Here is a 57,671-nt window from a genome sequence, read left to right on the forward strand (position 1 = left end):
TTTCATTAAAGAATGAAATCCACGAGCTGCAGCAGCAGATCAGGAATATCGAATTAGATGCAGAAATTACAGCCCACCAGTCCGGCTCAATGAAAGGATCATCGGAAGATCGCTTATTGCTTCGGGAGATTCTTGACCTACATAAGCGCGGGTATTCCTTTGAGAGCATTGCCTTAAAAAAACAGCTTACACCTAATGAGGTGGAACGGATGCTTTTACCTTATTTATCGAAAAGAGCTGAAAGGAGCATGGTTGTACAATGACACCTAATTCCTTGCGCAGTTTTGCAGCAGGCCTTTTAGCGGCTGCCATTTTGACTGGCGGTGCCTACTTTTTTGGTCCTTCTGAAGCAAAAAGTACAGAGAAACCGGAGGATAAAACAGAAAAAGCGGCTAAACAGAAAATGCTAACTGACAAAGAAATGATCGATCTGCTGTCTTCTAAAGGCTATGTGATAAATACAGAAGATGAGTGGAGCAAGCAGCTGGCTGCAGCTGCAAAAACCAATGAAAAAAAGGAAGAAAAAACGGAAGAGAAATCAAATAAGGAAACCGGCGAGAAGGTTGTCTATCGTACCATCTTGACAGTCTCGATGGGAATGACAAGCATCGATGTAGGAAATGCCTTAGAGCGTGCCAACATTATCGAAAGCGGAGTCCAGTTTTACAAAGATGTTGAAAAACGCGGCTTGGCGAACGAACTGCGGCCTGGAACATTTGAAGTGGAAAGCGGAATGACAACAGACGAAATCATTTCGGTTATTTTTAAGTAGTTTTATTAGGAAAAGCTCCTTTTATGCAATAAAAGGAGCTTTTTTCTATGGTTTAATCCTGAAAGATGAACGAAAGCCATTTATGTGTGCATAGCCCCGATTTATATGCGGATAAAAAATTTTATGTGTGAATAGACCCGATTTATGTGCGGATAAAAAATTTTATGTGCGGATAGACCAGATTTATGTGCGGATAAAAATCTGACGACTCCTTCACAATTTAAAATTTTTATCTTATGGTTCTGCTTAAGCCTGCCTACTCCTCCAAAAATCCGCGAATCACTTCAACAAGCTCAGCCGGCGCTTCATACATGCTCATATGCCCTGCACCTTTAATGGTCACCTGCTTGATGTTCGGCCCCACGACCGTAAAAGACTTCTCCGGCGGGACGATCTGGTCTTTTTCACCAGCGACAATTAATACCGGAAGCTTCGTATTTTTTAGAACGTGATTTCGGTCCGGCCTCTGTTTCATCGCTTTTAAAGCGGCCTTTGCACCTTCCGGATTAGTGCCATAACCAATCTCTTTTGCCTGTTGAAGTTCTTCGGGCTGCTTTTCTCCTGGCGCAAAAAGATTGGGAACAAGTCCATCAACAAAGGCTTTAATTCCTTCTGAATCGATTTTCCCAGCTGCCACTTCCCTGCCCTTCTTCCCTTCTTCAGAATCCGGGTTGGCTGTTGAATGGACGAGTAAGAACTGTTTCAGCTTGTCCTCATAAGCTTCAGCCAAAGCAAGTGTTACATAGCCCCCCAGCGAGTGGCCAATGAGAGACACTTTTTCCAATCCCAGCTCCAAAACAGCACTTTGAATCATTTCTGCCATCGCTTCAACTGAAACATATCCCTTAGGGAGACCAGAACCTCCGTGTCCGGGAAGGTCGACCGCAATTACTCGGTATTTCTCTGCCAGTCCAGGAACCACCTTCTGCCAATAATCCTTGCTTCCGCAGAATCCGTGAATCAAAACAATTGGTTCTCCCTGGCCTTCATCGTAGTAAGATATTGCTGTTCCATTAACTTCTACACGTTTAGCATCCATTCAAAACACCCACCTTATTTTGCTAGTACATCCTGGTATTCACTTTTTCGATCAAATACAGCTTTCGCGTATGAGCAAACCGGAACAATCTTATAGCCCTTATCGCGCGCCTCCTGTACAACGCTTTCTACTAGCTTTCCTGCAATTCCCTGACCCCGCAGCGAATCACTCACATACGTATGGTCAATCGTTACCTGAGACTCACCGCTGGGTACAAAAGTAATTTCAGCTGCCATATTCCCTTCTTCATCATTTACAAAAAAGCGGTTCTCTTCTTTTTGAATTTCTGCACTCATTTAATTTTCCTCCTTAATGGGTATCCGAAGCTCAACTGCTAATTCTAATATGTCCTTATGCCTGTATATTAACATATTAATTGGAAAATTTATCTTCCTGCATTATTGTGTTACTTTAAAAATTTCCCTCTTTTCTGACGCCCCTAAACATGGTCGCTCAAATTTTCTTTTCCCCTATACTTTTATCAGAATATTCATTATAATAGTTCGAATAGCGTAATATTTTCGTTTCCCTTTTGGGCTCTATTTCTACATAGCGGGGTGAAAAAAATGTTTCCTGTAAAAATAAATAAACATACAGTTTTAATACTGGGCATCATATTTGTTGCTTTTAACCTAAGACCTGGCATAACTGCTGTTGGCCCGCTGATTAGTTCAATCAGGGATGATATTGGAATCTCAAACGGACTCGCTGGCCTGCTCACGACCCTTCCTTTGCTGGCTTTTGCCCTTCTTTCTCCTTTTGCGCCAAAAATTGCCCAAAGGTTTGGCAATGAAATGAGCATTCTGGGCGGACTCGTTGTACTGGGGACGGGAATACTCATCCGCTCTGCCATCTCTTTATTTGTAGGTACGGCTTTAATCGGTATGGGGATCGCGATATGCAATGTCCTTCTCCCTGGAATAGTAAAGGAACGTTTTGGAAAAGTGGGTTTACTGACAGGCGTTTACACATTTTCGATGGGACTGTGGGCAGGCCTTGCCCCTGGACTAAGTGTGCCTCTAGCAGAAAAATGGCAGATCGGCTGGTCCTGGTCACTGGGTGTTTGGATTATCTTGGTGGTAATAGCAGTTCTTATCTGGATTCCACAGCTTAAACCAATAAAAGAGAACACCCCCAAGCAAAGGGTTGCCTCATCCAATTCTTCACTCTGGCAGTCCGGAATCGCCTGGCAGGTCACCCTTTTTATGGGCCTGCAATCACTAGTTTATTTCTCGTTTATCACTTGGCTGCCGGAGATTCTTACTGATCGGGGATTTAATATCACAACAGCAGGCTGGATGGTCACACTGCTGCAATTTTCAGGTCTGCCTGCCAATTTTATTATCCCTGTTCTCGCAGACCGGCTTCCAAACCAAAAAGCGATAGCTGTTGGAATTGGGGCCTTTTGTACTGCTGGTATAACAGGACTTCTACTAAATATGAATTCCTTTGTAATCATAGTGAGTATTATACTAATCGGCATTGCTTTAGGTGCGGCCATCAGCCATTCATTAACATTGATCGGTTTGCGTGCGGCCAATGCTAAGCAGGCTGCCGACTTATCAGGCATGGCTCAATCGGTAGGTTATTTGCTTGCTGCCCTTGGCCCGTTTTTGATCGGTAATATATACGATTTCTTTCATAATTGGACACTTCCATTAATCCTGCTAATATTGGTTACAATTGTTTTCACATTGGCCGGAGTCGGTGCAGGGAGAAATCGATATGTACTGGAAACATCTTTTATAGGTAGAAAGAAATCCCCTTCTACGATTATATAGAGGGGATTTTTCCTTCTTCCTAAATCTTTACAGCCTTTATGGAGTCCTTCATTGTGCTATGGTAATGAATGCTATTACTTTTCAAATGCACATTCTGCACCTGCTTCTAATAAAATTTCCTCTATTTCTTTAAATCCTTTTCTTCTAGCAAGCTCAATCGGAGTCACTCCATATTGATCTGCCAGTTCAGTATCGGCACCGTTTTCAAGCAATAGTTTAATAATGGCCTGCTGCCTTGGGCCGCCATTATTCAATACGATGGCTTCAATCAGGGGTGTCCAGCCGCAATAATTTGTATGATTTACGTTAATATCCGTTGAGGTTAAAAGCTCCCTGACCACCTCGATATGCCCCCTTTCACTTGCCGGAGTAATTCCCACACCGCCAAATCGGGTTACAAGATTTAAATCAGCGCCTGCATTAATCATTAATCTTACTAGCTTTAAATCTCCATAAATGCAGCCATATAAAAATGGATTTAAACAAGTTTGGTCTTGCCGATTAATATCTGCACCTGCATCGGCTAGATACTTTACGACATCATAATGTTTATTCATTGCAGCCAGCAATATGGCAGTCCGCTTCTTTTTATCCTGCAAGTTAATATCTGTGCCCAGCTCAAGGAATTTTTTCAAACTCTCTAGATCGCCTGTTCTCGCTGCATCAAAAAATATTTTGTATTCATTCGTCTTAATCATAATAGAGCCTCCCGAATTTAAAAGTTTGTAACCATTCAGTTCTTTAAGTTATTAAAATAGGAAGCCCAACTTTCGGACTTCCACATCACTCTATGATAACTGGCCTGAAACTATCTTTCCTTTAAAGATTACCGCTTCTCGCTTAGGCGTTCTTGCTACTGCTTCGGCAGAACAGGAAGCAGCAACAAGAACTAAATTTGCATCATCTCCCTCAAACGGCCACGCTACCTCTCCATCCTTGTTTAATGGAACAGGACCCCCAGTAGCCCATTTTAAAGATTGTGCTAAGGAAAGTTCATCGCTCTTACGGTAAAGTTCGCCATATCGCGTTACTTTTTCTAATAGATCTCCATTCCCGAAAGGACCCCAGGAATCATAAAAACCATCGCATCCCAGATAAACATTTACTCCTTTTCTGTCCAAAAGTTCGATTGGGGGAAGAGATTTTGTTATCGGAATGGTGGACATAATCGACATTCCAAGCTCACTCAATTTATCTGCAATTTCTTCTGCCTGCGGGACAGGAATTTCACCCAAACTAAACGCATGGCTCACAGCAGCCCGATTGTGCCACCCGGCATCTTCAACCATCTCAGCAAATTTATCAACCGTATAATAACCTACATGGCCTCCGTCATGTAAATGGATGTCTATATCTGCATTAAATTCTGTACTAAGATTCATTATTTCATAGAGAGATTTTTCTATGTTGCGGTCAATTCCTGCAGGATCAAGACCACCAACAATGTTAGCTCCAGATCTCATCGCTTCTTTCATAAGCGGAATCACATTTTCTCTTAATAAACCGTGCTGCGGAAATGCAACAATTTCATATGTCAATTTATCAGAATAGTCCTCTAAGGCAGCTTTCACACCTTCCAGGTTTTTCAATCCTATATAAGGATCAATATTTACATGGGTACGAATATGAGTTGAACCCTTTGAAAGGAGAAGCTCGATCATTTTACTTGCCCGCTGTTTGGCTGTAGGGGCTAATTCCTCAAGTTCCATTGCTTCATATTGTAATCGTTCTTCTAAATTTCTGACCGTCCTGCAAGCCTTCCAATCAAGAGATAGATAGGTTTTATCAAGATGATTATGCATCTCCTTAAAAGAAGGCAACGCTAGAAATCCTTTGCAGTCCACTGTTTCTTCATTCTCGGAAATTTCAAAACTGCTGATTTGTTTTTCTGTTATTTTTCCGTCTTCTATTTTCAAATGAAAGAGTTCTGTTTTGGTAGTGTATGACCCCTTATCATCTTGAAGATATCCTGTCTCCAATTTAATATTTGTTAACCAGTACGGAGTGGACATTGTATTTCCCCCTTTGCTCTTTTAAGTTATGCATTTATAGCATCCATTTCTGTTAATTTGCTTTCAACCTTCTTGCCTTTGAAAAATAATGACTCCACATTTGCCCTTCTAGCAATCGCCTCTGCTGAACATGTCGCATCGACTAACATCATCGTTGCATCATCGCCGGCTTTTGGCCAAACTCGTTCCCCATCTTTATCTAATGGAGTAATCCCGCCGGTTGCAAATTTCAAAGCAGATGATAAGGAATATTCATCAATCAGTCGGAATCTTTCTGCAAGAGTTCCAAGCTTCTGGATGGTGTTCCCTGTTCCAAATGGGGACCAGTGATCAGTGATGCTGTCATGCCCTACAGACACTTGAATGCCATACCCATCAAGTGCTAAGACTGGAATAGTTGGGCGATTAATCGGAATAGTGGTAGTCACATCAATCTCATGTTCTTTTAGTAATGCCGCCATTTCAGTAAGCGCTTCTCCATGCAAATCACCTAAAGCAATCCCATGGCTAATCGTCGCCTTTCCTATTAGACCTGCTTCTCTTGTATAATCAGCCATTCTCTCGAATGTAAAAGCTCCCAATGTGTTAGGGTCATGAAGATGGATATCGACTCCTTTATTATGTTCAACCGCAATTTCAAATATTGTATTCAGTGACTTTTCAATGTTCCGGTCTACTGTAGCCGGATCAACACCGCCAACTAAGGTGGCTCCATTTTTCATTGCATCGCGAATTAATTGAACAGAATCACTTCTTAGGAGTCCGTGCTGCGGAAATGCCACGATTTCATATGTAAGAACATCTTCATATTTTTTTAATGCATTTACGGTAGCTTCTAAATTTTTTAGTCCAATTACTGGGTCGACATTACAATGCGTGCGAATATGAGTATGGCCATTTTTCAAATACAGCTCAATCATTTTTTCAGCACGCTCTTGTGCGGTTGGAAGAAGCTTTGGCAAAAGCTCTTTTTCCTCTTCTAATCTGGTGAAAATTCCTTTTGTGATTGGCGTACAGGCTTTCCAAGGACCGCCATAATAAGTTTTATCAATGTGAATGTGCATATCTCTTAATGAAGGAAGTAAAAGCTGCTGCTTGGCATCGAACTGGTTTTCATGGGAACCTGGAGCAGTTTTTGTGATTTCTGTGATTTTTCCACCTTCAATTTTCAAGTGGCAAATTTCTGTCCTGGTACCGGCAATTCGTCCATTTTCGTAAATAAATCCTTTTTCCAGACGAACATTTGTAATCCAATGAGTAGTCATATCAATTCCTCCTAAAGTTGAGAATGAAGGAAAAGTACTTTTTGAACAAAAGTACTTTTCCGGTTTTTCGATGTTAATTTTTCATCACCATCGACCTCTATTTACTCAATTACTGCATCATCAATCATCAGGTAGTTTGCAGCATTTAACCAAAAGCCGCTTACATTTTTACTATGGGCAGCCATATGTTCGTAGTTCCGGATCGGAATATATACGGCATCCTCTAATTCCATTTGCATTACCTGCTCATAAAGCTCCTTACGCTTTGCTTCATCAGTCTCTCTCCGTGCCGCTTCGATCATTTTGTCTACCTCTGGATTACTGTAATAGAAATGGTTTCCTGGAGGTCCTTGTGAAGCAGTGTGGAACAGGTTGTACTGGTTATAGTCCCCATCCCCTGTCGCATTTCCCCATCCTCCAATAAATAGATCATGTTCTGATTTATCAATCGTATCGATATAAGCACCATATTCCATTACTTGAATGTCTACCTCAACGCCTATCCCCTTTAATTGGGATTGAATAACTTCAGCCATATTGATCCGTTCTTTTCTATCGCTGGTGAGTAATTTGAGCTGGAGTCCATCTTCATATCCGGCATCTTTTAACAATTTTTTTGCTTCATTTAAATCATAATCATAAGGCTTTACATTCTCACTGTGGCCAAAAACCTTTGGGCTCATAGCCGCATTTGCAAGTGTACCTACGTTGTTATAAACCCCTTTTATGATCGCTTCCCTCTCAACGGCATGGCTGATTGCTTTACGGACTTTAACATCATCCAGAGGTTTTTTCTTTGTATTAAACCCGATATATTCAACAGCAAGTCCCTCCGCACGGAAAAGTCCCATGGAATCGGATGATTCAATTCGTTCAATTTCCGTAACAGGCACCTGATCGTTAATATGGGCCTCCCCTGTTTCGATCATAGCCAATCGAGTTGCATCTTCTGGGACAACTTTAAACACAACCCGGTCAATTTTTGGCTGTTTCCCCCAATAGTTTTCGTTTTTCTTCAAAGATATTTCCTGGCCGGTCTTCCAGGCTTCAAATACAAATGGTCCTGTACCAACTGGATGTTCAGTCAGCTTTTCAGGGTTTTCAGCTAAAGCTTTTGGGCTAATAATGCTTCCTTCGCTACTTGCCAGAATTGAAAGAAGCGGAGCATAAGGATATTCAAGTAATAATTGTACTGTGTATTCATCAATAATTTTTACTTCATTAATCATCGCGAATTTCTCACGCTGCGGCGATCCTGTGTTTGGATCCAGCAAGCGGTCAAAGGTTGCTTTTACTGCCTCTGAGTTAAACGGAGTCCCATCATGAAATGAAACGCCTTCTTTCAGCTTAAACTCCCAAGTCGTATCATCAATAACATTCCATTCAGTTGCCAGAGAGGGCTGAATGTTCATGTCTTTATCCGGTTCTACTAAAGTTTCATATACTTTTTGATAAATAATATTTGCAGAAGGTATATCTGTAATAAAGTGAGGATCTAATTTTGTTGCGTCAGATAAACGAACAACTGTCAGTGTTCCCCCTTCTTTTTTCCCTTCCGTTCCATTAGCAGCACTCTGTTCTGTATTTGATTGAGTAGAACAAGCTGCAACAAACAGCATCAATAAACATAGGAAAACCATAAGCATTCCATTCTGAAATAGTTTTCTATTTTTCTTCATTCTTTCTCTCCCCTTTTTTGCATTTTCGAAATAATTAAGCGTCAAAAACTATTTTCACCATCCCTCCGTAACTACTTATCTGCATTATAGAAGATGATGAATTTCAATATTTACAGAATATTTACGTGTTTTTTAAAGATTTTGACAACTCTTTTAAAAAATATTTACTTTGCTGGTAATTTTGATAATTTAAATAAAACATCACTCATTTTTATACCAAACTCTTTGAAAGGAGGAAGGGTGATTCACATTTCAGAATTTCAATTCGGAAAAATTTTATAGGGGGGAAATAAGATGACAGTTGAAGTAAAAACCGAACAGCCTAATATTGCTGCAAAGTCTTTCATAAGTAAAAAGGAATCAAGAGTAAAAGATTTTCTATCTATATTAATCCAGAATAAAGCGGCTTTAGTTGGAGCCATAATCATTCTTATCTATATCTTCATGGCAATGTTTGCACCGCTGCTGGCTCCTTATAGTCCATACGAAATTGATTTGGAAAATAAATTGACACCTCCATCCTCGGAGCATTGGATGGGGACAGATGATAAAGGAAGAGATATTTTAAGCAGGATCCTTTATGGTTCAAGGCTGTCCATGGGGGTAGGTTTTGCTGCTGTATTATTCGGTGCATTCTTTGGAATTATTTTTGGGTTAGTAGCCGGCTACTATGGAAAATGGGTTGACACCATTATCATGAGAATGATGGACGTCATGCTTGCATTCCCAGGAATCCTATTAGCACTTGCCATCATCGCTGCTCTTGGTCCTAGCCTTATCAATGTAACAATAGCAGTTGGGGCTTTCTCTGTTCCTTTATTTGCCAGGATTGTTCGAGGATCTACTTTAGAAGTAAAACGCCTTGAGTATATTGATGCTATCCGCTCGCTAGGCGCAAATGATTTGACAATTATCGCCAAACACATTTTTCCAAATATTCTTTCACCCATTATTGTACAGGGAACACTGCGATTAGCTACAGCCATTTTATCAGCCGCTGGATTATCATTCCTTGGCCTGGGTGCCCAGCCACCATCACCAGAGTGGGGAACCATGCTTAGCAGCGGAAGAGATTTCTTATTCTCAGCACCGTATATTGCCTTATTTCCGGGCCTCGCCATTTCCATTCTAGTTCTTGGATTTAATATTTTCGGTGACGGCTTGCGGGATGCATTTGATCCTAGAATGAAAAAATAAAAGAGCCTATGAGGAGGTTATATCTATGCTGATGTTTATATTACGCCGGGTCTTACAAACCATCCCGGTTATTATTGGAGTTACTTTTGTTGTCTTTTTTATCATGCAGCTCGTTCCGGGTGATCCTGCTGTACTGCTTGCAGGTGAAGGTGCTTCGAAAGAAACAATTGAAGCCATCCGTGAACAACTTGGATTAAATCAGCCTCTATATATCCAATACTTTGAGTATTTAACAAATGTTTTTAGAGGGGACTTAGGTGTTTCATTAAAAAATAGCCAGCCCGTCCTTGATGAAATATTGGTGAGATTGCCCATAACGATTGAACTTGCCTTTTTTAGTATCATCATAACAATCGTGCTGGGGATGGCTGCAGGAATCATATCAGCTGTCAAACCTTATTCTTTAACAGATGTCAGCGTTATGCTTGTTGCACTCCTGGGAATTTCACTCCCAAGTTTCTGGTTTGGTCTAATGCTAATGTATTTCTTCTCTGTTAAACTGCAAGTCTTGCCAGTTGCAGGTTGGGATAGCCTTCTGCATGTAATCTTGCCAGCTGTAACCCTTGGAGCTGGCGGAGCCGCAATTGTTGCCAGAATGACAAGGTCAAGCATGCTGGAAGTTATTCGCCAGGATTATATTAGAACAGCGCGTGCAAAAGGTCTTCGTGAACGTATCATTATATATAAACACGCTCTTAGAAATGCACTGATTCCAGTCATTACAGTTGTTGGGCTTCAGTTCGGAGCTCTGCTTGGAGGTACTGTACTGGTTGAATCAATATTTGCCATTAATGGCCTAGGCAGAATGATTGTAGATGCGATTCGAATGCGTGATCTTCCAATGGTCCAGGGCGGTGTTTTGTTTGCCTCACTTATTTTCGTAATCGTAAATTTATTCGTAGATGTATTTTATCGGTTCTTCAATAAACGAATTGAGTTAAATTAAGTTAAGGGTGGGTGACCTGACCGTGAACAAAAAAAATAAGCTTATTCTTGAAGTAAAAGGGTTAAAAACGCATTTCACAACAAAACGCGGAGTAAGCAAAGCCGTTGATGGCATCGATTTTACATTGCATAAAGGTGAGACTTTGGGAATTGTAGGAGAATCGGGATGCGGGAAAAGTATGACCTCCCTTTCCATTCTCCGCCTGATCCCTTCTCCTCCGGGGAAAATTGCTGGTGGATCCGTTTTATTTAAAGGAAAAGATTTAGTTACAATGACAGAGGATGAAATGAGGAAAATTCGAGGAAATGAAATATCGATGATTTTTCAGGAACCTATGACTTCATTAAATCCAGTAATCCCAGTTGGGGAACAAATTGCGGAAGCTTTGAGGCTGCATCAAAAGATGGGAAAAAAAGCCGCCTGGGAAAAGTCAGTTGAAATGCTGAAGCTGGTAGGAATCCCTTCTCCTGAAAAGAGAGCTAAACAAGAACCTTTCCAGTTAAGCGGCGGGATGCGACAGCGAGTAATGATTGCGATGGCCCTTGCCTGCACACCGGAAGTATTAATTGCAGATGAACCAACAACGGCATTGGATGTTACGATTCAAGCGCAAATACTGGAGCTGATTAAAGAGCTGCAGACAAAAATAGGAATGGGCGTAATTATGATTACTCACGATTTGGGTGTAGTTGCAGAAACATGTGATAAGGTAGCCGTTATGTATGCCGGAAATATTGTCGAGCAAGCTTCAACTGAGCAATTATTTGCTAATCCCAAGCACCCTTATACTCAGGGGCTGCTGAACTCATTGCCTAAGATCCATGAAGATCAAGACGAATTAATTACGATTGAGGGCAGTGTCCCAAGCCCATACAATATGCCAGCCGGATGCCGTTTTGCTTCTAGATGCCCATTTCGTGAAGACATATGCATAACACATCAGCCTAACCTTATAAATCAGTCTGATGGGGTTAAAGTGCGGTGCTGGAAATATACAGACGAATGGACAGGCAATAGAGATAAAGAGGGGGTTGTCTAGCATGAAAACGGCAGCAGAAAAAAAGATCATCTTGCAAGTGGACCATTTAAAACAATATTTTCCTGTGAAAAAAGATTCCATCTTCAAGCCAAAAGCATATGTAAAAGCGGTGGACGATATTTCATTTGCGCTATACGAAGGTGAGACATTAAGTATAGTTGGAGAATCAGGCTGCGGCAAATCAACTACAGGACGTGCAATTTTAAGACTTGATGAGCCGACTGATGGAAAAGTTCATTATATGGGGCAAGATATTTTGGGACTAAATAAAAAGGAAATGAGGAAACTTAGAGGAGATTTGCAGGTTATTTTTCAAGATCCTTTTGCTTCTCTTAATCCTCGGCAAACAGTTAAGCAAATTTTAAATGAAGCAATGGCCATCCAGGAAGTAGTTGAAAAGCCAAAACGAAAGGACAGAATGCTGGAATTACTTGGATATGTGGGGCTTTCTGCAGAATCCCTTGATAGATATCCGCATGAGTTTAGCGGTGGACAGCGCCAGCGTATCGGAATTGCCAGGGCGCTGGCGGTTGATCCGAAACTAATTATTTGCGATGAAGCTGTATCCGCCTTGGATGTATCAATCCAAGCACAAATTCTCAATCTCTTGAAGAATTTGCAAAAACAATTTAAACTGACATTTCTTTTTATCTCTCATGATCTGAGTGTGGTCAGGCACATTTCAGACCGGGTAATGGTGATGTATTTAGGAAAAGTGGTTGAAATAGCTGAAAAAAAAGAACTGTTTGATTCTCCACTCCATCCATATACACAGGCCTTGTTATCTTCTATTCCTGTTCCGGATCCAACTTTAAAAAGAGACCGTGTCATTTTAAAAGGAGATGTGCCTTCACCGATAGATCCTCCTGGAGGCTGCCGGTTCCATACACGCTGTCCCTTTGCTGTAGAAAAATGCAAGCAAGAAGAACCATCCTTAAGGGAGCTTGTGAAAAATCATTTTGTAAGCTGTCATATTGCAGAAGATTTGCCAGTTTAAAACAAATACATCTATTTTGCTTAAAATGTTATATTAAAAAAGGGAGATGTTCGCATACATCCCTTTTTTAATACGTAAGGAGAAACTTGTAAGATGCTGCCTATTGAATCCTTCTCCATTTATATTATGTTTTGTGTTCTGGTTCCTTTACTAGGATCCTTTACCTTGCTATTTTTGTTTGTTTTTGAAAAAAGAATTGATTTGCTTGAAAGACAGAAACGTGAAATAGCTTTAGAGAGAGAATTGCAAACAGCTTTATACAATCAATTGAATCAGGAAATACAGCCGCATTTCTTTTTTAATACCTTAAATTCAATATTGGCTTTGGCAAGACTGGATCGCAAAACTGAATTAATTCGCTCCATAGAGACTCTTTCAAAACTTCTAAAATTTAAGTACCGAACAATTAGTAATTTCATCCCAATCGAAGATGAGCTTACTTATGTTAATTATTATCTAGAGATACAAAAAACCAGGTTTAGAGAACGGCTTCACTACGAAATTCAAATGGACAGACATGTAAATAAAGCGATTATTATTCCTTTTTTAATTCAGACTCTTGTCGAGAACGCTTTTAAACATGCTTTTGAAAGACATATTGGTCATGCCTTTTTAAAAATTAATGTTCTAAAAATAGAATCAGCAATACATGTATCTGTGTGGAACAACTCATTTGAAAGCACTGAAACCAGTCACTCGGATGGGGGGCTCGGATTAGAGAATATAAAAAAGAGACTTGAGCTACTGTTTCCGGAAGATGAAACTTCTGTTCAGTTAAGGAACGAAGGGGGCGGAACAGCTGTTTTAGCTATTTTCCCCTTTGTAATTAAGTCAGAAAAACTGGAAGGTGAAAAAGTGCAATGAATATCTTGCTTGTAGACGATGAACCAATTGAACTGGAGCAATTGGAATATCTCATTCAAAAGAAATTTTTAAACTGGAAATTTTTCAAGGCACAAGATGCCTCTCAAGCCCTCCAAATAATTAAGCAGCATGACATCTTTCTCGCTTTCCTTGATATTCAGCTCCCAGGCAAATCCGGTCTTGATTTAGCTATGGAACTTTCCGTTAAGAATGATATCGATATAATTATGGTCACTGCCTATCAAAACTTCAAATATATCCAAACATCACTCAGGCTTGGAGTTATTGATTACATTACAAAGCCTGTCATTGAGGAGGAGTTATTGTCAGTTTTGGCAAGGTATGAACGAATAAGCAGTTACTCGGAGCAAATTGTAAAAGCTTTGCAAATTATACAAAAGGAATATAGCGAGAAACTAACCTTGAATTATTTAGCTTCTAAAATTCATATTAATTCAGCCTATCTGAGCAGAAAGTTCCATGAGGAAGTGGGAATGGGATTTTCCGAGTACCTAAATGAATTTCGATTAAAACAGGCCCAGAAAATGCTGATTGAAAGTCCAGATTTAAGTATTAGCGCCATTTCAGAGAAGTGTGGCTTTAACAGCCAGCATTACTTCAGCCAAATATTCCGGAAAATGACTGGCCAATCACCTAGGGATTACCGTCTGAAGGAGACTTCCCAATGAAAAAAAACGATTTCCAATTTTACATAAGCGGAGCATTCCACATGGGAATCGGGTTTGGAATTGTTAGTCTTTTGTCAAGATGGGTAACTGGGAATACAATTCTCTCCTCGCCAGAAACATTAATCAAGTATGGACTAACCGGAGGAATCGGCTATTCGCTTATGGGCGCGCTTGCGCTAATCTTATTCGGAATTTTAGCAAAAAAGATCCGGGATCGGTTCCATGATCAGCAAACAATAGGTGATGTCTTAAGGGAAAGATTGACTCCAGGCGGTTATTGGTACATGATCTCTATTCTTCTCGTGATTAGTATTCATTCCATATTTGTCCAGGCGATGGGTGCAGGAATCCTTTTGCATATGATTTTTCCATGGCCAGTTTTTTCAGGAATGGCTATATTTTTATTGTTTTGTTTTTTTATTGGCGGAGCAGGAGGTATGCAAAGAATCCATCAGCTTGCAGGAATCAATGTAGTGTTGATATTCAGCGCGGTCATAATTATTCCTGTTTACTTTTATATCCAGGAAGGGGTATATCCTGTTTATGAAGGGATTAAGTTATATCATCCATATATACTTTATGTTAAAAATACAGAAGCTATTTGGTTTATTTTCACTGCCATTTTAATAGGCTTTGGACAAGTTATAGTTGATCGTGCCTCATGGCAAAGAGTCTTTATCATACAAAAAGAAAAACTGCGTATGACCTTTACATTAGCAGGTTTAATATGGGCAACCATTCCGCTTGCATTATCATCTTTAATAATGATTATTATTTTTGGCAGAAGCTATGATTCAATTTATTCTTTATTATTTGAGCTTGTTGGAAAAATAAATTCCACTTTGCTTATTGTCTTATTTATTCTTTTTTGCTTTAGTTCCATTTCATCTGCTATTAGCGCAGAATTGCATGCTACTGTCACATTAATAATTAAAAATATTTTCGATTTACTCCATCCCCTGAGCAATAAAGAAAAGTGGAGATATACTTATATCTTTTCGGGAATCATTTGCTTATTTTTACTTATTATCGTAAGTATATTACCTCCTAACCCTCTTGAATTGTTGTTTTTTTTCGGAAATATCTATGCTTCAATGATTGTGCCAATGCTATATATTATACTAGGCAATAAAACATTGCCTGCCCTCATTCCCTTAGCTTCACTCATTGGGACAGCCGGTGGCTTTGCTGCTTTGCCTATGATGGAAAATCTCATGACCATTTGGATCAGTTTTTTCATATCAAGCTTAATTTGTTTAGTTTATTTCATCTATAATATTTTTAAAATGAAGTTATCGTATAAATTCTCAAAGAGATATTAGCTTGGGAGCGGACTTGCTTTTGTTTAATCTTTTTCTGGATCAATCGCATTTCTGTATTTGAATTAACCTCTCCTTCTCTGCCAGATAGATTTGTATAACATCTGGCAGAGAGGAAAAGTATGTGTCTGTGTGCAATTTGAATTTAATATCTTGTTATATCCATTGGCAAAGAACCAGCAGCAAAGCCGACAAATAAAAACCTTTCTTCGCCAGTATTTCTCATCCCATGAATCTGGTTAGGTTTGGCAAGGATTACCATACCTTTCCCTATTTGGATTTCATTCTCCATGTCCGGGAAGTATGTTCCTGTTCCCTCGATACAAACCCAAATATCGTCTACATTTGAATGGGAATGCAAGTATACTTCCTGTCCTGGTTCTAGACACCAAACAGCACCTACCGTTTTATCCGTTTCATAAAAATAGTTCTTTTGCGGATTATTAGGATCAAATTTTGCTATCTTATCAATTTCAAAAACTCTTTCTTCAATGATCTGCTGAATGTTTGACAATGCCAATTTTTCTCCCCCCTAAAAAATCTTATTTTCATCTTAAATGAAATGGGCAATTATAGCTCCGCATCCCGATTACAATCCTTGGAGTAGACATAGGTTAAATTCTCTCTTCCAACAGCATAGGCTGCCTGGTGTACATAAGGACCCATAAAAATATAATCACCTTTTTTGACTGGAATCCACTTATTATCGAGATTATACATTCCTTCCCCGGAAAGTATATATGCACCGTGCTCTTGAACATGTGTTTCAATAAACGGGTGGCTTGCAGCAGGATCGAAAGATAGGATATGGAAATTCATGTCAAAATCCAAATCAGCTGGCAATAGATCTTTTATGTTTACATTGTGCATATCATCGTAGTTCCTGTATTCAATCCTGTTTGCATGGCCGGATACAACCCATGGCTTTCGCCCTTCAAGTGGGCGGTATTTTTGCTTGTATAAAAAGATCTTAGAGTCCCCATCCTCCATATTTTCCAGATACATCTTTACTCCTGGCGGGCAGTAAAGATATCCGCTTTCCTCCAAGATAAACTCTTGCTCGCCTGCAGCAGCCTTTAATTTTCCCTCTATTATGTAGACAAATGTCTGTATATCTTCTTTGCCGCCAAACCCTTCACTATTTCCGCCCCCTTTTTTCATTGTCACATAGTAGTCGACAAAGCTTGCCCCAAGCTTGGGAGAACCTAAAATAGAAATAATACAATTATGAAATCCAGGAATAACATTGTTCACTAATCCTTCAGGTGCAATTAAGGCGTACTTCCCATGTTCTATTACAGACCTGCTTGATAATAAGTCGTTTGGATAGCCCATTCAAAAACTCCCCTTTTTATCAATATTATTTATAAGCTAGTTCATATAGAGTACCGATCAGTGCTTTAACTCCTTCAGCTAAATCATCCGGCTCGGTATATTCACCCGGGTTATGGCTAATGCCCTTATGGCTTGGAACGAAAAGCATAGCCGTTGGGATGAAAGGTGCAAAAATTTGTGCATCATGGCCGGCACCGCTATGCATTACCTTATAACTCAAGTTTTTTTCCATACAGTGGTTTTCAATAATTTCTACAATTTTAGGATCCATTGGGACTGGATCAGTATCGAGCCATTTTTCAATGGTCGCCTCAACTTCATGCTCTCTTGAAATATTTTTTATTTTTTCAGTAAATGCTTCAGTAAAATGGACAATGGCATGTTTGTCAATATGACGCAAGTCTAAAGTGAAAACGGCTTTTCCCGGTACCACATTCGAAACGTTGGGAGAAATATCAATCCTTCCAACTGTTGCTACCAGCGGTTCACCATACTGCTTTGCCAAGTTGAGCGTTTCATGGATCATATGGCTTGCAGCAAAAGCAGCATCTTTGCGATAATTCATTGGTGTTGTTCCGGCATGGTTCGCTTCACCAGTTACCTCAATCGTAAAACGCCTTTGTCCAACTATACCTTTTACGACACCGACAGATTTATTTTCGTTTTCAAGAACATTTCCCTGTTCAACGTGGACTTCGACGAAGATCTTCAAATCCTGGCGCGGAGCTTTTTTTTCTTCTCTAAAAGCAAATCCTGCTTCACTCATTGCTTTAGCAAATGGAACACCCTTGGAATCTACAAGATTTTCAACATCCTTCTTAATTGCACTTCCCACGATATTCTTCGAACCCCAAAAGCAGTAAGGAAATCTGCTCCCTTCTTCCTCTGCCAAAGAGACAACCTCCAGATTTCGTTTTGGCATTCCATATTGTTCCTTTAAAAAGATTATTGCTAGAATTCCAGCCACAATGCCGTATTGGCCGTCATATAATCCGCCATTTTTCACAGTATCTATATGAGACCCAGTTAAAACCGTCTCACCCTGATTTTGTCCCTTTAATACTCCGCTTAAATTTCCAACTTCATCAAACTGTACCTTTAACCCTTCGGTTTCCATCCAGGATTTCAAAGCTTCCTGAGTATCCGTCCATTGTTTGGAATAAAGAAGACGGGTAATCCCCCCTTCTGGATCCTCCGCAAATGTCCCCAGCCATTCCAGCCTTTTCACAATACGTATTGCCAAATTTTCAATTTCAAGCTTTCCATGGCATTTTATTAAGTCTTCCATACCAAATATCCTCCCTATGTTTATTGTATATGGTATTGGCAGGTTCTAGATCTTGAATTGAATTGGGTCTCTGCTAAACTTCTTAAATAGTTTGCTTGCCTTTCTTCCTGTATAAAATCTATTACTTCTTATCATTTTTAACAAAAAAACCTTAGTAAAAAGCAGTAATAGAGAATTATGCGTTCATAGCTTCCGCTTGACTTTTGCTCCTGATAACTTGGCCAAGAGGTTCTCCGGCAATCCCATGATCCAAATCATATACAACGTTGCCGCGAACAAGGGTTTTGGTTACTCGGCAATCAATCTTTCTTCCAATATAGGGACTCTGCTTATGGCGATAAAATAACCCTTCTTCCTTTACAACATAAGACCGATTGGCATCCACTAAGATAATATCGGCATCCATTGATACAGCTATTTCTCCCTTATTGGGAATGTTAAAACGCTCAGCCGGATTACAGGAAATCATCTTTACAAAAATAGTTATTGGTATATTACGTTTCAAAACCGCTTCATCAAACATTAAATCTACGTTATTTTGACAGCCTGTGATTCCTCCCCACACTTCAAAAAAATTATTTGAAGAACTTTGCTTCATTTCAGGCGGACATGGTGAGTGATCAGACGTTAACATATCAATCTTGCCTTCTATTAACTGCTGCCAAAGTTTTTCTTGTTCTTCTCTGCTGCGAAGCGGAGGTGAACATTTGGCAGCCGGGCCAATTTCTTCGAATTGTGCGGCAGTGATTGTAAAGTAATGGGGACAAGATTCAAGTGACACATCCTGTCCCTCTCTTCGGGCCTTTACAATTTCCTCTACTGCTTCAGCAGTACTGATGTGCACAAAATGGAGCCGGCACCTTGTTTCTTTCCCTAAATAAAGAGCACGTTTTACTGCCTCAACCTCAGTAAAAACAGGCCTGGATAGGACATAATCCGCCGCAGTAATCCTTCCTTGCCCAGCCAATACTTCCCCTAACCGGTCTGTAATAAGGGCATTTTCCGCATGGATTGATAAAATATGCCCCAACTCTGCAATCTTTTTCATCCCTGCATAAAGCGTATAATCATCCACATTCGAAAAATCATTGGGATTATCAGTACCGCAGGTTGACATAAAGCATTTAAATGCTACAACTCCTTCATCAGAGAGCTCTTTTAGTCTTTCAAGATTGCCTGGAACAAGTCCGCCATAAAATGCATAATCAATATAATTCTTCCCTTTTGCTGCTTCGGCCTTTAAATTCAGGGTTTCCCTGTCTATCGTAGCTGGCAGGGCATTTAAAGGCATATCTACATAACATGTGGTCCCGCCAGCTGCCAATGCTTTTGTCCCTGTTATAAAACCTTCCCACTCCGTTCGGCCAGGTTCACAAATATGCACATGAGTATCAATCATTCCAGGCATGACATATTGTTCACTTGCATCTATGATCTGTTCTGCTTCATTGTCAATTGTTTCAGCAATCGCTGCAATTATTCCATTTTTTATTGCGATATCATTTCTTCTTACTTCGTCCCTGAAAACAACTTTGCCACCCTTTATAATCAGATCATATTTCATCGTTTTTCTCCCTTTACTCTTTAATAAAAACGTCTCTGAAATCCTCATACTTAAAAAAAAGAGAGATTCTAGCGGACCTCCCCCAGAGCATTACGAAAAGTCTCTTAATTATTAAATTATACAAAATAATCAAATTATTTTTTCTGAATTTTTTTACCTGTTTTTTAGTTATTTTTACTTCTTGTATCCAACTGGATAGCCTGAGATTTTTGGAGAGTTATTTTCGAATAATACCTACATTACCGTATACTAAATTCCCCCTGTAAAATACCGCGCAGCGTTCTGATCTTCTTGCAATGGCCTCTGCCGAACAGCTTGCATCGAACAGGATCATACTGGCTTCATCTCCTGCTTTGGGCCAGATCTGATTCCCCTCTTTATCCAAGGGTGTTTTACCGCCTGTAATAAACCGCATTGCCTGTGAAAGAGATTTTTCATCAGTCCACCTGTATCGTTCGATTAAGCGGCCAGCTCTTTCCAGAATATCTCCGTTTCCTGTAGGCCACCATGAATCAAAAATATTATCATTCCCAACTGCGACTTCTACTCCGCATTCATTTAACAGATTAACTGGAGGTATCGCTCGGCCTATTGGAAGGCTGGTAACAATCGAAATACCTGCGTCCTTTAATATATCTGCCATTTCATATGCTTCTTCTCTCGAAACATCTCCCAGTCCAAATGCATGGCTGATCGCAACTCTTCCTTCCCAGCCTGCTTCCTTTGTTAAAATGGCCAGACGTTTCATCGTAAAAGTCCCAAGGTGGCCAGGATCATGTAAATGCAAATCAATATCTGCATTTCCCTCAACAGCCAAATCCATTAATTGAACGAGTGAAGCTTCAATATTGTTGTCAACGGTTGCAGGATCTACCGCACCCACAATTCCTGCACCTTCTCTAACGGCTTCTTTAATAAGCTGAGGAGTTCCTGAGCACAGCAAACCATGCTGGGCAAACGCAACAATTTCAGCGCTGGCATAATCTGAAAATTCCTCCAATGTTTGCTGAACCCCTTCTAAATTCTGCAATTTGACCTCAGGGTAAATATCCACATGAGTTCTAACGTGAGTTGATCCAAATGATATTAATTTCTCAAGCAATGCTTTTGACCGCTGTTGGGTGCTTGTTGGTATGGATGCCAATGCACTTTTTTCAATTTCACAGCGTTCGATGACACTTGAAGCAGGACTGCAGGCTTTCCACTTCTCCCCCATGTATGTTTTATCAAGATGGACATGCTTTTCGACAAAGGATGGCAAAAGAAGCAGTCCCCCTGCATCTTTTACTGGTAAGTTACCTGAAAAACACTCCCAGTCTTTAACAACTTTTGCAATGCGGCCGCCCTCTATTAATATTTGAAATAAATCTGTTATAGTACCTATCACTCTATCATTCTCTTTCTTGTAACCACATTCCAGCCGTACATTCTTTATCCAATAATTCCCTTTCATATTCATTCCCCTTTCTTTATTTAAGATCCTGGACAAGATAAAAGGGCATCCAGAATGGATATCCCTCTTATCTTTGACAGCTTATTTAATTGAAATATCATTGATCTCCAAGTAACCAGAAGGACTTATAGAGAAGCCTTTCACTCCTTTTGAAATTGCAGCCATATTCTCAATCACACGGACCGGAATATATACGGACTCTTCCATTTCAATTTCCTGAGCCTTTTCATATAGCTCTAAACGTTTATCCGAATCCTTTTCAGCACGAGCAGCTTCTATTAAGCTATCCACTTCTTTATTACTGTAAAAGAAAGTATTGCCAGCAGCACCGTGAGAACTGCTATGGAAAAGATTATATTGATTGTAATCAGCATCACCCGTTGCATTTCTCCAGCTTAAAATAAACATTTCCGTGTCGCCGCGGTTTGCTTGTTCAACAAATGTGCCATATTCAAACACTTGTATATCCACTTTAATTCCGATTCCTTTTAGCTGTGACTGAAGGACTTCTGCCATATTTATCCATTCCTTCTTGTCCATCGTTTTTAATGTTGTTTCAAACCCATTCGGATAACCTGCTTCAGCCAGCAGTCTTTTTGCTTCATTGAGATTATATTCGTATGCTTTCATACTTTCATGGTATCCGAAAACCTTAGGCCCCAATAGCGAGTTTGATTTGTTTCCGATATTGTTAAATACTCCTTCAATAATGGAATCCATCTCAACTGCATGCCCAACTGCTTTACGAACCCGAGCATCATCAAATGGCGCTTTTTCTACGTTAAAACCAATATACTCTGTACCAAATCCTTCGCTGCGGTATATTTCAGAGTTTCTGGAGCTTTCCACCGTATCCATCATTGTGACAGAAAGTGGTTCAGCTATATGAGCTTCACCTGTTTCAAGCATTGAAATCCTTGTTGTTTCTTCCGGAACTACCTTAAATAAGACCTTATCTAGTTTAGGTTCAGGCCCCCAGTATTTTTCGTTTTTATTAAACACAATTTCTTTGCCCGGGGTCCAGGACTCGAACACAAATGGACCTGTCCCAACTGGCTCCTGAATTATTTTTTTTCCGTATTTTTCAATCGTTTTTGGTGCGATAATTCCGGCTTCATGACTGGCCAAAATGGAAAGTAAAGGAGAAAACGGCTCCGATAATTTAAATTGAACAGTATATTCATCAACTGCCTTTACTTCATCTACCATTTTGAATACAACGGCCCTGGGGGAAGCAACTTCCGGATCTAACAGACGGTCAAATGTAGCTTTCACAGCATCCGCATTAAATGCTGTCCCGTCATGGAATGTTACATCTTTTCTGAGCTTGAATTCCCATGTTGTATCGTCCAGCTGTTTCCACTGTTCTGCCAGCAAAGGTTTTATTTCAGCATTTTTGTCCCGGCCAACAAGCCCCTCATAAATTTTATTATGTGTAACGCTGGCAGCATTGATTGTGGACATGAAATGATGATCTAAATTTTCAGCGTCAGACAAGCGGGCTATAACTAAAGTCCCGCCGCTATCAGACGTTTTACCCTTTGTGTTTTGACTTGAGCTAACGTCCTGTTTTGTTGAGCAGCCTGCAATTAGGATTGCCATCAGAAAAATTAAAACTAACTTCCCAAATCTTCTTTTTGCTTTCATAGACTATACCCCCTTTTTATTAAAACCATAAGGTCTTTATCTAATTATATAAAATATTCAGATTACTTAATTTCCATTATCTTTACTAGTTTTTTAAATATTTCTACTACTTGATTATCCTGAAGAATTTATCCTTTATTGATTGAGTCAACAACTCTAAAAGACGGCGGCAGCAATTCATTCTCAGGAAGCTGCTGGTAATCTCTCTCCATATATCCTTTTCTCATCTTTTCAAAGTATTTTTGACCTTTGCATTTTATTTCATCTAAATTAAGATTAGGTATTTTTCGGTCTTTCATTACTACATTCCCATTTATAATTGATAACTTTACATCTCTTCCGGTTCCACTTGCAATCATCGTTCGTATGGGGTCATCTAAAATTCCCATATGAAATCCGTCTAAATCGATAGCAATGATATCTGCTTTTGCTCCAGGAGCAAGACGACCCAAATCGTCCCTGCCAAGAAATTTCGCCGCGCCCAGTGTAGCCGCCCGGTAAAAATCAGCGTATGCTGAATCCTCAACTTCTTTATCTACTATCCGTGATAGCATGCTCCCTGTTCTAATATTCTGAAACATATCCGGAGGGAAGGTATCTGTTCCCAATGCTAAATTTATTCCAGCCCTTTTATACTTCGCAAAGGATTCCATTGCCTGGCCATGCCTCCCAATAATTAAAGGACAATGAATAACAGTCGTATTTGTTTCCTTCAGCAGCGCCAAATCATCTCCATCACCTGCTAGTGCCTCACTGTATCCGGAAATAAAATGAGCATGCGGAATTCCTGTTTTCGAACCTAAAAACCCAAGATTATACAAATGCCTTATTGGGGTTACGCCATGGTTATTAATGATAGTATGATATTCAAAACTGCCTTGGGCTGCATGCAGTTTGATCGGAACACCCAATTTATCACTATAATGTTTTGTCTGGATTAAACTTTCTTCCGTTTGACATTCAATCCGTTCAGGTGCAAGCATCCCCCTGACCAATCCATTAAAAGAGCCATCAAATTCCTCCACAAATTTTACAGCTCTTTCTAACCCTTTCCTTCCTGCTTCTTCATCCCAATAAATTTTTATATTTCCATCACCCTGTACGACCCTAACCCCCGATTGATAACTTGGCCCCAGATAAATCCGCAGTCCCAAGCTTGCTGCATGGCTGGCTGCCGAGGCCAGCTCCTCATATGTTTCTGCCCATCTCTTATAATGCACAGAAGTAATTGGCATTGCCGTTGTAATACCATGAAGGATTAGCTGGGAATAAGCATATAGGGATTTGAAAGCCTCTTCTTCCCCAGTCATAATTTCACGATGTCCCTGCTCAACATAACGCTCGGACCAAAGCAGATTTTTCTGTCTTGTCGTACTGGCTTCCATATGCAAAATGTCGTGATCTATATCTCCCAATGCATTCAAATCAATGAACCCCGGACTAATTAAGGCATTACCAGCATCTATTACTTTATCAGCTTGACCTAAGTAATTTTTTCCAACATAGACAATCGTATCGTTTTCATATACAACCTCAGCATCTTCTAAAATGACATGATCTTCCCCATCATAACCGATAACATATTTTCCTTTTAGCTTGGTTTTCATTGGTTATCCCCTTTCGCCACAATAGAAGTGCAGTCTTCTTCGTTATAGTTGGTTCCATCAGCATAGCTACGTGTATGACCCCAGAAGTATTTCGTCTGCTGCATATATTTTTCGAGGCCAGCACGTTTAATTGTTGAAAAAGCCTCTTCATTTGCTTCGGCTAGAACTTTCCTTTCATCAACTGAACAAGCATTTCGGTCTTTCATCACGATCTTGCCATCTACGATAACATGCTCTACATCATTAGCTGTAGCTTGATAGACAAGCCGGTGAATATGCATAAATTCAGGAGTTAAATGCGGCTGCTGCAGATTGACTGTAATGACATCAGCCTTTTTTCCAATTTCAAGAGAGCCAAGTTCATCGTCCCACCCAATGCATTTGGCAGCATCAATTGTAACCATCTCAAGAAGCTTTCCAGGCGGCAAGCAATATTCATCTCTATGGGCTGCCTGATGAATGAACTGTGTTTTCCTCATCGCTTGAAACATATCAAAACTGGTTGATGGAGAAGTTCCATCTGTTGAGATTGCAACCGTCGTTCCAAGCTCCAGTAATTCTATGATCGGTGTGCGGGCATGAATTTGAGAAAAACCCGGTGATGCACTCACATTCGTCCCTGTTTCTGCTAAAACTTTAGCCTCATCGAAAGATATCCCCCGGCAGTGCTGCAGATGAACATCCGGACCTAAAAGAGCATTCTCCCAATCCCGTACCGCTAAGTGAATCATCCCTCCAAAAGCATCAGAGTGAATCCTGGTATTATATTTTCTGGCAATCTCCCTTATTTTTTTGGCCTGATAAAGATCATGCCCCGTTAATTTACGAAGCTTGGCAGGCGAGGTTGGACCCGAGGGTTCAACCGATGTAACGATTACAAAAGGCGTAATAAATGCTCTTGTCCGATCTTCATTTGCATGGTTTAATGCCTCAATTACCGCTTCTGCTCCATTTAACACTTCCTCGTAGGTTACATCTCTTGTAATTCTCTTTCCGTCTATCCACCGGCTGAATGAATGTGGCCATGGCGGGTTGCAAGGCCCGGTGCACACAACCTCCCTAACACCGGTTTCAGCGTACGCCTTTGCATGATTGATGGCAAAAATCGGGTCATCTGATCTTGGCATTGATCCAAGAACAGAGACACCCGTCGTTATACCCGCTTTTAATCGTTCAAGAGCAGAGAGCTTCCCTTCATAGTACCAAAAGTCATCTGTTACAAAGTGCTTATAGGTATTCGTCATAATGGGCATCCAAAAGTCAATATTCTCCATTGCGATCGTCTTGAACATCGAGTGTCCGCCATGGCCATGAACATCTATTAACCCTGGTAAAATACAATGATGACTACAGTCAATGATTTCCTTTGCCTCATACTTTTCAATTAGTTTTTCACTAGTATCCACATCCAGGATCCTGCTTCCATTTATCGCAACAGCTCCATCCTGGATCATCCGTCTATTTGGATCCATCGTAACGACCGTTCCATGAATAAGCAGTAAATCAATCATTTCCTTCCTCCCTCACCTTCCTCTTTATCTACAATTATAGGGAAGAAAGAAATATAGAACTTTCAGAATTATTACTTTTATTTAAAATATTTCTACCTTTTTTTTCATAATTTATACTTGTAAAAATATAATAATTTCTAAAATTAGGTGCCTTCCCTTTGATTTACTTTTCTCATCAATTCTTCACATAAAACACGGGCATGATTATGGATCGGGTCTTTCGCGGCATATAATAAGGTGACCTTATTTACTTTGGACATACTGGCCAATTCTTCTATCTTGCGGATCTTATCTTCCTGCGTACGCAGCTCAATAAGATACTTTTCCCGAAACTCATTAAAAAGTTCAGGTTTATGATTAAACGCTTTTCTCAGCTCGCTGCTTGGTGCAATATCCTTTTCCCAAGCTGATAGGCGTGCATCCTCTTTCTTTATTCCCCGTGGCCAAAGCCGGTCGATTAATACACGGGAGCCGTCATCTTCTTCAAATGGATCATAAATTCTCTTTATAAAAATTGCTGCCATTTGCAAGCACCTCTTCCTGAACGGTTACTATTAATATTTCTTGTTTCTATATCCATTGTGATTTGCTATTATTTTACTATAAACACATTATACAAATTTTTCTAATTTCATGAAGGTGAGGTGTAAGGAATTTGACAGGTACAATTGCTGTCATTATGATTTTCTCCATTCCCATTGTCAGCATCCTGACTTTTCATACGCAAAGGCTGGCAAAAATTAAACACAGCATGATTAAAGATGAAATTACCCTGGAAAAGCTAAAACAGGAAAACTTCCTGCTTGAAACGGAAAAAATGAAAATAGAACTTGAACAGATAAAGTTTGAAAACTTGCAGGATAAAACGAAAATAATGTGACCTTTTGAGAACTCTCTTCTGGCCCTCTTTTTTCTGCTTCAAAATGACACGGTAAAATTACAATATCCTGCTGGGCTTGTTTTGATCTGCAGATTAATGGCCGGAACAGCAGCAGAAATTAAAACTTTTTTCCCTTCTGATTGGCAAATGCGCATAATAAAATCCCCTTCTAATTCAGGAGGGGATTCTTTCTTTATATATTCTGGATAATTTTTCTGGCAGTGTTTGCCCCGTTTTCGATGCAGTCCGGTATGCCGACCCCGTAATAAGAACAGCCGGCAAGCCATACTCCAGGGTAATCCTCAGCCAGCCTTCTTTCAAGTGCAGCCACTGTTTTTGGATGGGTTATCAGGTAGTTTGGCATTTTCTCCGTCCAATTGGTCACTTCACTTGCTGCAGGCTCAGCCACAATTCCAAGGCTCTTTTTGATATCAGCCAAAGCAACCTGCAGAAGCTCCTCTTCATTCATTTCCTTGAGAGATGTGAACACAGGATGGCTGCTTTTATAAAATAACCTTATAAGCAGATTGCCGCTTTCAGATGTGTGCTTCCATTTTCGGCTTGTCCATGTACAAGCATTGCATGTTAATTCATCGGTATTTGCGGTGATAAAGCCTGTACCGTCTGCCGGAAGCTGGCTGTCCGGAATATCAAAAGCAACATAGATCGAAATAAGCGAACTATTTTTAAGACCGCTAAACTCCCTTTCAAGGGCTCGGTCTTTAATCAGCACTTCAGCCGCATTGTGTGGAATGCTGAGCACAACATGATCTGTGTCCATGCTTTCCCCATTTGTAAAAGTGACCCTATAGCGGCCATTCGCTTTTTCAATTTTAGCGGCCTGAGTGTTTTTTAAAATTTCGGCACCCTCCAGTTTTTCTTCATAAGCATGTATTAGTGCATCCAAGCCGCTTTTAAATGAAAGAAACTTTTTTTCCCCGCCACTCTGAAATGCTTTTCTGTTTTCTTCAATTCCTTTTATAATGCTGCCATACTTTTCTTTATAATCGAACACCTGCGGAAGGGTTGAAGCAATCGTCAAATCACTGAGTTCACCGGAATAAACACCGGAAAGCACAGGAGCGATCTGCTTTTCAACCAATTCTTTTCCGAAAAAATGCTCCAAAAATTCGCCAATCGAATCATTCTTTGTAAAACCTTCATTTTTCGTATAGAAATCCTTTAACGCTGCAACTTTACCTTCAGCAGACACAAGGGTCGTTTTTGCCAGAGATTCAACGCTGGCTGGAATCCCGAAAACAGAATCTGCCGGAATCAGCTTTAGCTTTCCATCGCTGTATATATACGAACGCCCCGCCGTGTTATAAACGAGCTCTTCTTCCAAGCCAAGATCCTGGATAAAATTCATCTCATTGGCTTTGCGGGCAACTATCGAATCGGCGCCTGCTTCCATCACAAAACTGCCTTCCCTGACTGTTCGAATTTTACCGCCCAGCTGTGCTGATGATTCTGCCAGCACAAGCCTTATATTGGATAGATTTTCTTTTTTCCATTTATTCAATTCATACATAGCGGACAGCCCTGTGACCCCGCCGCCAATGACTAATACTGTTTTCACCTGTACACACCTCTATTTACATCCAATTCATATATAAAGTGTACCACATAATATCTGGGTGAAAGAATGTGATGGTTTGTCCAAATGATGAATATATATTAGAAAAGGGGGAGTGAACATGAAGCATTCAGTTCTTACGATGAGCCTGCTTCGCTATTCAATTTCATATGTTTTTATAGTATCCGGTTTTATGAAGCTGATCAGCGCGGAAATAGGCAATGCTTTTGTGAATCTGGGGCTTCCCTATCCCGAACTTCTCATGCATGTGGTCGCTTTTCTTGAAATTATATGCGGTGTATTAATTCTTTTTAATAGAAGTGCTAAAAGCGCAGTCATTCCACTGATCGGCATTATGATTACGGCCATTATCCTGACAAAAATGCCAGCTCTTGATTCAGGTTTTATGCCTTTTGCCTTTGACGCCAGGCTGGATGTCATCATGCTTGTACTGCTTTTCATTTTATATAGGCAATCTACGTAAACAGAACAGATTTTTTTAAGGGATGCTGATAGGACGGGAAGTGACCGATATATCCGAAACACCATATAAATTTCATGAGAGAATCTCTTCCAAATAGATGTTTTTAATAAAAAGGTTAGTTTTGGAACGAAATAAAGAAAAAACGGAGAGCTCAGTCTCTCCGCTTTTTTCATTTCCGAAACCAATTCGCATTCTCATCCATATGCAAAAATGGAATGTCTGTATTAACTTCACCAGATATCCGACTAACGTCAACATCCTGCCCGCCGAGCCACCTGAAAAAATCAAATATAATCGGCTTCCGGTCTCCGCCTAATGAGAACCAGGCCTGCATCTCCATTGGCAGGTAAGCGGATGTATGGATCGTCCCAGCCCAGCTGCCATAAAGATCGGAAAAAACGCCTTTGTCTGTATCGTTTAGAAGCCGGAAAGCATCACGAGCGCTTAATGGCTGCTCCTGGCGGATTTTCATCACATCCAGCCTTCGCTTGCTGTCAATCAGATGGTTCCGATTTTCATGCTTCATAATTTCAAAATGGTTCGTGCAGGCAGTTGTCTGGCGGATTTCTATTCCCCGGGGAGAGGTTTCCACCGCATAAGTCTCACCGCTTCGGTCGTATACCACATAAGTAAAAGAGTGACGATGCGGAATTTCCTTCAGCATATCGACCGCTTCATTGACATTAGCACATGACTCCAGTATAAGCCTGCCAATCATACAGCAGATAAAACCATCCCCCGGATTTTTCCGGTTCATAAAGTTATAGCCAATCACAAGCCCTTTTTCATTCATGCCATCCATCCGGCCCGTCACCCGCTGGCTGGGTCCCATGATCGCATATCCCTGATCTGTTGGCTGATAAAAGGTATAACGCCCCTCATATGTTTTTGGATGATAATCATAATTTCGGATCAGGTAGTCTTCACCTGTCATAATTGAACAGCCTGATCGGACATAATCCAAGCGATAGCCTCCAAACTCTTTTAGTACCCTTTCCATGGGCCACTCCAGTGCTTCACGCAATCCAAGCAGCTCATCCCAAATACCAGGCGCAAACCTAGTAATCGCCTTCCTCACTTCACCTTCATCAATCGAGAATCGCGGCTTTCTCACCTTCCATTGATCCTCCCGGTTTTTTACAGAAATTGAATCCTTTAACCTCTCTCCTTGCATATATCCAAAATCAAAGTGGGTACCCCGAAATTGGATAATATCACTGTAAATCTTCTTCAAAACAAATCCCTCTTCTTTTAATTTCTTTTGTTAAGGATATATGAAGAGTAACTGAAAATCTAGCAGTCGGACCTCGCCTGAAAGTAAAAAAACTGATCCGCAGACACCTGCGAATCAGCCAAATTATTTATCATCTACAACTATATAAGTAGCCCTTACCGGCCCATGTACGCCGACAATTAAATTCATTTCAATATCAGCGCTATTGCTTGGACCTGAAATAAAATTCACGCAAGACGGAATAGGCTCTCCATTTTCAACTTTATTATGGATGTGTTTTGCAACCTGGGTCATCCTTGGAACAATCGTGCTTTTCGGGATGATAGCAAGATAGATGACAGGAAGAAGGCTAACCGCACGCCCCTTCCCTTTATCGCTGAATAAAACAACGGTCCCAGACTCTGCAAGTGTGGCATCACTGAAGGTAATCCCGATGTCAGCTGTTGCCGAGAAGGCGAGATTCTCTTCTCCCCCCTCTTGATCCCAGACATGAACCGCGACTTCTTCTTCATTAAATTCTTTCGGAAGACCGGATAATCCAAATTCTTCAAAACGCGGATCATCCCATGTTACCACAGATTTTCCGCCATATTCCTTAATCAAGTGAGTAATCAGTGCAGGCAGTTCTGATGAGACTGTTTCATGCACATCTGTATGGATAAGCAAGCATTGTTTTTTAAGTACCTCCACAAGCTCATCCTGGGACGCTCCTTTTAGAACGCCCCATTGGGGATTATGGCCCCATTCTGGCCTCTTAACTTGATGGCGGCGCTCCCTCCCCAAATTTTTCGCAAGGTTATCAAGGAAAGAATTACGATTATAAACTTGACCAGCTGGCATCATTCTCCCCTCTCTTTCTTTCTCTTTTTATACAAATCCCTAAATCGGTCTTTTTTAGGTGCAGGGAACTCGCGGATCTCCGTCCAGTTTTTCAGCGGGCCTGGACCATCGGAGATTTTGTCATCCTTGGCGAACGCTACCAATGCTTTCGGCGCAAGCTTGGAGCCGATATTATACATGGAAGGTGAAGCGGTCCCCATGCTAAACGCCTTCATCGATAAGTTTTCAAATACAGGTGCTTTTCCTTCTTTTTCAACAATCTCCTGGCGGTGGCGAAGCAAATGCTCATGTAAAGGAATTTTCACCGGGCAGGCTTCCGTACATGCTGCACATAAAGTAGAAGCATATGGCAGCTCCTTATATTCGTCATATCCTCCTAAAAGTGGAGTCAATACTGCTCCCACTGGTCCCGGATAAATCGACCCATATGAATGTCCCCCTACATGGCGATATACCGGGCAGACATTAATGCAAGCTGCACAACGGATGCAGTGCAGGATAGACTGGAATGCAGTTCCCAGAATTTTAGACCGGCCGTTATCTACAATAACAAGATGGAATTCCTCAGGGCCGTCCACTTCTCCCTCTTGTTTTGGCCCTGTTAAAGCAGTAATATAGCTTGTCAGCTTCTGCCCAACTGCCGCTCGTGTCAGCAGGCTTACAAGAACCTCCATCTCTTCCCAAGTTGGGACGATCCGCTCCATCCCCATCACCGTGATTTGCGTTTTCGGGATGGTTGTGACCATTCGCGCGTTCCCTTCGTTCGTTACGAGGGAAATCGTTCCTGATTCAGCAATGGCGAAATTGCAGCCTGTGATTCCGATATCGGCCTGCAAAAACTCCTCACGCAGCTTTTCCCTTGCAAACAATGCAAGCTCCTCCGGCTTTTCTGTTTTATCATAGCCCAGTTTATCCCTGAAAACATCACGGATCTGCTCTTTGTTTTTATGCAGGGCCGGGGTAACAATATGGGACGGTGGATCATGATCATCCACTTGCAGAATCCATTCTCCAAGATCGCTTTCAATCACTTCACAGCCGGCATTTTCCAGAGCTTCATTCATATTGATTTCTTCTGTTACCATCGACTTGGACTTAACAACTTTCTTGCCATTGTTCTTTTTGACGACATTAGTAATATACTCATTTGCTTCTTCAGCGGTTTCAGCGAAAAAAACATGTCCGCCTCGCTTTGTCACATTCTCGCTTAGAAGCTCCAGATAATAATCAAGATTTTCAATGGTATGAGTCCGAATTTCCTCACCAAGCTTCCGCCAGTCTTCCCAGTTCCCCAATTCTTCAGCAGCATTTAGCCTTCCGCTGCGAAAACGTCCCTGGGCAGAGGAAACAGCTCCGCGCATAAATAAATCGCCTATTCCGTCCGAGACACGTTCTTTAAAGGGTTTTTCCCCTATTTTCATAGCCATTTATGCTTCCCCCTTCTTTATCTGCTGTTTAATACAGAGGCTATATGCATCACCTTTATCGGCTTTCCTTTTCGGTCAATACGTCCCCCAATATTCATTAAGCAGCCGCAGTCCGCTCCTACTAAAATTTCTGCTCCAGAATCCTCAACACTCTGAACCTTTTCATCTACCATTTGCTCGGAGATTTCGGACATTTTTACTGAGAAAGTTCCGCCAAAGCCGCAGCAATTATAATTATGTGGGAGCGGTTTCATTTCCAGGCCATCCACATTGTTTAATAGTTTCATTGGCGCTTCCTTCACACCCAATAATCTTGTCATATGGCAGGATGTGTGGTAAGTTGCTTTACCATTAAGCTTTGCCCCTACATCCTCTACTCCTAAAACATCCACTATAAACTGTGTAAGTTCATAGGTCTTATCCGCTAATTTCCGGGCACGAGGTTCCCATACCGGGTCTTCTTTAAAGACATGTGGATACTCTCTAAACATAGTTCCGCATGATCCCGAAGGAGTAACAACATACTCGGAATGCTCAAAGACCTTAATCATATGCTTCATCGATTCTTTTGCTTTATCTACATAGCCGCTGTTATACGCCGGCTGTCCGCAGCAAGTCTGCTTTTCCGGAAAGTCGACTTCACATCCGAGCCTTTCAAGCAATTCCACTGTATCCATCCCAACATCCGTCTGAAAAATATCTATTAAACAGGTTACAAATAATGATACTTTCATAGGTCTCACCTTTTCTTTCTTCAGGTAAATTCATTTTATTCCATACATTTAACTATATACAGTGTAAGCCTTTACTCCACCCTAGTCAACAGGTCATCTGATGACTTTAACGAATAGAGCAAGCTCCCTCAAATGGGAGCTTGCCAATTTTCCTTACGCTGTTTTCCTCAAATGCTTAACTTCCATTCTATTTTGCTTCTGGCCTTTGGCAATAAGCGTTACAATGAATCCCGCCACAACAGCAAGTATGATGGTTCCAATATTCAACCCAATTCCGCTAATGGCTACATAGCCAATTCCGCCTGCAAAAATAACATAGAAGGTCATTGGAATCAGCGTTTTTCTTATCAGATTCCCTTCCTTGCCTATTAATCCGGCAGAAGAAGAAGCTGCGACGACGTTGTGCACACAAATCATATTTCCGGCTGCACCGCCGACAGCCTGCAAAGCAACAATGGTTGCCGGCGCTGCAAGGATATTATCTGCTACACCAAATTGGAATAAAGAGAACATCATGTTACTAACTGTATTGCTTCCTGCTGCGAACGCCCCGATTGCACCTATTGTTGGTGCCGCAAGCGGCCAATAGCTTCCAAATATATTTGATATTCCCTCTGCCAACGCAAGAGGCATACTTGTATAATCAGCAGCATTGATTCCAGAGTTGATAAACACCTGTACCATGGGAACTGCGAAAATCAGGGCAGCCATTGCACTAACAATTGTTTTAAAAGAGTCCTTTACTGCACGTCCATACTCTTTCATATTCATTTTAAATATAAAGATTGATAGCAGGGAAACAACAATAAAAATGAAACCTGGCAGATTCAATGGTTTCGATTCAACTGTAATCGCTGTTCCAAATAAACTTTCAAACCTGATGACCAAGGCTTGGAGCCATGCCGAGAACGGCAAATATTTCAATCGTGTTAAAACTAATAAAATAGCTACTAATAGGTATGGCAGCCACGCAGCCATGAATGACACTTGCTTCTTTGGTTTTTCGGATTCGTCTACCTGAAGTGAACCAGTCCATGACGGATCCCAAGTACCTTTTTCGTCAAAATCCCATGACTTTTCAGGAATAAACAATCCTTTTTTAGCAGCAGGCACGACAATGGCTAAGCCTATTAAACCGCCAATCAGGGATGGAAACTCCGGTCCAAGAAGATTTGCTACTAAAGCATACGGAACTGTAAATGCTAAACCTGCAAAAATAGCAAACTTCCAAATTGCCAATCCTTCTGCAATCGATTTATTTTTTCCGAAGAAATAAGTCAGCATTGTCACCATAAATAGAGGAATAAATATGCCTATAATTCCGTGAATAAGGGCAACTTGTCCGCCAATTCCATTTATGTAAGCATCAAAAGTCGTTCCTTGTTCAGCAATATAGCTTTGAACTAACGGTGAATCCTTTAAACCGGAATTAACACCTATTAGAATGGGCGTACCCACAGCACCGTATGAAACTGGCGTTGATTGCAGGATAAGTGCAACCATAACGGCTCCCATTGCAGGAAAACCAATTGCGACCAAGAGAGGTCCAACAATTGTAGCAGGTGCCCCCCAGCCGGCTGCTCCTTCAAGGAAGGATCCAAACAGCCAGCAGACGATAATGGTCTGAACACGGCGGTCCGGCGAAATGCTCATAAACCCTTTACGGATTGTAAAAATGGCACCGCTTTCTTTTAATGTGTTTAAAAGAAGAATTGCACCAAATACGATCACTCCCACTTCCAGAGCTGTCACAACCCCTTTAACCCCGGCTGCAGCAACCTGATTTCCAGGCACTTCCCAAATAAACATGGCCATAATCATCGTTAGAACCAACGATACTGGCATAGCCCTCTTAGCCGGCCATCTTAAAATAACCAAAAATAAAAAGACTGAAACGATAGGCAATGTTGCAATTAAAGCCAGTGTACCAATACTCAAATACCTCTTCCCCTTTCATGCTGAAAAATTTCTTCTCCCTTTGAACTAATCACATTAACAGGTCATCTGATGACTTTAGTATAATAAACAGTATAATTAAAACGCTTTCATATCTCAATAGTATTTTTTAAAAATTTTAAAAATAAAGCCCAACCGTTAAAAGGCATCTTAACGATTGGGCTCTTTTTACTTATACTTCTATTTCATGAAAATATTTCATCAATACTTCTTCTACACTTTGGAGATGCTCGAGCAATAACCTTTGTGCCTTAGCCCCGTCCCTTTGTTTTAATGCTTCATAAATGCTTGAATGCTCGTGGGTTAAACGGCCCAATGTGGATTTTTCTGAATATAGCCATAATCGGCGTGTTTCTCTCATAGTAGTAACCATCATTTCCGATACATTATTCATAAGGCTGATCAGCAAATCATTTTGTGATGCTTTTGCAATGGCCATGTGAAAACGAAAATCTGCCTCTTCCCCTAATTCTTCATCATTGGCATTTTTCATCTGTTCAAGTGCCTCTTTGATTTCGCTAAGCTGATCTTCCGTCCATCTTAACGCTGCCGCTTCCACTGCCCCGACCTCCAAGATCCGGCGGACCTCCAGCAGATTTTTCACATCATCCTTTTTCATTAAAACAGCTATTTGCACAGGCAGCTTGAGCATATTGGAATTGAATTCGCGGACATAAGTCCCTTCTCCCTGATGCATTTCCACCAGCCCCATAGCCCGCAGTGCACTCAATGCCTCCCGGACCGCTGAACGGCCAACCTGAAAATTTTCCGCCAGCTGCTGCACCGAATCCAGCTTATCCCCGGGCTTCAATTCCCCTGACTTAATCATATCCATAATGGCCTCAGCCACTTCTTCATATATTTTACGCGGTTTAATTCGTCTATAATTCAACAGTGTTCACCCCATTATGTATCTTTCTTTGATTCTATAGTATTATCTGTGCTGCGACAATGTTAACTTGTAAGCGATTCCTTTAAGAGGTTTATTTTATAATCGAAAGAGCAGGTTTGGCTTGCTCCTCTTAAAGTATACCGGCCCCATTACAGTCAGGATTCTGATAAAATCAAGATGTATTTCTCCATTTATAAAACCGCTGCCATTCACTGCACTAACCGGAATTTTCTCATTCTCCTGTAAATCGTAAAGAGTCCAGCCAATATATATAAACTGTTCAAATAAAATTCATCAAATAATCCACGCTGCTTAGCCGAATCTACTTCTATAAAATCTTTCATAATGGCTTCTAGCCTATAGCCATACAGACACTTCTTCTATACGGACCAACGTCATTATTAGTTTCAGAAAAGGCCTATTTGTTGCATATTCTTTTTAAATCGCCTAAGATTAAATCGCAGGCGATTTAAAATGAAAATATTCTGGGGGAATTCTAATGACAACTGTTTATGATTTTCAAGTAAAAAAGCCAAATGGAGAGATCAACTCTCTAAAAGATTATGAGGGTAAGCCGCTAATTATCGTTAATACTGCAAGCAAGTGCGGACTGACTCCTCAATTCAAGGGTCTCCAGGGGCTATATGAAAAGTACAAGGACAGTGGTTTGGAGATCCTTGGCTTTCCTTGCGATCAGTTCAATAACCAGGAATTTGAAAATATTGAAGAAACCACTGAATTCTGCCAAGTTAACTATGGAGTCTCTTTCCCGATTTTCGCAAAAATTGATGTAAATGGAGAGAATGCTGATCCTTTGTTTGTTTTTCTAAAAGAACAGAAAAAAGGACTTTTATCGAAGAACATCAAATGGAATTTCACGAAATTTCTTGTGGATCGCAATGGCAACGTCGTTGATCGCTATGCCCCAACAACAGAGCCCGGGAAAATCGAGGATGATTTAAAGAAATTACTATAATTTAAGGTGATGACATGGAAGACTTTTTCACACTGGACAAACAGCTTTGCTTTGCAGTTTATGAAACAGCAGGCGAATTTACCAAATTGTATACAAGCGCTCTTCAGCCATTTGGCTTAACTTATCCCCAGTACCTTGTCCTTTTAGCACTTTGGGAAAAAGACGGAGTAACCGCAAAGGAGCTTGGAGAAAGACTAAATCTGGGAACTGGAACCCTCACGCCAATGATTGCAAGGATGGCATCAAATGGCTGGCTCCGGAAAGAAAGGTCCCAAGCAGATGAACGAAAAATAAATATTTATTTGCAGGATAAAGCCCGCCAAGAAAAACATCCCATTACCCAAAAAGTCAGTGAAACAATCCAAACGTGCCGAATTGAGCTGGAAGAATATGAACAGCTGATGATGCAGCTTGGGACACTGCGAAGGAAGGTAAAGGGGCTGATTTAGGGAAAGCAAGAGTACCTCACTAAAATGGGGTACTCTTTTTCTACCTCTATGTTTAATAACCCCTAAAAAAGCCATATTAAGTATAGGTTAATTCGGAAAGGAGCATAAACGATGGATTTTTTACCACGAGAGCAGATAATCAATGCACTACAGGAGCCGCTGCAATCCTACATATCCAAATATGGGATTGACGATATTGGAATTTTTGAAGAAGAAGGCCAGGATAACCAATATTATATGGGCTACACAGTGAAAAAAGAAGGAAAAACTTATCATATACATAGCCCATATACCAAGAATGATAATGGCGGCTTAGCCCCTATAAAAAAGGAGTGGACGGTTGAAACCGATGAGCCTCAAAAAGATGATCGAAGGGGATTTAACGATTTAGATCAAGCTTTCCGGGTGATTTAAATTTTAGTAATAGAGGTTTATGAACCCTTTTGGACTATATTTAATTTCGAATTTTTCGTCTATAATGAAATTAAATTTATAAAAAGGAGTGAAAAAGAATGGCTGTTAATGCCTACCTTAATTTTAATGGAAATACCCGGGAAGCTGTTGAGTTTTATACAGAGGTTTTTGAAACAGAGAAACCCGAGATTATGACTTTTGGGGACTCTCCTCCCAACCCGGAATATCCATTGCCTGAGGAAGCAAAGAATTTGGTTATGCATACACGCCTTAACATTTGCGGAAGCAACGTGATGTTTTCTGATACATTCCCTGGAATGCCTTTTACAGTTGGAAACAACATCAACCTGGCTATAGTGATTAAAGATCTGGATGATCTTAAAAAATACTTTAACAAACTGAAAGAAGGCGGTACTGTAGGCATGGAGCTGCAGGAAACGTTTTGGAGCAAGTGTTATGGCCAATTAACAGATAAGTTTGGCATAACCTGGCTGTTCAATTATGATAGTGAATAACCAAATACATATTTAATGTAAAAATGGGGGCTTTAGCTGAAAGCCTCTATTTTCATTCATCATTTAACAAATGATGAATCATTCTTTTTTTATTATCAAAAAACTGTTTCATGATCCTGTAATGATTTGTTTCTTCTAGTTTTTTTTCTATAATGCCTTCCTCGCTGAATTCATAAATTGCGGCATTAGGATATGCCATGATGATCGGCGAGTGAGTGGCAATGATAAACTGCGAGTGTTCATTGACCAAATCATGGATTCTTGTCAGCATGGACATTTGCCGTAATGGAGAAAGCGCAGCCTCCGGTTCATCCAATATGTATATTCCATTGCCGCGAAAGCGATGAAGGAATGTGGAAAAGAACGCCTCTCCATGTGATTGTTCATGCAGTGAACGGCCGCCAAAGGAATCAATCACCCGAGGCCCGCCCCCTTCACGATCCATTTCTTCAATGTTGGAAGCAACATTATAAAAGCTCTCCGCCCTTAGGAAAAATCCATCCCTTGGTTTATCAAAACCTTTTATTAACCTAAGATAATTCCCAAGCTCAGAATGCGTATCAAACGTTGAGAAGTTAAAATTGAAAGATCCCCCTTCAGCATTAAACCCCAATGCAACCGCTATCGCTTCCAGTAAAGTAGATTTGCCCATCCCATTCTCACCAATTAAAAAAGTAACCTTCGGGTGAAAAGGCAGCTCGCCCAACGTCTTAAAAGCAGGAAGATTAAAGGGATAGTGTTTAAAGGAAGGCACAGCATCTCTCTTAAGGCTAATGCTTCTTACATACTGCGCACTTAATATATCCATACTAATACCTCCGATTGATTTTCTCATACTTTAACATTTTTCCCTATTTACGATCAGGGCTAAAGCCGCTTTTGGATACACCGAGTTGAATCGGAGCATCTTGAAATTCCTGCTGGAGCATCTTTAGAACGACTTTAAATGCTGAGGGATTATACCACTTTTCCAACCCTAAATCTTCATAAATCCTGCGAATCCCGAGTTTCTCAGTCCTTCTGCCCCCGCTTCCGTCTCCCATCCAAAAATCATCAATCGTTACTCGGTTGGCAATCGATTTTAACTTAGCGGGAAATTCCCTTGAGCATGGCAGCAACGGGGCGATTGTTGCTTGTGTTATAATCCCAGCTCCTTTGATTTCTTTTAACGCAGCCATTCTTGCCGGGATAGGCGGCGCCGATGGAGCAAACGCCTTCCGGACTTCTTCTTTGTCCGTCTCAATAGTCATGGAGATCCTGATTTTCTCTCCGAATTGCTGGAATAAGTCGATATCCCGTGTTACTAAGGGAGACCTAGTTTGGACATGCAAAAAGTCCGGCTGATTCTTAAGCATTACTTCCAATAATCTTCTTGTAAGCTTTGAAGTATACTCAATGGGCTGATAAGGGTCAGTTGAAGAGGACATAAACAATGCTACAGGTCCCCTTTTTTTAGCCTTAATCAATTCTTTTTCCAATAGTTCCGCGGCATTCGTTTTAATATCAATCCATGCCCCCCATTCCTCTTCACGGAATATAGAAACAGGAAGCTCCCTTACATAACAATACTTACATCCGAATACACATCCGGCATAAGGATTTAAAGAATGGGTAAAATCATCTATTGCACCTTTGGCAAGGGTTAGTATACTCTTTGAAACAATCTCTTTTAGCTGTATATCCACATTGATCACCTGTTTCACAAAAAACGAACATTGGTTCTGTATATAGATATAATATCTTTTAGCCGAAAGTACGTCAATCCTGATTAGAGGTATGGAAACGATAAGGGGGAGGGAGCGATAGGTGAGTTTTTCGATATAAGGAGAAATATAATACTTAGTGATCGTTTTTTTATCTGGACAAATAGATTAAACGTTCAATTCTTGCTACCTGAAAAACCTGATCAAGTGGAATAATGGCAATAACCAAAAAAGGATTTTGTTTAATAAAAGACCACTTATTTTCCGATTTTAGAAAACGGAAGAATGATGCCTTCATAGTTGAACTTTAATATAGACTGCACATAATCTCTCCCTTCTCGCTGCTACAATATTATTTTACCAAAAGTATCCTTTCAGAAATATCGCTAATTTAAAAAAGTGCCCGGCCAATGCCAGACACCTCACTTATTTTCTAATAGTTTGAGAACTACACGATCTCAATCTGATTCCCTGAAGGATCTTCAATAACAAAATAACGCCCAGGAGGACAAGGCTGCGGCTCATCAAAAAGCACTTTAATTGATAATACACATACTTTATTTAACATGGAAATTCCTCCCTTTTTAGACCTGCAGTACTTCTATTAATATGTTTACAATTCCTGCTAATTTGATAATCTTTTTAAAGAGAATAAAAAGCGCCTGACCCAGTGTTAGGGTCAGACGTATGGTGCCTGACTGTTAGTACATTAATACAGAGGATCAAACCCTCCTTTTTCTATATCAAATTTCCATGTTCCACCGCTCTTTTTCAGTCTTCTTGAGCTGTTTTTCAGTTTCCTCCGGGTAGACTGTACGAAATTTATGGTGATCAGCCGGGATGATTTCAATCATCTTTTTAATCATATCTTCCGGATCGAATTGATTTTTTAATGCCTCTTCCTGTTTTTCCATATCTTCTTTCCGTGTAAAATTCTTTTGTTCATCGAACCATTTCCATTTTTCCTCTGCACTTCGTTTGTTAAAGCCAGTCTCAAAAGCACCTGGATTTATAGTTGCCACTTTCACTCCGAATTCTTTAAGCTCCTTCTTCAAGGTTTGCGCAATTCCCTCTATAGCGTGCTTTGTTGCAGTATATGGACCAACATATGGTGTCGCCGAAATGCCTGCCATTGAACTCATGAACACAATTTTTCCGCTCCCTTTTTTCACAAGCTTTCGAGCAGCAATCTGTACAGTTTCCAGTGTTGCAAAAACGTTCACCTCAAATAGAGCACGGAACCTGTCCATCGGCACCTCACCGAGTGGTCCACCTTCATTAATCGCAGCATTCGCCACAAACACATCAAAATTGTACTCTTCTATCTGATCACGATCGCGTTCGTTTGTAATATCGAGTTTAAATACATCTATATCCAGCCCCTGCTCCGCTGATTCCCGAATTAGATCCGTTTTTTGAGAAGTTAGTTCTGTAGTCGCAATTACACGGTGGCCTTTCTTGGCAAGGCCGAGTGCGGCCCCTTTTCCAAGCCCGCTTCCCGCTCCTGTTATGAAGATAGTTTTGCCCACAATGTATTCCTCCTAACATGTGCTAGTCCTTGTCTTCTTCCCATTTGCCAATAAGATAAAACCCTTTTGCAAAAATGCAATAACGGGAGAGAAGGTGGAGAAAACCAAAAATCTATTATTTCAAGGGTTTTGAAAAGGAAGCAGCCCTAACAAAAAATGCTATCTCAAGTAAAGAGATAGCATCCTAGTAAATAGTTGAGAGAAGCAGTAAGCTTCTCCTACTGCTTCTATATCATGTACCGCAATAAGTTCGGTAAGGACGTGCTGATGGTTCGGGCAATTGGCAGTATTCATCCTGTTCAGGCGAATATGCATATGGGTTTGAAAGTACATCAAGAAGCTTTCTCATCACATTGTAGTCTCCTTGTTTTACTGCCGCTTCCAATGCCTCTTCTACCTTGTGGTTTCGAGGGATTAGTGCAGGATTGCTGTTCCTCATTAACTGAATTGCAGCGTCTTTCGATTCTTCCTGCCTGCCCAGTCTTGATTGCCACTTCTCATACCACTGGGTAAATTCAAGGTTTCCATTTAGATCCGTATCCTCCACATTATTCAAAGTTAATGCCCGGAAGGTGTTGGTATAGTCAGCACCAGACTTCTGCATGATCTTGAGGAGGTCTTTAATTAGTGTTTCATCTTCTTTTTCTTCGTTTATGATTCCCAGCTTTGCTCTCATGCCCTTAAGCCAATTACTTTGATAAATTTTATTAAAATCGGAAATTGCATCCTGGGCTATTTTTACAGCCTCATCCTGATCATCATGAAGCAGAGGCAAAAGAGTTTCAGCAAACCTTGCAAGATTCCACCCGCCAATAAAGGGCTGGTTTCCATAAGCATATCGACCTTCCCTATCAATAGAGCTGAATACGGTTTCCAGATCATAGGAATCCATAAAGGCGCATGGTCCATAATCGATGGTTTCTCCGCTAATTGCCATGTTGTCGGTGTTCATAACCCCGTGTATGAAGCCGACCAATTGCCATTGCGATATCAGTGCAGCTTGCCGCTTGATTACTTCCTGAAGCAGGGAGAGATATTGGTTCTCATCTCCTTCAATTTCGGGATAATGGCGCTTAATTGTATAATCAGCCAGCGCATGCAATTCCTCAACCGGTCTCCAATTTGCAACATATTGAAAGGTGCCTACGCGCAGATGGCTTCCAGCCACTCGGGTTAGAATGGCACCAGGCAGCTCGGTTTCGCGAATGATTGACTCACCGGTTGTCACCACTGCCAGGCTTCGGGTCGTTGGTATGCCAAGCGCATGCATGGCCTCACTGATGATGTACTCGCGCAGCATGGGCCCTAGTGCCGCACGGCCATCTCCCCCACGGGAATATGGAGTCCTGCCTGAACCCTTAAGCTGAATATCAACCCGTTCACCTTCCGGAGTGATTTGCTCGCCAATCAGCATTGCACGGCCATCACCTAACATATTAAAATGCCCAAATTGGTGCCCTGCGTAAGCTTGAGCAAGAGGCGAAGCCTCTTCAGGAACCTCGTTCCCTGCAAGCACGGCTAAGCCATTTTCGCTTTGCAGCGCTTCAGCGTTCAACCCTAGTGAATTTGCCAGCGAACCATTAAGTATGACTAATCGCGGCGAACTTACAGGATTTGGATTAACGCTGGAAAAGAATGATTTCGGTAACCTGGCATAACTGTTGTCAAAGTTCCATCCTGTTTCTGTCTTATTTGTCATCGTATCCCCTTTTCTTGTTTGACTTCTTTATCCGGTTATTCTTTATTATGCTCTAGTTCTCTGTTTACATCTTAACATTCACAGCTTTTTATAATGTCTTCTTCTTCTACTTTATTATACCTTTTCGCCTTAATGATGGCTCAAATAAAAAAGGTGCCTGCCCCCTAGTACGTTAATAAACGAAAGTACTAGCGGCCAGACACCTATCCTATTTCACTACTCGCTATGTTCAAAGGTTTTACAAGCAGTTTCCTCAACATCCTCTGCCTCTCTGCCATTTTGGCCAATGACATAAATAGAATCGGCAACACATTTATCTCCCTCTGCCCAGTATTTGCAATTTTCTACGTTACATAATACCTCAACTTCCATGTAGGCCACCTCCTTAATGGTTTAGTAATCAATACCCCTTTTAGAGAGGAACTAACCGCCCATTCTCAATTAAAGGAGATACCTGGGCAAAAGAGGGACTCTTTGGATTTAACTATATTTAACCATTACATACGCCCTAATTCAGAAATAATTTGGGCATATTAAAGAAAAATCTTTTATAAAGGTGGAGAAAATTTTGTCTGATTTTTGCGCCTCATTATGGCCAGAAGAGCCCACACCTGAAAATCTGCAAAATTGCGGTGAATGCGGGTTAGACAAACATGGCACACGAATGGTTTGGGGAGAGGGAAATCCTGAAGCACCCATTATCGTTCTTCTCGATAATCCTGAATCCCGCGAGAATCGAGAAAACAGGCCATTTGTCTGCGGGACGAGGCAAACCCTACAGCAAGCAGCCTATCAGGCTGGGTTGAAAGCGGATGACTTATATGTAACGTATATTTTAAAACGAAAACCTGTACGTGCTTATGAAAAAGAGCAAACCAGGCAAGTTTGCATGGGTCACCTTAAGCAGCAGCTGCTTTCGAAACAACCTCAGATTATTCTATGTCTTGGGAATATTGCTGTCCAATCCTTCTTTCAGGATCCAGAAAAAGATGTTAAATCATTGCGGGGCAAAATGCATAACGTACATGGATATCAAACAACTGTAGCCTATCACCCTTTAGCTGTTAGGCGCCGCCCTAACTTATGGCCATTATTTGTAAGGGACTGGGAATTGGCTGCAGATCATTATTTTAAACAAGGATCATTTGGCTAAAAAGCTTGTACCTGATAGACCTATTAATATTGAGCCAAGGATTATTATCTTAAAAACACTTAAAAAAAGTGCCTGCCACTACCGGATTTATGTCACCTAGACGATTTCAGGAGTGCAGGCACTTCATGTTTATTATTGTGCAGTAAAAATAATCTCTTTTCATTTTTAACGCTTTTTTTCAATTGTTAATATATAAGCTACGCAGGCTTTTTTCCTGGACCTTTTTTGCACTAACTTTATTCCAACAACTAACAAAAAATGAAAAAAAATGGGGTTTTTCATTTAAACTTTTAAAACCAGCTCCGTCACACTTTCCACGTGTGCCGTCTGAGGGAACATGTCCACAGGCTGAATTCCATTTACTTTATATGCGGGACTAAGAACTGAGATATCTTTCGCCAATGTCGATGGGTTACAGGATACATAGACAACTTTCTTTGGCTGCACTTTTAAAATAGTTTTAAGCAGCTGCTGATCCAGGCCGGTTCTTGGCGGGTCGACGATGATGACGTCTGGTTTCCAGCCTTCTTTTGTCCATTTTGGCAGCCATTCTTCGGCTTTGCCGACCACATATTGGGCATGTTTGATGCCGTGGCGTGAGGCGTTTTTCTTGGCATCTTCGATCGATTCTCGAATAATGTCCATGCCGCGGATCTCAGCTGCCTGTTCTGCCACCCATAAGCCAATCGTTCCGACTCCACAGTAGGCATCAGCCACTTTCTCTTTCCCAGTAAGTGCCGCTGCTCTTTTTACTTCGTTGTAAAGCTTGACTGTCTGTTCCGGATTGAGCTGGAAGAATGTCCGGGCTGATAGTTCAAACTGCAGGTCTCCAAGTGTTTCTTGAATAAAGTCGCTTCCTTCAAGATTCATCGTTTCCTGTCCAAAAATAAGAGAAGTTTTTTCACCATTAACATTTTGGATGATTGATTTTACTTCAGGCAGCTCGCTCTTGATTTTTTCAATAATAATATCCCTCTTTGGAAGGTCTTTTTGTGTAGTAATCAGAACAACCTGAAGCTCGCCTGTCTGGATTCCGACTCTGACAACTATAGTTCGAATGATTCCTTTACGAGTTCTTTCATTATAAATAGGAATTCTCAAATCCTGCAGAATTCTTTTAACCGTTTCTGTCGCCTTGGTTGTTTGCGGATGCTGGACGGCACAGTGTTCGATGTTAATGAGACGGTGTGAATTCATGCCATATAACCCTGCCAGTACTTTTCCGTCTTTTTGGCCAACCTGAAATTGGCTTTTATTTCGGTAGTTCCATGGGTCTTCCATACCAATTGTTTCTTTTATATTGAGCTTTTCAGGGTTAAGCTTTGTATGGCGCTCCAAAGCCTGAATAATGATATCACGCTTCTCCATCAACTGTCGGTCATAGCGGAGATGCTGGAGCTGGCAGCCGCCGCATTCGTGATAAACAGGGCATGGCGGCTGGACGCGGTACTCAGATTTTTTTCGGATTTTTTTTATTTTTGCCTCAGTAAATTTAGGGTTTACTTTCGTTGCTTCTGCCACAATTTCCTCGCCTGGCAATGCTCCTGGCACAAAGACGACCTGCCTTTTAAAATAGCCGACGCCCTCGCCGTTGATGCCAAGTCTTTTGATGGTCAGCGGAAATGTCTGCTTTAATTTTAATTTAACGGTTTGTTCCTGTTTCATGGTGCTTCATCACTCCAAGTTACTCGATGCTCCTCCATAAGTAGAGGGAGGCATAGCTTAAATAAGGATTCCAACTCTTTGAAAAATTCTCCATTTCCTGAAGAGTCGGTTTCGCTTCTAATTGAAATAGTTTTTTTAATGCATTTTGTATGCCTATGTCTGCGAACGGAAAAAGGTTTGGCCTGCCGAGTCCGAACATCAGGAAGTTCTGCACTGTCCAGGGGCCGACACCACGCAATTTGATTAGTTTATCATAAATTTCGTCATCTGAAAGATTTTTAAGCTGTTCAAAGTTTAAATTTCCTAAAGCTGTCTCCTTTGCAATACCGATTACATACTCTGCTTTTCGTCCGCTGAATTGCAGTTGGCGAAGATCTTCTACCGTTAGTTCTGCCACTTTTCCCGGAAGGGGATAGAACCAGGCGCCATCCTTCTCAAAGCCAAAGGTTTTAACAAATCGTTCGGTTAAGGTATGCGCGAAAGCAAGGTTCAGCTGCTGGTGAATGATACACTTCAGAATGCATCCATACGGATCAAAATCGAGCACAATCGGTGTTCCATAATGCTCATCGAAAATTGGCTTTAATTCTGTATTTTGAAAATGCTGATGAATCGTCTCCAGCGGAAGATGCCACTGAAAGATTTCCGATAGTCGTTTAGCCGCTTTTTCTTTTAACGGCCCTTCTGTTCCTTCTATTATAAATTCCGGTGCTTCTGTTGTTCCGATGGCTTTAACTTGTGCCACGACCGGGGTGTTATCCAATAGCATCGGTACTTTTACAGACCGGCTCTCTATATCAACCTGATTTAGAGGGTCAATCGCCAGCCTGTCCAGTACAAGGTCAAAATTATAAGGCCCTTCTACTTGTATTTTCTCCAAGAAGATCCGTCCTTTATCATTTTCCCCGATTATAGCATTTTTCGGTCGTACATTACTAAAAATGTACGGATAATATAGAAAAAGACCCTGAATTTGGGCCTATTTCATGGACTTTATACTATTTGAACGGATTTCCAAGTCAGTTTACTGGCCAAAACTACAAATTTACCGGCCAAATTGGCTAAAATACCGGCCGATTTTCTTATTTTACCGGCCAAAATGTACTTTTTACCGGCTAACCTCGGAAATGGAAAACAGCTTTTTACTTAATCCGCTAAAATTGGCTTTTATCAACCAAATTTATTAGTTTATTTGCCAAGGCATATCATATTTCGGCCGAACCTAATCAGTACAGCATTCTCTCTTTAATCGCCTGTTCCCAGGTTAGATCATCAAGGCTTTTAAATGAATAGCCGCGCTTTTTTAAATCCTGAATGGCTTTTTCCAATGCATCGGCATTATCCTTCGAAACAGTGTGAAGAAGCAGGATACAGCCAGGATGAATTTGGCGCATAATATTATCATAAGAGTGTTGCCAGCCTTTTTGCCGATCCGTGTTCCAGTCAACAAAAGCCAGTGACCAAAATACATGGGTATAGCCTTCTTTTTTGGCTAGAGCCAGTGTCCTTTCGCTGAAAATTCCGCGAGGCGGGCGCAAATAGGCCATTTGCTTAACACCTGTCAGCTTTTCGGTCTCTGCCCGGACCATTTCAAGCTCTTTTACAAATTTCTCATCGCTGACTCTTGTCATATCTGGATGATGCCAGGAATGGTTGCCAATAATATGCCCTTCAGCAGCCATCCTTTTAACAAGATCTGGCGCACTTTTTAAATAATGTCCTGTTACAAAAAATGCAGCCGGAACTTCTTCCTTTTTTAAAACGTCCAAAATCTGACCTGTATATCCGTTTTCATAACCATTATCAAAAGTTAAATAAATATACTTTTTGCTTGTGTCGCCTTTATAATACGAGCCATGCCTTTCAAGCAATGAATCCAGCGGTTTCCCTGCTTCAGCCGGCACCTCATCCTTTGCTTTTTTAAACCCCCAGTGGATCGGAGAGTTTCCATAGTCCGCGTATGCTGTTCCAGAAAAAAACAGGAAAAAAGCACTCAGGACGATGCTTAGTTTTTTCATACTGAGCTCCTCCAAATATTTTTTTCTTAGTGTTTGTGATAGGGATAAAAACATTCGCAGGCGGGATTGGCAAAAAATTGCACAAAAAAAAGAGACCTGTTACAGTCTCTCTTGCTATATTGATTAGAATACACGCTCTTTGAATTGAGCTAATTTTTCAAGTGATGATTTATCTACATCTTTATGAAGGCTGTTGCCATGGGAGTCCATTGTGACAACGGCTGTAAAGCCTTCAACCTTTAAGTGCCACATTGCTTCAGGGATGCCGAACTCCATAAGGTCCACGCCTTCAACAGACTTGATGCAGTCTGCATAGTATTGGGCCGCTCCGCCGATTGCGTTTAAATAAACGCCGCCATGTTCCTGAAGGGCTTCTAATGTTTTCGGACCCATTCCGCCTTTTCCAATAACCGCACGGATGCCGAATTTTTTCATGATATCACCCTGGTAAGGCTCTTCACGAATACTTGTTGTCGGGCCAGCCGCTTTTACATGCCACTTGCCTTTCTCGTCTTTCATCATAACCGGGCCACAGTGGTAAATAACCTGTCCGTTAAGATCAACTGGAGCATCATGGTCCATTAAGTGGTGGTGGATGGCGTCACGGCCCGTGTACATCATCCCGTTGATTTGTACCACATCCCCTACCTTCAGGCTGCGGATCTGCTCTTCAGTAATTGGCGCCTGCAATGTAACAATATTTGCTTGTTCTTCCGTTTCCACTGAGGCAGCTGTTTCAAGCTCAGCTTCAGTTGCACCGAAGTCGATTTTCTCGCCTTCCTGGTACATCCACTCATTAATCTCGCCAGTTTCCATGCTAACTGCAACACCAAGGCGGCGGAATGCCCAGCAATTGTAGGCAACAGATACGAAGAAGCTGGCAGGGATACGGTTCATAACGCCAACTTTACAGCCTAGAAGTGTAGTTTCTCCACCAAAGCCCATTGTGCCGATTCCTAGTTCATTGGCGTTTTCTAGCACATATTCTTCCAATTTGCGAAGATCTTCATTTGGATTCACATCATCTACAGAGCGGAAAAGCTGTTCTTTTGCGAGGTCATAGCCTGAAGAACGGTCTCCGCCGATGCCAACGCCAATGAAGCCGGCGCTGCAGCCTTGTCCTTGTGCCTGGTAAACAGAATGCATGATGCATTTGCGGATGCCGTCCAGGTCCCGGCCAGCTCGGCCAAGACCTTCAAGCTCGTAAGGAAGACTGTATTGGATATTTTTATTTTCACAGCCGCCGCCTTTTAAAATTAGGCGTGCGTCGATGTAGTCTTTTTCCCATTGTTCAAATTTAATTACAGGCGTTCCATACCCAAGGTTGTCCCCGCTGTTTTCGCCAGTCAAAGAGTCAACAGAGTTCGGGCGAAGCTTTCCGTCTTTTGTTGCCTTGGCAATCGCATTTTTGATCGCTTCCTTCATTACAAGCTGGTTAGCGCCAACAGGTGTTTTAATTTTGAACGTTGGCAAACCTGTATCCTGGCAAATTGGCGACACATTATCGTCAGCCATTTTAATATTATTTGTAATCGTTGCTAAGCTCATTGCTGCTCTTGTACCGGCGCTTTCTCTTTCTTTCGCCGCTTGTATTGCACGGCGGACGTCGCGCGGAAGATTTGTAGATGTTTCAACAATCAGCTGATACATGCTTTCCTGAAACTTTTCGATGTTCATTGCTCTGGTCCCCTTCCCTTGCTCCCTATATAGCTCTTATCTATTATGAAAATTACAATTATTTATCGTCTACCATTATACTCCTATCCGAAACTTATTTAAAGACCCACCTTGCAATCGTTTACAGGGTTAAAGCGGAAATTTCGTCATGCAAAAAGGGATAGCAGGAATAGTGGCCTGTTTCTTACAAGGTGGCGTGGTATCAGCAAAAAACAGAATTTGAAAGGCAAAAGTCACGTTTTCTCTTTTACAAGGGAGTACTTTTATACAGTAATGGTGGCAACAATTAAAAAAGAGCCTATAGGCTCTTTTAGTTCTCTCGGTTATTAAATTCACGGCATTTGGATTCAAGGTCGTCAATCATTTCGATTAGACGGTCAATGTCTTCGAGTTCCGTGTCTTCTGGCTCAATTGCTTCCAATACGTCAAGGAACATATTTAAGCGATGTTTTAAAAAGGTTACTTGCGTATTTTTGTCATGAATCGGACTTCCCAAAACGTTCTCTCCTTTCGTCTCGTTTACATCCTACATGAATTTCAGTATTTCGGCAAATAGGTAGTTGTACATAATATACCCACCCTTCCTCCTGCTCAATATCCCTTTTCAAAAAAATTGCTGGCGGTTTATTTAATACTCTTTAAAGGAATAGTCATCATAGGAAGAGGAGGGATAGAAATGTTTTTTTCAAGTTGGCAGGATATTGGAAGAGTCCTTTTAATTGGATTGTTGAGCTATGCTTCGCTTGTCCTGTTTCTCAGAATTTCGGGCAAACGGACTTTATCAAAAATGAATGCATTTGATTTGGTCGTGACCGTTGCCTTAGGTTCGACCCTTGCCACGATACTTCTTAACAAAAAAATTTCCCTTGCTGAAGGGCTGACAGCATTCGCACTTCTAATTGGACTTCAATATATGGTTGCTTGGCTCTCCGTCCATTCATCCAAGTGCAGTGAGTTAATCAAATCCAATCCTGACCTGCTATATTATCAGGGGAGTTTTATAAGCTCTTCATTAAGTAAGAACCGTGTTTTGGAAGTCGAGGTTTTGCAGGCAGCACGTGCGCAAGGCATTTCTTCTTTAAATGATGTGGAAGCCGTAGTGCTTGAAACCGATGGGAATATTTCCGTCATAAAAAAAAGCAGCTCAAGCAGCAGCTCAACCCTTTCAAATGTAAGACTAGAGAAAAGCTGACGCCATAAAGGCATCAGCTTTTTATTTGATCTTCTGTTATTCCGGCTGCTTTTCCTTCACGGCTGGAGTCAGCTGCCCCATATAGGCGGCCATTTTCGCGGTCTATCTGAATGGCCTGTACATTGCCGATTCGGCTAGGTTCATCCCCGAACTCGAAGCCTTTGGACTCCAATTCCCCTTTTGCCTCCATACTAATGCCGGGCTCCCATTCAATCAACGGACCTGAGCTCGCAAATATCCTTGGCTCTTCAATCGCTTCTTTTAAATTCATCTTATGATCAACCACATTAATAATCGTCTGGAATACTGAGCCGATTATTGTCGGCCCCCCAGGTGAACCTAGAGTTAGGACCGGCTTATCATTCTTAAACAAAATCGTTGGACTTTTGCAGCTAACCGGCCTTTTATCTGGCTGAGCCTCATTAATTCCGCCCGGGTTGGCATCAAAATCGGTTAACTCATTGTTAAGCAGGAACCCATACCCTTTTACCATAATGCCAGATCCAAATGGATGCTCTACCGTAGAAGTGCATGCGGCAATATTGCCCCATTGGTCGACAACGGTAAAATGGGTTGTTTCACTCTTCTCCAAATCATCAGGCTGGCGGATGACTTGATTAGGCTCCCCATCTTGGAATTTCCATGGGTTGCCGAAATCGATTGCATCATTTCGCCGATTAAAGTTAACAGCTTTTACCCTCTCCGCAATATAATCATTATGAAGAAGCCCTTTAATCGGCAGATCCGAAAATTCCGGATCACCTGAGTAGGCAATTTTGTCAGCAAAAGCTAATCGCATCGCTTCCGTTATCAGATAGTACTTTTCCCATGACTTTACATCATACTGGCTTAAGTCAAACTTCTCAAGGATTTTTAAGATCTGGATTACCGTTAGCCCCCCAGCGCTCGGAGGGGCAGATGAAGCTATTTTGTAGCCTTTGTACTCTCCCCAAATTGGCTCGTCAACTGTCAGCCGGTAATTTTTAAGATCTTCAAGGGTCATGAATCCGCCTTCTTCCTTCAGGTTTGCAACAATTGCCTCTGCAATTTCTCCTTCGTAGAATGCAGGAATCCCTTCTTTTTGCAAAATGCGGAATGTTTTAGCCAGATGTTCTTTGACAAGGCTATCTCCTTCTTTAAGTGGTTCATCGTTAGGAAAATAAAAAGCCCTCGCTTCCTTGCCAAGTCTGTAATGGAAATCCTGCAGTGCTTCTTCCAGCACCCAGTTTACTTCAACACCGCTCTCAGCAGCATCTATCGCCGGCTGAATTAAATCAGCAAGCGGTTTTGAGCCATGACCCTCCAAGGCTGCATCCAGTGCTTTCAAAATTCCCGGAATGCCAACAGCGGTACCATGGGTTGAGCGTTTGCGGAAGTCAATGACTTCCCCTTTATCGTCCAGGAACATTTCTGGATGAACACCTTTTGGAGCTCTTGTATGTCCATCATATATTTTTACATCTTTCTTTTTATTATCATATACCATAAAAAAGCCGCTTCCGCCAATGCCTGTCATCATAGGCTCCACTACATTTAAGGCGAATTGGATGGCAACGGCTGCATCTACTGCATTTCCGCCTTCCCTTAAAATCTTTTCGCCAATATCGGTTGCGACCGAATGAGGACTTACAACCATACCGGCCGTCCCAACCGCAGTTTCTCTTTCATGTGACTGTTTCTCCATATCCTTTGATAATGATTTCCCTCGTCTATAACCCATCCTTTTAACCTCCAAAGATTGTCCTCTATCTATACTTAAGGGTTACCCCCCTCTTCTATATATGAAACAACCATGATTAGGAAGAGGAACCATAACAACATGATCCTTTCCTTTTCCACAAAAAAGCCTCTGCCCATTAGTGGCAGAGGCTTTTTTCTTTTAAATTATAGGTTATTGCTGTTCTTTTGAACATCCGGGCTATAGCTTACAGCACTTTCATCGCGCTCAACAGGGTAAGCAGAATCTGTGCTGTTCATTGAGCCAGTTGTTTGAAAGCCAGATGTTGAGTCTGAATTTTTGCCAGAGCTTGCACTTGAATCACCGCTGTTTTCAACTGGATTTTCCATTAGCTCAGAGCCGGCTTCTTTTACTTTTGAACCGATATCTGCGAGTTCGCTTTTTGCTTCCTTAGCTGTTGACATAGCTTCGTTTGAAACTTCTTTCACCACATCCATATTGCCAAATACATCTTCGTTTACACGCTGATATAAATTCTGTGCATCTTTAATTGCATCTTTCAATGTGTTTGAAGCATTTTTAAACTGATTAATCATATTTTCTTTTATATCGCCAGGGTTATCTTTCACTTCAGAAATAAGGTTTGCTGAGGTATCTTTCAAATCCATAGCTTTCGTTTTCACTTTTGTTCTTGTTTGGGTATCAAGCATTGCCAGCGCTCCGCCAATAATTCCGCCAAGAACGATGCCTTTCATTAGCTTGCTGTTCTGTCCATTATTGGAACTCATTGTATTCATGTTTTGTCCGTAATTTGAACTCATTGTATCCATGTCCTGTCCATAAGTTGAGCTCATTGTATTCATGTCTTGTCCATAAGCTGAATCCATAGTAGTTGTTGTATTTGTTGTGTTTGTTGTATTATAAGTATTCTTCTGATCCATGTTGATTCCTCCTCTTAATTTTTAAATTTAATTATTGATTGTTATTGAATTAATTCCCGCAGGAAAGAAAAATAAACTTTTAAAATGCATTTTTAGTTCAATCTATCGATTGACATTGGCTTTTAAAGATTAAATAATGTCAAAGGACTTCGTTTAAAAGGAGATTTCTATGAATACTGAACTTTTACCCATAACAACTAAATATGATCCGTGGGAAGCTTATATGGACATAGAACAGCATGGGGGATTACGATTATCAAATATTGAATTTACGACTACAGTTTTATGCAACATGCGCTGTGAGCATTGCGCAGTGGGCTATACACTGCAGCCAAAGGATCCTGACGCTTTGCCAATTGAACTATTGCTGCAGAGGCTTGAAGAGATTCCGCATTTAAGATCCTTGAGCATAACAGGCGGCGAACCAATGCTTTCAAAAAAATCAGTGGAAAACTATGTAGCGCCTTTACTCCGCTACGCACATGGAAGAGGGGTCAGAACCCAGATAAATTCTAATCTAACATTGGAATTAAATCGTTACGAAGAGATCATTCCGTATTTGGATGTCCTGCATATTTCACACAACTGGGGAACAAAAGAGGACTTTATAGAAGGCGGATTTGCCATGATGGAGCGAAAGCCCAAAATCGAGCAGCGCCAAAAGCTTTTTAACAGAATGATCGAAAACAGCCGGGAACTCGTTAAAGCTGGTGTTATGGTATCTGCCGAAACAATGCTGAACAAACGGACACTGCCCCATCTTGAAACAATCCATAAACAAATTACCGAAGAAATGAATTGCCAGCGCCATGAAGTCCATCCGATGTATCCCTCGGATTTCGCTTCTTCATTGGAAACACTATCTCTCGAAGATCTAAGATCAGCTATCCACCATCTTTTGGATGTGCGGAATGAGGATACATGGATGCTTTTTGGCACCCTGCCCTTCTATGCTTGCAGCAGCAATAAAGAAGATTTACAGCTATTAAAAAGATTGTATTCATCTAAAAATGTAACAGTCAGAAATGACCCGGATGGCCGGTCACGTTTAAATGTAAATATTTTCTCAGGGGATGTTATCGTTACTGACTTTGGTGATACACCTCCCCTAGGGAATATTAGGGATGACCGGCTAGAGGATATTTATCAAAAGTGGGGCAAAACGGAGCTTGCCGATTCTCTTAATTGCCATTGTCCCGGGGTCAGATGCCTTGGACCTAACGTGCTTGTGAAAAACAGCTATTATAAAGAAAGCGACTTTAAGAAACTTCGATCCAATATTTAACAAGAAAAGCCAGCCTTAAATGGCTGGCTGCTTTCTTATCTTGGCCGTTCGGAAACGACAAATCCAAATGTGACGTGATCCTGAATGGGGATCCATGCACCAATACCCTGAGAAGTTACATTTTTGATGACAATCATTCTTTTGTTCCCTTTTAACATTAGGTAAACTTCCCCATACGTTACTTTCCCTTTTTCATTAATCGCGGGTGCATAACCATATAGATAGCCTAATCGTTTGGGAGGAATATTATAAATATGATCTTTTTTTGTACCTGCCCCAATGATCGTCTCAAAAGCAAGTGGAAGTCCTGACTTTTCCATCGCTTTCAGGAGCATCATTTTCTTCACATCTTCTGCATTGGGAACTTTTGCTGTTAATCCCCCATGGACAACCTTTTGCGCTTCCTGCACATAATGGATTTGGTACGGTGCTTTTCCTCCGCGATTGTCAAAGTAGTTCGTGTTAATTTTTTGGTACTCCCAGTTCGGAGAGGTTTCCGATGATTCATAATTAAGCGGCCATTGCCCGAGATAAACGATTGCCCGGTATCCGATTGCAAAAGGAGTGCTGCTGACCGAAGTTTCATTCAGCATACGGATGAGATCCGGATTTTCGATTTTTACCTTGGAGGAGTCAATCAGCTGCTGGGCCAATTCACTCGGCTGCAGAGTTGGCATATCCTGCGCCGGATTCGGATAAGTATTCTCTTTCGTAACATTCAAAACCGAATTTGGAACGCTGATCGATTTTTGCGGCTGTTTTGCAGGTTTCTCAGCCCCTTTTTGTGCCTCGGCGGCCGGATGGAATGACAGCATTAATATAAGACCTAAAAAAAGAATGCTAACGTATTTTTTCATGATGTCTTACTCCTTTCAACTCACAATCTTTTTAGGTTTGATTATAGTTTTTTCGGAGGACTGGGATATTATCCATACCATGAAAAATAAGCCTGAATACACGAGCTATTATTTCAGCCATATTTTTATTTGTAATAATTTTGTAAAAATCAGAATATTTACAAATATCAAATTACGTTGTATAATTAACCTACTCTCAACAAAAGGAGGCCAGATGAAGTCAACCCTAATTTTATTTTAAAAGGAGGATGAATCCGTTTTTTGTTAAGTCATCAGCAAGTTAGGTTACGTGATCAAATCTCAACATGAAGGTTGGTGATCAATGCCTGAAAGCGAACAGAATACGATTCCTCTAAAAACATATACCTTTATGAAAAATGTACTTAAATACCAATATAAAAACCGGCTCTGAGATCCATTCAGAGCCGGTTTGTTTAATGTTGCCTGATTTCGAGTCTTACTAGTCTATAACAGATAAAAACCTATTCCCATAATTATATATGCAGCCAGCAGGGTAGCTCCTTCAAACCAGTTTGTTTCACCATCGTTCCCGATGACAATCATTAGAAGCACGGAAGTAACCATTGCGATTAACTCAGGCAATGTAAAAACAAGCGGCATTGCTGTCGGGAACATTAAGGAGAGCAGCACGAGGACCGGCGCCACGAACATCGCAATCTGCAAGGTGGAGCCAACAGCAATTTCAACCGCAATATCCATTTTATTTTTATAAGCCATAATAATTGCAGATGCGTGTTCCGCCGCATTACCAACGATGGCAACGATCACTACACCAATGAATAGCTCTGACCAGCCAAACGCTTCTCCGACCTCTTCAAACGTATGAACCAGATTTTCCGATACATACGCAACTGCAACAGTAGCGATAGCAAGGACGGCAATCGCCTTTCCTTTGCTCCACTCCGGTTCTTCTTCCTCATGATGGCCGCCATTTTCCTCATTATGCTGATAGACGCCCCGATGGGTTACAAGCTTAAAGAATAAGGCCGCTAAATATAGTGCTATTAAAATAACGGAGATGCCGATACTGAAGGTGATGGTTTTCGCTTCGTCCATCGTCATCGCAAAGACTTCAGGGATGACAAAGGCAACGATCACGCCGAACATCAATAAACCCGAGTTATGCCTGGCATCATACACATTAAATGTCTGGGTTTTAAACTTTACTCCGCCAACAAAAAAGGATAAGCCTGCAACCAAGAGCAAATTCCCTAATACAGATCCTGTCAGTGATGCAAGAACGACGCTAACAAGCCCTGCTTTTAACGCGAAAATCGAGATAATAAGCTCGACGGCGTTCCCGAAGGTGGCATTAAGCAAGCCGCCAATCCGTGGGCCTGCTACAATGGCAAGGCTCTCCGTTGCTCTTCCCATATAGCTGGCAAGCGCAATAATCGTGATGCAGTAGATGGTAAACAGCAGAATATTGGACCAATGCATCAGTGTGCCGATGACCGAAAGCGGTACGCCGGCAAAAGCCAGCACCATAAAAATTTTATTTGTCATTTGTCTGTCTCCTTTTTCTCATAATGTTCTTTTATTCTTGCCTTCTCATCCATTTTTTTGGCATATGTGATTATATGCAAACCAAAATAGGATAAAAATCAATACTCCATATTAAATATGTAGAAATTGTTCTACTTTATTAACCTTTTTCAAAAAAAATCAAACCTATACATTTTTTGCTTATAGCTTTCCATGCAAAAAGCTGCCGTCATAAGACAGCAGCTCTTTAGTCGTCATCTGATTGCATTTTTAGCCAGTAGTTGAATGGTCATATCATCCATCGGCGGGTTATGGAGGCCAGCGCGGACATCACGGTAATAACGCTGCAGGGGATTTTTTTCAGAAAGGCTACGTGCACCGACTACC

At 41.1% G+C, this 57,671-nt stretch carries 57 protein-coding genes (2 of these 57 cut by a window edge); 19 read left to right on the forward strand and 38 right to left on the reverse strand.

What is annotated here, in order from left to right; all coding sequences use genetic code 11:
* Both DFO73_RS21045 and DFO73_RS21050 read left to right on the forward strand, forming a co-directional pair.
* Positions 1 to 263 carry the 3' portion of a hypothetical protein gene (locus DFO73_RS21045; protein ID WP_258309668.1) on the forward strand. It extends 118 nt beyond the left edge of the window, so 263 of the gene's 381 nt are visible here — the last part of the coding sequence; the start codon falls outside the window, past its left edge; it ends in the stop codon at positions 261 to 263.
* Positions 260 to 772, forward strand: a complete 513-nt coding sequence (locus DFO73_RS21050) for a hypothetical protein (RefSeq protein ID WP_110066659.1) — start codon at positions 260 to 262, stop codon at positions 770 to 772. Before DFO73_RS21045 ends, DFO73_RS21050 begins: the two co-directional genes overlap by 4 nt.
* A 256-nt stretch (positions 773 to 1,028) precedes the next feature.
* On the opposite strand, the gene DFO73_RS21055 is transcribed toward DFO73_RS21050, so the two are convergent.
* Positions 1,029 to 1,811, reverse strand: a complete 783-nt coding sequence (locus DFO73_RS21055) for an alpha/beta fold hydrolase (RefSeq protein WP_110066660.1) — start codon at positions 1,809 to 1,811, stop codon at positions 1,029 to 1,031.
* 14 nt (positions 1,812 to 1,825) lie between these two features.
* Positions 1,826 to 2,107 carry a GNAT family N-acetyltransferase gene (locus tag DFO73_RS21060; protein WP_110066661.1) on the reverse strand — a complete coding sequence of 94 codons (282 nt, stop codon included), beginning with the start codon at positions 2,105 to 2,107 and terminating at the stop codon, positions 1,826 to 1,828.
* A 270-nt stretch (positions 2,108 to 2,377) separates the two neighbouring features.
* On the opposite strand from DFO73_RS21060, the gene DFO73_RS21065 reads away from it, so the two are divergent.
* Positions 2,378 to 3,592, forward strand: coding sequence for a CynX/NimT family MFS transporter (locus tag DFO73_RS21065; RefSeq protein WP_110066662.1), 1,215 nt, complete (start codon positions 2,378 to 2,380; stop codon positions 3,590 to 3,592).
* Between the two features lie 74 nt (positions 3,593 to 3,666).
* On the opposite strand, the gene DFO73_RS21070 is transcribed toward DFO73_RS21065, so the two are convergent.
* From DFO73_RS21070 to DFO73_RS21085, 4 genes are all read right to left on the reverse strand, one after another.
* Positions 3,667 to 4,290, reverse strand: coding sequence for an ankyrin repeat domain-containing protein (locus tag DFO73_RS21070; RefSeq protein ID WP_110066663.1), 624 nt, complete (start codon positions 4,288 to 4,290; stop codon positions 3,667 to 3,669).
* Positions 4,291 to 4,380: 90 nt separating this feature from the next.
* Positions 4,381 to 5,604 carry an amidohydrolase gene (locus DFO73_RS21075; protein WP_110066664.1) on the reverse strand — a complete coding sequence of 408 codons (1,224 nt, stop codon included), beginning with the start codon at positions 5,602 to 5,604 and terminating at the stop codon, positions 4,381 to 4,383.
* Positions 5,605 to 5,630: 26 nt separating this feature from the next.
* Complete coding sequence (locus tag DFO73_RS21080) at positions 5,631 to 6,869, reverse strand: amidohydrolase family protein (RefSeq protein ID WP_110066665.1); 1,239 nt, start codon at positions 6,867 to 6,869, stop codon at positions 5,631 to 5,633.
* A 101-nt stretch (positions 6,870 to 6,970) separates the two neighbouring features.
* The gene (locus DFO73_RS21085) at positions 6,971 to 8,548 is read right to left on the reverse strand and encodes a glutathione ABC transporter substrate-binding protein (protein WP_110066666.1); all 1,578 of its coding nucleotides are present in this window, start codon (positions 8,546 to 8,548) and stop codon (positions 6,971 to 6,973) included.
* A gap of 294 nt (positions 8,549 to 8,842) precedes the next feature.
* Between DFO73_RS21085 and DFO73_RS21090 the strand changes: the two genes are divergently transcribed.
* The 7 genes from DFO73_RS21090 to DFO73_RS21120 all read left to right on the forward strand — a co-directional run bounded on the left by DFO73_RS21090 (position 8,843) and on the right by DFO73_RS21120 (position 15,602).
* On the forward strand, positions 8,843 to 9,745 hold the full coding sequence (locus DFO73_RS21090) for an ABC transporter permease (RefSeq protein WP_110066667.1): 903 nt from the start codon (positions 8,843 to 8,845) through the stop codon (positions 9,743 to 9,745).
* A gap of 25 nt (positions 9,746 to 9,770) precedes the next feature.
* Positions 9,771 to 10,691: a nickel ABC transporter permease gene (gene nikB, locus DFO73_RS21095; RefSeq protein ID WP_110066668.1), complete on the forward strand. Its 921-nt coding sequence runs from the start codon at positions 9,771 to 9,773 to the stop codon at positions 10,689 to 10,691.
* A 22-nt stretch (positions 10,692 to 10,713) separates the two neighbouring features.
* Positions 10,714 to 11,730 carry an ABC transporter ATP-binding protein gene (locus DFO73_RS21100; RefSeq protein ID WP_110066669.1) on the forward strand — a complete coding sequence of 339 codons (1,017 nt, stop codon included), beginning with the start codon at positions 10,714 to 10,716 and terminating at the stop codon, positions 11,728 to 11,730.
* A gap of 1 nt (position 11,731) precedes the next feature.
* Positions 11,732 to 12,727 (forward strand): ABC transporter ATP-binding protein, encoded by a 996-nt coding sequence (locus DFO73_RS21105; RefSeq protein WP_110066670.1) that lies wholly within the window; start codon positions 11,732 to 11,734, stop codon positions 12,725 to 12,727.
* Between the two features lie 165 nt (positions 12,728 to 12,892).
* Complete coding sequence (locus DFO73_RS21110; protein ID WP_258309669.1) at positions 12,893 to 13,591, forward strand: sensor histidine kinase; 699 nt, start codon at positions 12,893 to 12,895, stop codon at positions 13,589 to 13,591.
* The gene (locus DFO73_RS21115; RefSeq protein WP_110066672.1) at positions 13,588 to 14,280 is read left to right on the forward strand and encodes a response regulator transcription factor; all 693 of its coding nucleotides are present in this window, start codon (positions 13,588 to 13,590) and stop codon (positions 14,278 to 14,280) included. Before DFO73_RS21110 ends, DFO73_RS21115 begins: the two co-directional genes overlap by 4 nt.
* A complete protein-coding gene (locus DFO73_RS21120) occupies positions 14,277 to 15,602 on the forward strand; it encodes a hypothetical protein (protein ID WP_110066673.1) in 1,326 nt (441 codons plus the stop codon). Before DFO73_RS21115 ends, DFO73_RS21120 begins: the two co-directional genes overlap by 4 nt.
* Positions 15,603 to 15,744: 142 nt before the next feature.
* Here DFO73_RS21120 and DFO73_RS21125 read toward each other — a convergent pair whose 3' ends face one another.
* The 9 genes from DFO73_RS21125 to DFO73_RS21165 form a co-directional block, all read right to left on the reverse strand.
* The gene (locus tag DFO73_RS21125) at positions 15,745 to 16,119 is read right to left on the reverse strand and encodes a cupin domain-containing protein (protein WP_258309670.1); all 375 of its coding nucleotides are present in this window, start codon (positions 16,117 to 16,119) and stop codon (positions 15,745 to 15,747) included.
* A gap of 50 nt (positions 16,120 to 16,169) precedes the next feature.
* On the reverse strand, positions 16,170 to 16,934 hold the full coding sequence (allE, locus tag DFO73_RS21130; protein WP_110066674.1) for a (S)-ureidoglycine aminohydrolase: 765 nt from the start codon (positions 16,932 to 16,934) through the stop codon (positions 16,170 to 16,172).
* A 25-nt stretch (positions 16,935 to 16,959) separates the two neighbouring features.
* Complete coding sequence (gene allC, locus DFO73_RS21135; protein ID WP_110066675.1) at positions 16,960 to 18,222, reverse strand: allantoate deiminase; 1,263 nt, start codon at positions 18,220 to 18,222, stop codon at positions 16,960 to 16,962.
* Between the two features lie 175 nt (positions 18,223 to 18,397).
* Positions 18,398 to 19,786, reverse strand: a complete 1,389-nt coding sequence (gene allB, locus DFO73_RS21140; protein WP_110066676.1) for an allantoinase AllB — start codon at positions 19,784 to 19,786, stop codon at positions 18,398 to 18,400.
* Between the two features lie 217 nt (positions 19,787 to 20,003).
* The gene (locus tag DFO73_RS21145; RefSeq protein WP_110066677.1) at positions 20,004 to 21,239 is read right to left on the reverse strand and encodes an amidohydrolase; all 1,236 of its coding nucleotides are present in this window, start codon (positions 21,237 to 21,239) and stop codon (positions 20,004 to 20,006) included.
* 81 nt (positions 21,240 to 21,320) lie between these two features.
* Positions 21,321 to 22,886, reverse strand: a complete 1,566-nt coding sequence (locus DFO73_RS21150; protein ID WP_110066678.1) for a glutathione ABC transporter substrate-binding protein — start codon at positions 22,884 to 22,886, stop codon at positions 21,321 to 21,323.
* 128 nt (positions 22,887 to 23,014) lie between these two features.
* On the reverse strand, positions 23,015 to 24,493 hold the full coding sequence (locus tag DFO73_RS21155; protein WP_110066679.1) for an amidohydrolase family protein: 1,479 nt from the start codon (positions 24,491 to 24,493) through the stop codon (positions 23,015 to 23,017).
* Entirely contained in the window at positions 24,490 to 26,004 is a 1,515-nt protein-coding gene (locus DFO73_RS21160; protein WP_110066680.1) for an amidohydrolase family protein, read from the reverse strand. Before DFO73_RS21160 ends, DFO73_RS21155 begins: the two co-directional genes overlap by 4 nt.
* A gap of 143 nt (positions 26,005 to 26,147) precedes the next feature.
* On the reverse strand, positions 26,148 to 26,528 hold the full coding sequence (locus DFO73_RS21165; protein WP_110066681.1) for a DUF488 domain-containing protein: 381 nt from the start codon (positions 26,526 to 26,528) through the stop codon (positions 26,148 to 26,150).
* 131 nt (positions 26,529 to 26,659) lie between these two features.
* Between DFO73_RS21165 and DFO73_RS21170 the strand changes: the two genes are divergently transcribed.
* Positions 26,660 to 26,884: a hypothetical protein gene (locus tag DFO73_RS21170; protein ID WP_110066682.1), complete on the forward strand. Its 225-nt coding sequence runs from the start codon at positions 26,660 to 26,662 to the stop codon at positions 26,882 to 26,884.
* 193 nt (positions 26,885 to 27,077) lie between these two features.
* Here the strand turns inward: DFO73_RS21170 and hemG are convergent, their stop codons facing one another.
* Positions 27,078 to 28,463, reverse strand: coding sequence for a protoporphyrinogen oxidase (hemG, locus tag DFO73_RS21175; RefSeq protein WP_110066683.1), 1,386 nt, complete (start codon positions 28,461 to 28,463; stop codon positions 27,078 to 27,080).
* Between the two features lie 118 nt (positions 28,464 to 28,581).
* On the opposite strand from hemG, the gene DFO73_RS21180 reads away from it, so the two are divergent.
* The gene (locus DFO73_RS21180; protein WP_110066684.1) at positions 28,582 to 28,944 is read left to right on the forward strand and encodes a DoxX family protein; all 363 of its coding nucleotides are present in this window, start codon (positions 28,582 to 28,584) and stop codon (positions 28,942 to 28,944) included.
* 169 nt (positions 28,945 to 29,113) lie between these two features.
* On the opposite strand, the gene DFO73_RS21185 is transcribed toward DFO73_RS21180, so the two are convergent.
* From DFO73_RS21185 to DFO73_RS21210, 6 genes are all read right to left on the reverse strand, one after another.
* Positions 29,114 to 30,178 (reverse strand): C45 family autoproteolytic acyltransferase/hydolase, encoded by a 1,065-nt coding sequence (locus DFO73_RS21185; protein ID WP_110066685.1) that lies wholly within the window; start codon positions 30,176 to 30,178, stop codon positions 29,114 to 29,116.
* 123 nt (positions 30,179 to 30,301) lie between these two features.
* The gene (locus tag DFO73_RS21190) at positions 30,302 to 31,018 is read right to left on the reverse strand and encodes a LutC/YkgG family protein (protein ID WP_110066686.1); all 717 of its coding nucleotides are present in this window, start codon (positions 31,016 to 31,018) and stop codon (positions 30,302 to 30,304) included.
* The gene (locus DFO73_RS21195) at positions 31,018 to 32,445 is read right to left on the reverse strand and encodes a LutB/LldF family L-lactate oxidation iron-sulfur protein (protein WP_110066687.1); all 1,428 of its coding nucleotides are present in this window, start codon (positions 32,443 to 32,445) and stop codon (positions 31,018 to 31,020) included. Before DFO73_RS21195 ends, DFO73_RS21190 begins: the two co-directional genes overlap by 1 nt.
* Positions 32,446 to 32,462: 17 nt before the next feature.
* Positions 32,463 to 33,179 (reverse strand): (Fe-S)-binding protein, encoded by a 717-nt coding sequence (locus DFO73_RS21200; RefSeq protein ID WP_110066688.1) that lies wholly within the window; start codon positions 33,177 to 33,179, stop codon positions 32,463 to 32,465.
* Positions 33,180 to 33,332: 153 nt separating this feature from the next.
* Complete coding sequence (locus tag DFO73_RS21205; protein WP_110066689.1) at positions 33,333 to 35,117, reverse strand: L-lactate permease; 1,785 nt, start codon at positions 35,115 to 35,117, stop codon at positions 33,333 to 33,335.
* Positions 35,118 to 35,307: 190 nt separating this feature from the next.
* Complete coding sequence (locus tag DFO73_RS21210; RefSeq protein WP_110066690.1) at positions 35,308 to 36,027, reverse strand: FadR/GntR family transcriptional regulator; 720 nt, start codon at positions 36,025 to 36,027, stop codon at positions 35,308 to 35,310.
* Between the two features lie 499 nt (positions 36,028 to 36,526).
* On the opposite strand from DFO73_RS21210, the gene DFO73_RS21215 reads away from it, so the two are divergent.
* The 4 genes from DFO73_RS21215 (at position 36,527) to DFO73_RS21230 (ending at position 38,381) form a co-directional block, all read left to right on the forward strand.
* Complete coding sequence (locus DFO73_RS21215; RefSeq protein ID WP_110066691.1) at positions 36,527 to 37,003, forward strand: glutathione peroxidase; 477 nt, start codon at positions 36,527 to 36,529, stop codon at positions 37,001 to 37,003.
* Positions 37,004 to 37,017: 14 nt separating this feature from the next.
* On the forward strand, positions 37,018 to 37,452 hold the full coding sequence (locus DFO73_RS21220; RefSeq protein ID WP_110066692.1) for a MarR family winged helix-turn-helix transcriptional regulator: 435 nt from the start codon (positions 37,018 to 37,020) through the stop codon (positions 37,450 to 37,452).
* 111 nt (positions 37,453 to 37,563) lie between these two features.
* Positions 37,564 to 37,866, forward strand: coding sequence for a DUF5634 family protein (locus DFO73_RS21225; protein WP_110066693.1), 303 nt, complete (start codon positions 37,564 to 37,566; stop codon positions 37,864 to 37,866).
* 98 nt (positions 37,867 to 37,964) lie between these two features.
* Entirely contained in the window at positions 37,965 to 38,381 is a 417-nt protein-coding gene (locus DFO73_RS21230) for a VOC family protein (RefSeq protein WP_110066694.1), read from the forward strand.
* A gap of 52 nt (positions 38,382 to 38,433) precedes the next feature.
* Here DFO73_RS21230 and DFO73_RS21235 read toward each other — a convergent pair whose 3' ends face one another.
* The 6 genes from DFO73_RS21235 to DFO73_RS21255 all read right to left on the reverse strand — a co-directional run bounded on the left by DFO73_RS21235 (position 38,434) and on the right by DFO73_RS21255 (position 43,684).
* Positions 38,434 to 39,189 (reverse strand): AAA family ATPase, encoded by a 756-nt coding sequence (locus DFO73_RS21235; protein ID WP_110066695.1) that lies wholly within the window; start codon positions 39,187 to 39,189, stop codon positions 38,434 to 38,436.
* A 43-nt stretch (positions 39,190 to 39,232) separates the two neighbouring features.
* Positions 39,233 to 40,072: an SPL family radical SAM protein gene (locus DFO73_RS21240; protein ID WP_375137341.1), complete on the reverse strand. Its 840-nt coding sequence runs from the start codon at positions 40,070 to 40,072 to the stop codon at positions 39,233 to 39,235.
* Between the two features lie 460 nt (positions 40,073 to 40,532).
* A complete protein-coding gene (locus tag DFO73_RS28320; protein WP_142669540.1) occupies positions 40,533 to 40,652 on the reverse strand; it encodes a VOC family protein in 120 nt (39 codons plus the stop codon).
* 175 nt (positions 40,653 to 40,827) lie between these two features.
* Positions 40,828 to 41,613, reverse strand: a complete 786-nt coding sequence (locus tag DFO73_RS21245) for an SDR family oxidoreductase (RefSeq protein WP_110066697.1) — start codon at positions 41,611 to 41,613, stop codon at positions 40,828 to 40,830.
* Positions 41,614 to 41,845: 232 nt separating this feature from the next.
* Entirely contained in the window at positions 41,846 to 43,312 is a 1,467-nt protein-coding gene (locus DFO73_RS21250; RefSeq protein ID WP_110066698.1) for a protein adenylyltransferase SelO, read from the reverse strand.
* A 216-nt stretch (positions 43,313 to 43,528) separates the two neighbouring features.
* Positions 43,529 to 43,684, reverse strand: a complete 156-nt coding sequence (locus DFO73_RS21255; protein WP_110066699.1) for a DUF1540 domain-containing protein — start codon at positions 43,682 to 43,684, stop codon at positions 43,529 to 43,531.
* A 196-nt stretch (positions 43,685 to 43,880) separates the two neighbouring features.
* Here DFO73_RS21255 and DFO73_RS21260 point away from each other — a divergent pair, with 196 nt between their 5' ends.
* Entirely contained in the window at positions 43,881 to 44,465 is a 585-nt protein-coding gene (locus DFO73_RS21260) for a uracil-DNA glycosylase (RefSeq protein ID WP_110066700.1), read from the forward strand.
* A 282-nt stretch (positions 44,466 to 44,747) separates the two neighbouring features.
* Here DFO73_RS21260 and rlmD read toward each other — a convergent pair whose 3' ends face one another.
* From rlmD to DFO73_RS21285, 5 genes are all read right to left on the reverse strand, one after another.
* On the reverse strand, positions 44,748 to 46,130 hold the full coding sequence (gene rlmD, locus DFO73_RS21265; RefSeq protein ID WP_110066701.1) for a 23S rRNA (uracil(1939)-C(5))-methyltransferase RlmD: 1,383 nt from the start codon (positions 46,128 to 46,130) through the stop codon (positions 44,748 to 44,750).
* A 19-nt stretch (positions 46,131 to 46,149) separates the two neighbouring features.
* The gene (locus tag DFO73_RS21270) at positions 46,150 to 47,016 is read right to left on the reverse strand and encodes a DNA-3-methyladenine glycosylase family protein (RefSeq protein ID WP_181396086.1); all 867 of its coding nucleotides are present in this window, start codon (positions 47,014 to 47,016) and stop codon (positions 46,150 to 46,152) included.
* 340 nt (positions 47,017 to 47,356) lie between these two features.
* Positions 47,357 to 48,148 carry a delta-lactam-biosynthetic de-N-acetylase gene (gene pdaA, locus DFO73_RS21275; RefSeq protein ID WP_110066703.1) on the reverse strand — a complete coding sequence of 264 codons (792 nt, stop codon included), beginning with the start codon at positions 48,146 to 48,148 and terminating at the stop codon, positions 47,357 to 47,359.
* A gap of 123 nt (positions 48,149 to 48,271) precedes the next feature.
* Positions 48,272 to 49,825: a fumarate hydratase gene (locus DFO73_RS21280; RefSeq protein ID WP_110066704.1), complete on the reverse strand. Its 1,554-nt coding sequence runs from the start codon at positions 49,823 to 49,825 to the stop codon at positions 48,272 to 48,274.
* Positions 49,826 to 50,135: 310 nt separating this feature from the next.
* Complete coding sequence (locus tag DFO73_RS21285) at positions 50,136 to 50,321, reverse strand: SE1561 family protein (RefSeq protein WP_110066705.1); 186 nt, start codon at positions 50,319 to 50,321, stop codon at positions 50,136 to 50,138.
* 180 nt (positions 50,322 to 50,501) lie between these two features.
* Between DFO73_RS21285 and DFO73_RS21290 the strand changes: the two genes are divergently transcribed.
* Entirely contained in the window at positions 50,502 to 51,017 is a 516-nt protein-coding gene (locus DFO73_RS21290; protein ID WP_110066706.1) for a DUF421 domain-containing protein, read from the forward strand.
* A 13-nt stretch (positions 51,018 to 51,030) separates the two neighbouring features.
* Here the strand turns inward: DFO73_RS21290 and ggt are convergent, their stop codons facing one another.
* Together ggt and DFO73_RS21300 are read right to left on the reverse strand one after the other, a co-directional pair.
* Positions 51,031 to 52,737, reverse strand: coding sequence for a gamma-glutamyltransferase (gene ggt, locus DFO73_RS21295; protein WP_110066707.1), 1,707 nt, complete (start codon positions 52,735 to 52,737; stop codon positions 51,031 to 51,033).
* Positions 52,738 to 52,901: 164 nt separating this feature from the next.
* A complete protein-coding gene (locus DFO73_RS21300; RefSeq protein ID WP_110066708.1) occupies positions 52,902 to 53,636 on the reverse strand; it encodes a YtxH domain-containing protein in 735 nt (244 codons plus the stop codon).
* 163 nt (positions 53,637 to 53,799) lie between these two features.
* Between DFO73_RS21300 and yfkAB the strand changes: the two genes are divergently transcribed.
* A complete protein-coding gene (yfkAB, locus tag DFO73_RS21305; protein ID WP_110066709.1) occupies positions 53,800 to 54,921 on the forward strand; it encodes a radical SAM/CxCxxxxC motif protein YfkAB in 1,122 nt (373 codons plus the stop codon).
* Positions 54,922 to 54,956: 35 nt separating this feature from the next.
* Here the strand turns inward: yfkAB and DFO73_RS21310 are convergent, their stop codons facing one another.
* From DFO73_RS21310 to DFO73_RS21320, 3 genes are all read right to left on the reverse strand, one after another.
* Entirely contained in the window at positions 54,957 to 55,778 is an 822-nt protein-coding gene (locus DFO73_RS21310) for a YfkD famly protein (RefSeq protein ID WP_110066710.1), read from the reverse strand.
* A gap of 465 nt (positions 55,779 to 56,243) precedes the next feature.
* On the reverse strand, positions 56,244 to 57,305 hold the full coding sequence (gene cax, locus DFO73_RS21315) for a calcium/proton exchanger (RefSeq protein WP_110066711.1): 1,062 nt from the start codon (positions 57,303 to 57,305) through the stop codon (positions 56,244 to 56,246).
* Between the two features lie 233 nt (positions 57,306 to 57,538).
* On the reverse strand, positions 57,539 to 57,671 hold the end of the coding sequence (locus DFO73_RS21320; protein WP_110066712.1) for an acyl-CoA dehydrogenase family protein. Its footprint extends 1,010 nt past the window's final position; only the last 133 of its 1,143 coding nucleotides appear in the window; its start codon lies beyond the right edge, outside the window; its stop codon occupies positions 57,539 to 57,541.

This window comes from Cytobacillus oceanisediminis (genome assembly GCF_003182355.1).
Lineage (GTDB): Bacteria > Bacillota > Bacilli > Bacillales > Cytobacillaceae > Cytobacillus > Cytobacillus oceanisediminis_A.

Bases quoted from the DNA above. Each gene is read 5' to 3' on its own strand.
- DFO73_RS21050 (WP_110066659.1), top strand. From the start codon at position 260: ATGACACCTAATTCCTTGCGCAGTTTTGCAGCAGGCCTTTTAGCGGCT.
- DFO73_RS21055 (WP_110066660.1), bottom strand. From the start codon at position 1,811: ATGGATGCTAAACGTGTAGAAGTTAATGGAACAGCAATATCTTACTAC.
- DFO73_RS21060 (WP_110066661.1), bottom strand. From the start codon at position 2,107: ATGAGTGCAGAAATTCAAAAAGAAGAGAACCGCTTTTTTGTAAATGAT.
- DFO73_RS21065 (WP_110066662.1), top strand. From the start codon at position 2,378: ATGTTTCCTGTAAAAATAAATAAACATACAGTTTTAATACTGGGCATC.
- DFO73_RS21070 (WP_110066663.1), bottom strand. From the start codon at position 4,290: ATGATTAAGACGAATGAATACAAAATATTTTTTGATGCAGCGAGAACA.
- DFO73_RS21075 (WP_110066664.1), bottom strand. From the start codon at position 5,604: ATGTCCACTCCGTACTGGTTAACAAATATTAAATTGGAGACAGGATAT.
- DFO73_RS21080 (WP_110066665.1), bottom strand. From the start codon at position 6,869: ATGACTACTCATTGGATTACAAATGTTCGTCTGGAAAAAGGATTTATT.
- DFO73_RS21085 (WP_110066666.1), bottom strand. From the start codon at position 8,548: ATGAAGAAAAATAGAAAACTATTTCAGAATGGAATGCTTATGGTTTTC.
- DFO73_RS21090 (WP_110066667.1), top strand. From the start codon at position 8,843: ATGACAGTTGAAGTAAAAACCGAACAGCCTAATATTGCTGCAAAGTCT.
- nikB (WP_110066668.1), top strand. From the start codon at position 9,771: ATGCTGATGTTTATATTACGCCGGGTCTTACAAACCATCCCGGTTATT.
- DFO73_RS21105 (WP_110066670.1), top strand. From the start codon at position 11,732: ATGAAAACGGCAGCAGAAAAAAAGATCATCTTGCAAGTGGACCATTTA.
- DFO73_RS21115 (WP_110066672.1), top strand. From the start codon at position 13,588: ATGAATATCTTGCTTGTAGACGATGAACCAATTGAACTGGAGCAATTG.
- DFO73_RS21120 (WP_110066673.1), top strand. From the start codon at position 14,277: ATGAAAAAAAACGATTTCCAATTTTACATAAGCGGAGCATTCCACATG.
- allE (WP_110066674.1), bottom strand. From the start codon at position 16,934: ATGGGCTATCCAAACGACTTATTATCAAGCAGGTCTGTAATAGAACAT.
- allC (WP_110066675.1), bottom strand. From the start codon at position 18,222: ATGGAAGACTTAATAAAATGCCATGGAAAGCTTGAAATTGAAAATTTG.
- allB (WP_110066676.1), bottom strand. From the start codon at position 19,786: ATGAAATATGATCTGATTATAAAGGGTGGCAAAGTTGTTTTCAGGGAC.
- DFO73_RS21145 (WP_110066677.1), bottom strand. From the start codon at position 21,239: ATGAAAGGGAATTATTGGATAAAGAATGTACGGCTGGAATGTGGTTAC.
- DFO73_RS21150 (WP_110066678.1), bottom strand. From the start codon at position 22,886: ATGAAAGCAAAAAGAAGATTTGGGAAGTTAGTTTTAATTTTTCTGATG.
- DFO73_RS21155 (WP_110066679.1), bottom strand. From the start codon at position 24,493: ATGAAAACCAAGCTAAAAGGAAAATATGTTATCGGTTATGATGGGGAA.
- DFO73_RS21160 (WP_110066680.1), bottom strand. From the start codon at position 26,004: ATGATTGATTTACTGCTTATTCATGGAACGGTCGTTACGATGGATCCA.
- DFO73_RS21165 (WP_110066681.1), bottom strand. From the start codon at position 26,528: ATGGCAGCAATTTTTATAAAGAGAATTTATGATCCATTTGAAGAAGAT.
- DFO73_RS21180 (WP_110066684.1), top strand. From the start codon at position 28,582: ATGAAGCATTCAGTTCTTACGATGAGCCTGCTTCGCTATTCAATTTCA.
- DFO73_RS21190 (WP_110066686.1), bottom strand. From the start codon at position 31,018: ATGCCAGCTGGTCAAGTTTATAATCGTAATTCTTTCCTTGATAACCTT.
- DFO73_RS21195 (WP_110066687.1), bottom strand. From the start codon at position 32,445: ATGGCTATGAAAATAGGGGAAAAACCCTTTAAAGAACGTGTCTCGGAC.
- DFO73_RS21200 (WP_110066688.1), bottom strand. From the start codon at position 33,179: ATGAAAGTATCATTATTTGTAACCTGTTTAATAGATATTTTTCAGACG.
- DFO73_RS21215 (WP_110066691.1), top strand. From the start codon at position 36,527: ATGACAACTGTTTATGATTTTCAAGTAAAAAAGCCAAATGGAGAGATC.
- DFO73_RS21220 (WP_110066692.1), top strand. From the start codon at position 37,018: ATGGAAGACTTTTTCACACTGGACAAACAGCTTTGCTTTGCAGTTTAT.
- DFO73_RS21225 (WP_110066693.1), top strand. From the start codon at position 37,564: ATGGATTTTTTACCACGAGAGCAGATAATCAATGCACTACAGGAGCCG.
- DFO73_RS21230 (WP_110066694.1), top strand. From the start codon at position 37,965: ATGGCTGTTAATGCCTACCTTAATTTTAATGGAAATACCCGGGAAGCT.
- DFO73_RS21235 (WP_110066695.1), bottom strand. From the start codon at position 39,189: ATGGATATATTAAGTGCGCAGTATGTAAGAAGCATTAGCCTTAAGAGA.
- DFO73_RS28320 (WP_142669540.1), bottom strand. From the start codon at position 40,652: ATGTTAAATAAAGTATGTGTATTATCAATTAAAGTGCTTTTTGATGAG.
- DFO73_RS21250 (WP_110066698.1), bottom strand. From the start codon at position 43,312: ATGACAAATAAGACAGAAACAGGATGGAACTTTGACAACAGTTATGCC.
- DFO73_RS21255 (WP_110066699.1), bottom strand. From the start codon at position 43,684: ATGGAAGTTGAGGTATTATGTAACGTAGAAAATTGCAAATACTGGGCA.
- rlmD (WP_110066701.1), bottom strand. From the start codon at position 46,130: ATGAAACAGGAACAAACCGTTAAATTAAAATTAAAGCAGACATTTCCG.
- pdaA (WP_110066703.1), bottom strand. From the start codon at position 48,148: ATGAAAAAACTAAGCATCGTCCTGAGTGCTTTTTTCCTGTTTTTTTCT.
- DFO73_RS21280 (WP_110066704.1), bottom strand. From the start codon at position 49,825: ATGAACATCGAAAAGTTTCAGGAAAGCATGTATCAGCTGATTGTTGAA.
- DFO73_RS21290 (WP_110066706.1), top strand. From the start codon at position 50,502: ATGTTTTTTTCAAGTTGGCAGGATATTGGAAGAGTCCTTTTAATTGGA.
- ggt (WP_110066707.1), bottom strand. From the start codon at position 52,737: ATGGGTTATAGACGAGGGAAATCATTATCAAAGGATATGGAGAAACAG.
- DFO73_RS21300 (WP_110066708.1), bottom strand. From the start codon at position 53,636: ATGGATCAGAAGAATACTTATAATACAACAAACACAACAAATACAACA.
- DFO73_RS21310 (WP_110066710.1), bottom strand. From the start codon at position 55,778: ATGAAAAAATACGTTAGCATTCTTTTTTTAGGTCTTATATTAATGCTG.
- cax (WP_110066711.1), bottom strand. From the start codon at position 57,305: ATGACAAATAAAATTTTTATGGTGCTGGCTTTTGCCGGCGTACCGCTT.